General features: G+C 58.8%; 52 protein-coding genes and 1 CRISPR repeat array (1 of these 53 running past the window's edge). Of the genes, 23 read left to right on the top strand and 29 right to left on the bottom strand.

From position 1 onward, the window contains the following. The 12 genes from der to PHF15_RS11390 form a co-directional block, all read right to left on the bottom strand. Window positions 1-1,196 carry the 5' portion of a ribosome biogenesis GTPase Der gene (gene der / locus PHF15_RS11445; RefSeq protein ID WP_300121259.1) on the bottom strand. The gene continues 142 nt to the left of window position 1, outside the view, so the window shows 1,196 of its 1,338 coding nt (coding positions 1-1,196); the start codon lies at window positions 1,194-1,196; its stop codon lies beyond the left edge, outside the window. A 27-nt stretch (window positions 1,197-1,223) separates the two neighbouring features. After that, window positions 1,224-2,360 (bottom strand): outer membrane protein assembly factor BamB, encoded by a 1,137-nt coding sequence (bamB, locus tag PHF15_RS11440; protein WP_300121257.1) that lies wholly within the window; start codon window positions 2,358-2,360, stop codon window positions 1,224-1,226. 6 nt (window positions 2,361-2,366) lie between these two features. After that, window positions 2,367-3,044 carry a tetratricopeptide repeat protein gene (locus tag PHF15_RS11435; RefSeq protein ID WP_300121255.1) on the bottom strand — a complete coding sequence of 226 codons (678 nt, stop codon included), beginning with the start codon at window positions 3,042-3,044 and terminating at the stop codon, window positions 2,367-2,369. A gap of 12 nt (window positions 3,045-3,056) precedes the next feature. Next, on the bottom strand, window positions 3,057-4,343 hold the full coding sequence (gene hisS / locus PHF15_RS11430; RefSeq protein WP_300121323.1) for a histidine--tRNA ligase: 1,287 nt from the start codon (window positions 4,341-4,343) through the stop codon (window positions 3,057-3,059). 35 nt (window positions 4,344-4,378) lie between these two features. Next, window positions 4,379-5,650: a flavodoxin-dependent (E)-4-hydroxy-3-methylbut-2-enyl-diphosphate synthase gene (gene ispG, locus PHF15_RS11425; RefSeq protein ID WP_300121253.1), complete on the bottom strand. Its 1,272-nt coding sequence runs from the start codon at window positions 5,648-5,650 to the stop codon at window positions 4,379-4,381. After that, window positions 5,650-6,522, bottom strand: coding sequence for a RodZ domain-containing protein (locus PHF15_RS11420; RefSeq protein WP_300121252.1), 873 nt, complete (start codon window positions 6,520-6,522; stop codon window positions 5,650-5,652). The genes ispG and PHF15_RS11420 overlap by 1 nt, the downstream gene beginning before the upstream one ends. Further along, the gene (gene pilW, locus PHF15_RS11415) at window positions 6,515-7,342 is read right to left on the bottom strand and encodes a type IV pilus biogenesis/stability protein PilW (RefSeq protein WP_300121251.1); all 828 of its coding nucleotides are present in this window, start codon (window positions 7,340-7,342) and stop codon (window positions 6,515-6,517) included. Before pilW ends, PHF15_RS11420 begins: the two co-directional genes overlap by 8 nt. Beyond that, entirely contained in the window at window positions 7,339-8,487 is a 1,149-nt protein-coding gene (rlmN, locus tag PHF15_RS11410; RefSeq protein ID WP_300121250.1) for a 23S rRNA (adenine(2503)-C(2))-methyltransferase RlmN, read from the bottom strand. The genes pilW and rlmN overlap by 4 nt, the downstream gene beginning before the upstream one ends. An 8-nt stretch (window positions 8,488-8,495) precedes the next feature. Further along, complete coding sequence (gene ndk / locus PHF15_RS11405; protein ID WP_300121249.1) at window positions 8,496-8,921, bottom strand: nucleoside-diphosphate kinase; 426 nt, start codon at window positions 8,919-8,921, stop codon at window positions 8,496-8,498. 101 nt (window positions 8,922-9,022) lie between these two features. Then, window positions 9,023-10,180, bottom strand: coding sequence for a pseudouridine synthase (locus PHF15_RS11400; protein ID WP_300121248.1), 1,158 nt, complete (start codon window positions 10,178-10,180; stop codon window positions 9,023-9,025). Then, complete coding sequence (gene scpB, locus PHF15_RS11395) at window positions 10,177-10,812, bottom strand: SMC-Scp complex subunit ScpB (protein WP_300121247.1); 636 nt, start codon at window positions 10,810-10,812, stop codon at window positions 10,177-10,179. The genes PHF15_RS11400 and scpB overlap by 4 nt, the downstream gene beginning before the upstream one ends. 115 nt (window positions 10,813-10,927) lie before the next feature. Then, window positions 10,928-11,866 (bottom strand): RluA family pseudouridine synthase, encoded by a 939-nt coding sequence (locus PHF15_RS11390; protein ID WP_300121321.1) that lies wholly within the window; start codon window positions 11,864-11,866, stop codon window positions 10,928-10,930. 92 nt (window positions 11,867-11,958) lie between these two features. On the opposite strand from PHF15_RS11390, the gene PHF15_RS11385 reads away from it, so the two are divergent. Together PHF15_RS11385 and PHF15_RS11380 are read left to right on the top strand one after the other, a co-directional pair. Then, entirely contained in the window at window positions 11,959-12,765 is an 807-nt protein-coding gene (locus PHF15_RS11385) for an outer membrane protein assembly factor BamD (protein ID WP_300121246.1), read from the top strand. A gap of 4 nt (window positions 12,766-12,769) precedes the next feature. Beyond that, a complete protein-coding gene (locus PHF15_RS11380) occupies window positions 12,770-13,534 on the top strand; it encodes a protein phosphatase 2C domain-containing protein (RefSeq protein ID WP_300121245.1) in 765 nt (254 codons plus the stop codon). Between the two features lie 18 nt (window positions 13,535-13,552). Here the strand turns inward: PHF15_RS11380 and zapE are convergent, their stop codons facing one another. The 6 genes from zapE to PHF15_RS11350 form a co-directional block, all read right to left on the bottom strand. After that, window positions 13,553-14,650 carry a cell division protein ZapE gene (gene zapE, locus PHF15_RS11375; RefSeq protein WP_300121244.1) on the bottom strand — a complete coding sequence of 366 codons (1,098 nt, stop codon included), beginning with the start codon at window positions 14,648-14,650 and terminating at the stop codon, window positions 13,553-13,555. Window positions 14,651-14,727: 77 nt separating this feature from the next. Beyond that, entirely contained in the window at window positions 14,728-16,155 is a 1,428-nt protein-coding gene (gene lpdA / locus PHF15_RS11370) for a dihydrolipoyl dehydrogenase (protein ID WP_300121243.1), read from the bottom strand. A 78-nt stretch (window positions 16,156-16,233) separates the two neighbouring features. Further along, window positions 16,234-17,490 carry a 2-oxoglutarate dehydrogenase complex dihydrolipoyllysine-residue succinyltransferase gene (gene odhB / locus PHF15_RS11365; RefSeq protein ID WP_300121242.1) on the bottom strand — a complete coding sequence of 419 codons (1,257 nt, stop codon included), beginning with the start codon at window positions 17,488-17,490 and terminating at the stop codon, window positions 16,234-16,236. 81 nt (window positions 17,491-17,571) lie between these two features. Next, window positions 17,572-20,442, bottom strand: a complete 2,871-nt coding sequence (locus tag PHF15_RS11360; RefSeq protein WP_300121241.1) for a 2-oxoglutarate dehydrogenase E1 component — start codon at window positions 20,440-20,442, stop codon at window positions 17,572-17,574. 184 nt (window positions 20,443-20,626) lie between these two features. Beyond that, window positions 20,627-22,558, bottom strand: coding sequence for a propionate--CoA ligase (locus PHF15_RS11355; protein WP_300121240.1), 1,932 nt, complete (start codon window positions 22,556-22,558; stop codon window positions 20,627-20,629). 113 nt (window positions 22,559-22,671) lie between these two features. Beyond that, window positions 22,672-23,940: a TIGR03862 family flavoprotein gene (locus PHF15_RS11350; RefSeq protein ID WP_300121239.1), complete on the bottom strand. Its 1,269-nt coding sequence runs from the start codon at window positions 23,938-23,940 to the stop codon at window positions 22,672-22,674. A 101-nt stretch (window positions 23,941-24,041) separates the two neighbouring features. On the opposite strand from PHF15_RS11350, the gene trxA reads away from it, so the two are divergent. The 3 genes from trxA (at window position 24,042) to PHF15_RS11335 (ending at window position 26,225) form a co-directional block, all read left to right on the top strand. Continuing rightward, a complete protein-coding gene (trxA, locus tag PHF15_RS11345) occupies window positions 24,042-24,374 on the top strand; it encodes a thioredoxin TrxA (protein WP_300121238.1) in 333 nt (110 codons plus the stop codon). A gap of 209 nt (window positions 24,375-24,583) precedes the next feature. Continuing rightward, a complete protein-coding gene (gene rho, locus PHF15_RS11340) occupies window positions 24,584-25,846 on the top strand; it encodes a transcription termination factor Rho (protein ID WP_300121237.1) in 1,263 nt (420 codons plus the stop codon). 121 nt (window positions 25,847-25,967) lie between these two features. Further along, entirely contained in the window at window positions 25,968-26,225 is a 258-nt protein-coding gene (locus PHF15_RS11335; protein WP_300121236.1) for a type B 50S ribosomal protein L31, read from the top strand. Window positions 26,226-27,930: 1,705 nt separating this feature from the next. On the opposite strand, the gene phoR is transcribed toward PHF15_RS11335, so the two are convergent. The 7 genes from phoR to PHF15_RS11295 form a co-directional block, all read right to left on the bottom strand. Next, window positions 27,931-29,355 (bottom strand): phosphate regulon sensor histidine kinase PhoR, encoded by a 1,425-nt coding sequence (phoR, locus tag PHF15_RS11325; RefSeq protein WP_300121235.1) that lies wholly within the window; start codon window positions 29,353-29,355, stop codon window positions 27,931-27,933. A 13-nt stretch (window positions 29,356-29,368) separates the two neighbouring features. After that, window positions 29,369-30,076 (bottom strand): phosphate regulon transcriptional regulator PhoB, encoded by a 708-nt coding sequence (gene phoB, locus PHF15_RS11320; RefSeq protein WP_300121234.1) that lies wholly within the window; start codon window positions 30,074-30,076, stop codon window positions 29,369-29,371. Further along, window positions 30,073-30,774 (bottom strand): phosphate signaling complex protein PhoU, encoded by a 702-nt coding sequence (phoU, locus tag PHF15_RS11315; protein ID WP_300121232.1) that lies wholly within the window; start codon window positions 30,772-30,774, stop codon window positions 30,073-30,075. Before phoU ends, phoB begins: the two co-directional genes overlap by 4 nt. A gap of 17 nt (window positions 30,775-30,791) precedes the next feature. Beyond that, on the bottom strand, window positions 30,792-31,586 hold the full coding sequence (gene pstB / locus PHF15_RS11310) for a phosphate ABC transporter ATP-binding protein PstB (protein ID WP_300121231.1): 795 nt from the start codon (window positions 31,584-31,586) through the stop codon (window positions 30,792-30,794). Window positions 31,587-31,609: 23 nt separating this feature from the next. Continuing rightward, on the bottom strand, window positions 31,610-32,539 hold the full coding sequence (gene pstA, locus PHF15_RS11305) for a phosphate ABC transporter permease PstA (RefSeq protein ID WP_300121230.1): 930 nt from the start codon (window positions 32,537-32,539) through the stop codon (window positions 31,610-31,612). Continuing rightward, window positions 32,539-33,471, bottom strand: coding sequence for a phosphate ABC transporter permease subunit PstC (pstC, locus tag PHF15_RS11300; protein ID WP_300121228.1), 933 nt, complete (start codon window positions 33,469-33,471; stop codon window positions 32,539-32,541). The genes pstA and pstC overlap by 1 nt, the downstream gene beginning before the upstream one ends. A gap of 131 nt (window positions 33,472-33,602) precedes the next feature. Continuing rightward, window positions 33,603-34,604, bottom strand: coding sequence for a PstS family phosphate ABC transporter substrate-binding protein (locus tag PHF15_RS11295; RefSeq protein ID WP_300121226.1), 1,002 nt, complete (start codon window positions 34,602-34,604; stop codon window positions 33,603-33,605). Between the two features lie 215 nt (window positions 34,605-34,819). Here PHF15_RS11295 and PHF15_RS11290 point away from each other — a divergent pair, with 215 nt between their 5' ends. Continuing rightward, the gene (locus PHF15_RS11290) at window positions 34,820-35,104 is read left to right on the top strand and encodes a hypothetical protein (RefSeq protein ID WP_300121225.1); all 285 of its coding nucleotides are present in this window, start codon (window positions 34,820-34,822) and stop codon (window positions 35,102-35,104) included. 51 nt (window positions 35,105-35,155) lie between these two features. After that, complete coding sequence (gene ppk2, locus PHF15_RS11285) at window positions 35,156-36,073, top strand: polyphosphate kinase 2 (protein ID WP_300121223.1); 918 nt, start codon at window positions 35,156-35,158, stop codon at window positions 36,071-36,073. Here the strand turns inward: ppk2 and PHF15_RS11280 are convergent. Further along, window positions 36,067-36,267, bottom strand: a complete 201-nt coding sequence (locus tag PHF15_RS11280) for a hypothetical protein (RefSeq protein ID WP_300121221.1) — start codon at window positions 36,265-36,267, stop codon at window positions 36,067-36,069. The two genes, ppk2 and PHF15_RS11280, sit on opposite strands and share 7 nt — an antisense overlap. Between PHF15_RS11280 and PHF15_RS11275 the strand changes: the two genes are divergently transcribed. Continuing rightward, window positions 36,254-36,562: a hypothetical protein gene (locus tag PHF15_RS11275; protein ID WP_300121219.1), complete on the top strand. Its 309-nt coding sequence runs from the start codon at window positions 36,254-36,256 to the stop codon at window positions 36,560-36,562. The genes PHF15_RS11280 and PHF15_RS11275 overlap by 14 nt on opposite strands. A 9-nt stretch (window positions 36,563-36,571) precedes the next feature. On the opposite strand, the gene PHF15_RS11270 is transcribed toward PHF15_RS11275, so the two are convergent. The 3 genes from PHF15_RS11270 to PHF15_RS11260 form a co-directional block, all read right to left on the bottom strand. Next, window positions 36,572-37,195 carry a phosphoribosyltransferase family protein gene (locus tag PHF15_RS11270; RefSeq protein WP_300121217.1) on the bottom strand — a complete coding sequence of 208 codons (624 nt, stop codon included), beginning with the start codon at window positions 37,193-37,195 and terminating at the stop codon, window positions 36,572-36,574. A gap of 20 nt (window positions 37,196-37,215) precedes the next feature. After that, entirely contained in the window at window positions 37,216-37,620 is a 405-nt protein-coding gene (locus PHF15_RS11265; protein WP_300121215.1) for a c-type cytochrome, read from the bottom strand. A gap of 296 nt (window positions 37,621-37,916) precedes the next feature. Then, on the bottom strand, window positions 37,917-39,878 hold the full coding sequence (locus PHF15_RS11260) for an alkaline phosphatase PhoX (protein WP_300121214.1): 1,962 nt from the start codon (window positions 39,876-39,878) through the stop codon (window positions 37,917-37,919). Window positions 39,879-40,079: 201 nt separating this feature from the next. Between PHF15_RS11260 and PHF15_RS11255 the strand changes: the two genes are divergently transcribed. The 15 genes from PHF15_RS11255 to cas2 (PHF15_RS11185) all read left to right on the top strand — a co-directional run bounded on the left by PHF15_RS11255 (window position 40,080) and on the right by cas2 (PHF15_RS11185) (window position 53,781). Beyond that, the gene (locus tag PHF15_RS11255) at window positions 40,080-41,030 is read left to right on the top strand and encodes an alpha/beta hydrolase (protein ID WP_300121213.1); all 951 of its coding nucleotides are present in this window, start codon (window positions 40,080-40,082) and stop codon (window positions 41,028-41,030) included. After that, window positions 41,027-42,343 (top strand): MFS transporter, encoded by a 1,317-nt coding sequence (locus PHF15_RS11250; RefSeq protein ID WP_300121212.1) that lies wholly within the window; start codon window positions 41,027-41,029, stop codon window positions 42,341-42,343. The genes PHF15_RS11255 and PHF15_RS11250 overlap by 4 nt, the downstream gene beginning before the upstream one ends. A gap of 74 nt (window positions 42,344-42,417) precedes the next feature. Continuing rightward, window positions 42,418-42,879 carry a phosphohistidine phosphatase SixA gene (gene sixA / locus PHF15_RS11245; protein WP_300121211.1) on the top strand — a complete coding sequence of 154 codons (462 nt, stop codon included), beginning with the start codon at window positions 42,418-42,420 and terminating at the stop codon, window positions 42,877-42,879. A gap of 165 nt (window positions 42,880-43,044) precedes the next feature. Further along, window positions 43,045-43,170: a hypothetical protein gene (locus PHF15_RS11240; protein WP_300121210.1), complete on the top strand. Its 126-nt coding sequence runs from the start codon at window positions 43,045-43,047 to the stop codon at window positions 43,168-43,170. A 110-nt stretch (window positions 43,171-43,280) separates the two neighbouring features. Beyond that, the gene (gene cmr1 / locus PHF15_RS11235; protein WP_300121209.1) at window positions 43,281-44,411 is read left to right on the top strand and encodes a type III-B CRISPR module RAMP protein Cmr1; all 1,131 of its coding nucleotides are present in this window, start codon (window positions 43,281-43,283) and stop codon (window positions 44,409-44,411) included. 7 nt (window positions 44,412-44,418) lie between these two features. Further along, window positions 44,419-46,473: a type III-B CRISPR-associated protein Cas10/Cmr2 gene (gene cas10 / locus PHF15_RS11230; RefSeq protein ID WP_300121207.1), complete on the top strand. Its 2,055-nt coding sequence runs from the start codon at window positions 44,419-44,421 to the stop codon at window positions 46,471-46,473. Further along, complete coding sequence (locus PHF15_RS11225; protein ID WP_300121205.1) at window positions 46,470-47,555, top strand: type III-B CRISPR module-associated Cmr3 family protein; 1,086 nt, start codon at window positions 46,470-46,472, stop codon at window positions 47,553-47,555. The genes cas10 and PHF15_RS11225 overlap by 4 nt, the downstream gene beginning before the upstream one ends. 53 nt (window positions 47,556-47,608) lie before the next feature. Next, window positions 47,609-48,436, top strand: a complete 828-nt coding sequence (gene cmr4, locus PHF15_RS11220; protein ID WP_300121203.1) for a type III-B CRISPR module RAMP protein Cmr4 — start codon at window positions 47,609-47,611, stop codon at window positions 48,434-48,436. Further along, window positions 48,437-48,862, top strand: a complete 426-nt coding sequence (gene cmr5 / locus PHF15_RS11215; RefSeq protein ID WP_300121201.1) for a type III-B CRISPR module-associated protein Cmr5 — start codon at window positions 48,437-48,439, stop codon at window positions 48,860-48,862. Continuing rightward, window positions 48,859-49,944 carry a type III-B CRISPR module RAMP protein Cmr6 gene (gene cmr6, locus PHF15_RS11210; protein WP_300121199.1) on the top strand — a complete coding sequence of 362 codons (1,086 nt, stop codon included), beginning with the start codon at window positions 48,859-48,861 and terminating at the stop codon, window positions 49,942-49,944. Before cmr5 ends, cmr6 begins: the two co-directional genes overlap by 4 nt. 5 nt (window positions 49,945-49,949) lie before the next feature. Next, the gene (locus PHF15_RS11205) at window positions 49,950-50,813 is read left to right on the top strand and encodes a hypothetical protein (protein ID WP_300121197.1); all 864 of its coding nucleotides are present in this window, start codon (window positions 49,950-49,952) and stop codon (window positions 50,811-50,813) included. A gap of 6 nt (window positions 50,814-50,819) precedes the next feature. Further along, entirely contained in the window at window positions 50,820-51,314 is a 495-nt protein-coding gene (locus PHF15_RS11200; RefSeq protein WP_300121195.1) for a DUF1874 domain-containing protein, read from the top strand. A 62-nt stretch (window positions 51,315-51,376) separates the two neighbouring features. Continuing rightward, window positions 51,377-53,128, top strand: a complete 1,752-nt coding sequence (gene cas1 / locus PHF15_RS11195) for a CRISPR-associated endonuclease Cas1 (RefSeq protein ID WP_300121319.1) — start codon at window positions 51,377-51,379, stop codon at window positions 53,126-53,128. A 26-nt stretch (window positions 53,129-53,154) separates the two neighbouring features. Next, entirely contained in the window at window positions 53,155-53,487 is a 333-nt protein-coding gene (cas2, locus tag PHF15_RS11190; RefSeq protein WP_300121193.1) for a CRISPR-associated endonuclease Cas2, read from the top strand. A 9-nt stretch (window positions 53,488-53,496) separates the two neighbouring features. Next, complete coding sequence (cas2, locus tag PHF15_RS11185; protein WP_300121191.1) at window positions 53,497-53,781, top strand: CRISPR-associated endonuclease Cas2; 285 nt, start codon at window positions 53,497-53,499, stop codon at window positions 53,779-53,781. Between the two features lie 168 nt (window positions 53,782-53,949). Further along, a CRISPR array of direct repeats spans window positions 53,950-57,503; the repeat unit is 36 nt; unit sequence GATCAAACTGATTGGGGCTCACGCCCTGTTTGAAAC. Window positions 57,504-57,671 lie beyond the last annotated feature (168 nt).

The following is a 57,671-nucleotide window of genomic DNA, read 5'->3' as shown; positions in this document are numbered from 1 at the left end:
TGGATGATGATGACCGGCGGATTCATACCGCCCTGGTGGGCATAACGCAATTTGGGCCGGAACATGCCGGCACGTTTGGGACTCTGGAATTGCACCGCTTCAAGCAACAGCCGCGTCAGCACCGGCGTTGACATTTTGCAATTGGCCGCCTTGTAAGCCTGCGCAATGGAAATCCACAATGGCCCAAGTCCCTGACGTTTTTGCGCCGAGATGAAGTGCAGATTGGCAAACTTCAGGAAAGGCAGGCGGGTCTCGATGGAGCGCTTGACCAATTCGCGCTGGTACTCGTCCACCGCGTCCCATTTGTTGACGGCCAGCACCACGGCGCGACCATTTTCCAGAATGTAACCGGCAATGTGGGCGTCCTGATCGGTGACGCCCTGCGTGGCATCGATCAGCAACAATACGACATGGGCGGACTCGATGGCTTGCAGGGTCTTGACCACCGAAAACTTTTCGATGGCCTCGAACACCTTGCCGCGGCGGCGCAAACCCGCCGTGTCGATCAGTTCGAACTTTTGCCCATTGCGCTCGAACGGCACCGAAATTGCATCGCGCGTGGTGCCGGGCAAGTCAAATGCCACCAGGCGTTCTTCGCCCAGCCAGACATTGATAAGGGTGGATTTGCCGACATTCGGCCGACCGGCGACCGCCAGTTTGATGACGCCGGGTTGTTCTGCTTCTTCAGCCTCTTCTTCACCGGGCTGTATCGTTTGCAGGGCCAACTCGACCAGGGTATGGACGCCCTGGTTATGGGCGGCCGATACCGCATGCACTTCACCCAGCCCCAGTTCATAGAACTCGACCAGTTGGCTGCCTGCGAGCAGCCCTTCGGCCTTGTTGGCGACCAGCAAACAGGGTTTGCCCAGACGCCGCAGGTAGTTGGCAATGTCATGGTCCTGGGCCGAAACACCAGCACGGGCATCGACCAGAAAAATCACCACATCGGCCTCGGCCACGGCTTGGCGCGTTTGTTTGGCCATTTCCTTGTAAATGCCGGCGCTGGCATCGGGCTCGAAACCGCCGGTGTCAATCACGATGTAATCGTGTTTACCCTGTTTGCCATTTCCGTAGTGACGATCGCGCGTCAAACCCGCAAAATCTGCCACGATGGCATCGCGCGATCTGGTCAGACGGTTGAACAACGTCGATTTGCCGACGTTGGGTCGCCCGACCAATGCCAATACAGGTTTCATGCCGTGATATCCGTGAAAGCGTGCGTGTTATTCAGGCTGGAAACCGTAAACACCGCCATTTCGCGTCACCACGACCAGCGTGCCAGCGGCCGCCACCGGTGCGACGGTAATGGCTGATCCATCGGTTGACAGGCGGGTCAGGGGGGTGCCATCAGCGCGCGACACAAAGTGCACCAGTCCCGTGGCATCGCCCACCACTACCGAGCGCCCCAAAACCAGCGGGGTACTCAGGGTACGGTAACGCAGCCGCTCCGAGGTCCAGACCGGTTCGCCGTCGGTGCGGCGCCAGGCGAGCAAGGTACCATCACCCTCGACGCCGTACACATGCACATCGTCACCCTGCAAGCCCACAGTGCCAACCGCCGGGCGCTTCCAGATGACCGAACCGCGCAGCGCATCGACACAACCCACGGCGCTCTGGAAGGCGCGCGCACAAACCTCGTTGCCCTGACGGCTGACACCGCCCACCAGGTCCACCAGGCGTTCAATGTCATTGGTGCCCCGTGGCGAGGCCAGTGCCGCATCCCACACCACGTTGCCGTTAAGGGGGTTCATGTCGACCAGATGACCCGCCAGTCCGGCCACCAAGGTATTGCCCATTGGCATCAGGATGCCCGCCTGGCGCAACACCAGCGCTTCGCCGGGGCGCTGCTGTTGCCACAGCTTGCGCCCGGTTCTGGCGTCGAAGGCTGCCACACCGCGATCGGCCCCGAGCACAAAGACGCGCTCGCCGGCCACCAGCGGGGCGGTGAAGACCTGAGCAGGCAAACGCGCGCGCCAAAGCACCTGGCCGGCCTCCAGCACCACCAGTTCATTGTTGCGCGTGACCACGGCGGCAAAGCGGCCGTCGCTGCCCACACCGGCGGAGATCGTCGCGCCTACCTCGACGCGCCACAGCTGCGCACCGGTGCGCGCGTCGAGTGATTGCACCACACCGTCTGCTCCAGCGAGCATCACCGTGGAGCCATTCACCTTGACCTGCAAGGGAAAATCGACCGGTGCAACTTTGCTGGTCCAGACCGTGCGCACGCCAAGCAGCGACGGGTTTACGCCCAATTCTGCCGGTTTGATTTGCTCCGGCCCACTGGCGCATGCCGACAACGCTGCGACCAACACCGGCATCAAGAGGCGACACAACGACAGGGCTGAAAAAAGATGTGCCATGATGAATTACTTTCCGGCCGCAGAGGCCACTTTGGCTTGAGGCCCGACATCGACGCCCAACGCATTGAGTTTGACCTCGACCAGACGCCGGTATTCGGCGCGCGAATCAAAGAGGCGGTAAGCCTTGTCGTATTCGACAACCGCCTTGGCCTTGTCACCCTGCAAGACGAAGACATCCCCTTTCCGATCGGCCACCAGCGCTTCGAAGCTGGCCGGATAAGCGTTGTTCAACAGGCTCAAGGCTTCGTCAAATTTCTTGGATTCCATGGCAATGGCAGCCAAGCGCAAGCGCGCCAACGCCTGATAGCCGGGGTCGGCAGATTTCTCTGCCACCCAGACAAGCGCCGACTTGGCGGCATCGGTCTTGTCCAGATTGATGTACTGCCTGGCCACCAGCAGGCCAGCTTGCTGCGCATAGGCGGTGGAAGAAAATTTGTCCTTCATGTCGCTGAAAACACGGTCCATGCGTGCTGCGTCAGCCGCCTGCACGGCACGATCCATTTCATCGAACAATGCGGCCGCCTGCTGGGCCTGGCTGCGCTGCCAATAATGGTAAAAATTCCAGCTGGCAAAGGCGCCCAAAACGACAATGAGCGCCCAAGTGATGGCGTTGCCATACTGCTTCCAGAAATGCTTGATCTGGTCAAGTTGTTCTTGTTCTTCAAGGTCTAATTGGTTGGCCATGGGGGGTTCCGGTTAAGCGGCTGATTGTAGGGTGGCGGCCCAGTCGGCCACATCGGCCAGCGAATGCACTTGCTGGCTGGCGTCGGCGTCGCGCAGGGGTTTGACCGTGACTTGGTGGGCCAGGATTTCATCGGGGCCGAAAATCAGCGCAAAACGTGCACCACTGGCATCGGCGCGCTTGAATTGGCTCTTCATGCTGCTCATGGCAGCGCCGGCGCCGGCATGCATCTGCACACTGATGCCTGCCGCGCGCAATGCCTGCAGGGTTGACAAAACCAGAGGCAGGGCCGAGGCATCAGTCACCACGGCGTAGGCATCCAGCGTTGGGCTCAGATCGGGCAGGCCCGCGCCCCTGGCCAGGGCCAACACACGGTCAACGCCCAGTGCCCAACCTACGGCGGGCGCCGGTTTGCCGCCCAACTGCTCGAACAGATAGTCGTAACGGCCACCTGCACACACCGTGCCCTGCGCACCCAGACGGTCGGTGACGAACTCGAACACCGTCAGGTTGTAATAGTCCATGCCGCGCACCAGCCGCGGGTTGACGCGGTAGGCGACACCATTGGCCTCAAGAATATCGGTCAGGGCCTTGAAATGCGCCAGCGACTCAGCACCCAAAAAGTCGAGCAGCTTGGGCGCGGCTTCCACCAGAGCCTGCATATGCGGGTTTTTGCTATCGAGGATACGCAACGGATTGCTGTAAAGACGACGTTTGGCGTCTTCATCGAGTTGTTCGGCGTGGTGTTCAAAGTGGGCAATGAGCGCCCTGCGGTGCTCCAGCCGTTCCTGTGCCTGGCCCAGGCTGTTGAGTTCCAGACGCACATCGGTGAGGCCGATTTCCTGCCACAGGGCCTGCGCCATCAGAATCAGCTCGGCATCGACCTCGGGCCCGGCAAAGCCCAGCGCCTCGGCGCCGATCTGGTCAAACTGGCGGTAGCGGCCTTTTTGCGGTCGTTCATGGCGAAACATCGGCCCCATGTAATACAGGCGCTTGCCGCCTTCGTACAGCAGGTTGTGTTCCAGCGCGGCGCGCACCACGCCGGCGGTGGCCTCGGGGCGCAGCGTCAGCGGGTCGCCATTGAGGCGGTCCTCGAAACAGTACATTTCCTTTTCGACAATGTCGGTCACTTCACCCAGCCCGCGGATGAACAAAGGGGTGCGTTCGACGATGGGTGTTCGGATGTTGCGGTAGGCGTAACGCGCCATCAGGGCGCGCACCTTGGCTTCGAGCCACTCGACGGCGGCCGAATCGGGCGGCAACACGTCGTTCATGCCCTTTACGGCAGTGAGTTTTTCTATCTTGGATTGAGTGGGTTCAGTCATGACACGTCAAATCAGAGGGATGCTGTAGCTTGCGTGCCAAAGCGTTTCTTTACATAGTCTTCCACAATCACCTGGAACTCTTGCGCTATTCGCTCACCGCGCAGGGTCAGGCGTTTTTCACCGTCGATGAAAACCGGGGCGGCGGGCGCCTCACCGGTGCCGGGCAGGCTGATGCCGATGTCGGCCTGCTTGCTTTCGCCGGGGCCGTTGACGATGCAGCCCATCACCGCCACTTTCATTTTTTCAACGCCCGGGTACTGGCTGCGCCAGACCGGCATCTGGGCGCGCAGGAAGGTTTCAATCTGATGGGTGAGCTCCTGGAAGGTGGTGCTGGTGGTACGACCACAGCCCGGGCAGGCAGTCACGCTGGGTACAAAGGAGCGCAGTTCCAGCGCTTGAAGAATCTCGGAAGCAATCACCACTTCCTGGGTGCGCGACTCGCCAGGTTGCGGCGTCAGGGAAACACGGATCGTGTCGCCAATGCCCTCCTGCAACAGGATCGACAGGGCCGCGGCCGACGCCACCGCCCCCTTGGTACCCATGCCGGCTTCGGTCAGGCCCAGGTGCAATGCGTAATTGCTGCGCCGGGCCATTTCTCGATAGACCGAAATCAGATCCTGCACGCCGCTGACCTTGCACGACAGGATGATCTGGTTCGGGTCCAAGCCCAAATTCACCGCCTGCTGCGCCGAGTCCAGCGCCGAGGTGATCAGGGCTTCGTACATCACCGGCTTGGCGCCCCAGGGCGGGTTACGGCGGTTGTTCTGGTCCATCAGGTCGGCCAGCAACTCCTGGTCCAGACTGCCCCAGTTGACGCCGATGCGCACCGCCTTGTTCCAGCGTATCGCCGCTTCGATCATGACGCCGAACTGGCGGTTGTGCTTGTCGCCCTTGCCCACGTTGCCGGGGTTGATGCGGTACTTTGACAGGGCCTGCGCGCACTCGGGGAAATCGGTCAGCAACCGATGGCCGTTGTAATGAAAGTCGCCAATCAGCGGCACGTCGATGCCCATGCGGTCGAGTTGTTCGCGAATGAGTGCCACTGCCTGCGCGGCCTCGGGCGTGTTGACCGTCAGGCGCACCAGTTCCGAGCCGGCCAGCGCCAGTTCCTTGACCTGAATCGCGGTGCCGATCACGTCGGCGGTGTCGGTATTGGTCATGGACTGCACCCGCACCGGCGCATCGCCGCCCACCGTCACGGTGCGCTGGCCCCAGACAATCCGGGCTTGGCGTGAGCGACGCGACGCCGCACTGGACATGGGAATGGGCAGGCTGCTTTGCATTACTCCACCTCGAATCTGGCGACGTTGTCCCTGGTCTTGGCAGTCACATCCAGACGCTGACCGCGCACGCTCACCTCTACCTCGTCGGCCCGTCCCAACACCACCGACAAGGGCAGGGCACCGGCAAGTCGAATCTGCTCACCGGGCGCCAGGGTTTTACGCAGTAGCAGCAGGCCTTTGGCGTCGGTAACCTCGACCCAGGAGCTGCCGCGCGATTGCAGCGTCAGGGTTTCAGCACCCGCAGCCGGGGTATCCGCAGCGCTTGGAACTGTCTCTTGTCCCGTCGAGGCCAGGTTTTGGGAAACCGCCGAAAGCCTCGCCTTCACGACAGCGCTTGCTGTCGGTTCATGCATGACCGACGTCGTCACCTGGCTGGTCTGGAATTCAGGGTTGGCCACGTCCTTGGAGACAACATCAAATCTCTGGAGATCGGGCCAAAAGAGAATCGCAACGATCCCTAGCACCAGCAGCCCCGCGCCGAGAACCAGCGGGCTCGTGAGTCTGCTTTTGAGTTGCTGCCCCAAGGCAAACTGATCTGTTTTGAATGGGGTGTTCAGGTTCGCTGCACTCGTCTTGACGCCGGGCTTTTCGGACTGCGGCAAGGCTGCCAGCACGGCTGCCGGATCGATCTTGAGCGCCCGACAGACACTGGCAGCCAGGGCACGTGTGAAGACCATGTCCAATAGTTCGTCAAGGCGATCGGCCTCCAGGGCTTCAAGCTTGCGCACGGGCACTTTCAGCATGACCGCCAAGGCACCGATGTGCAGGCCCTGCGCCTCGCGCGCAGCTTTCAACAAAGCACCGGCTGAAGCGCCGCCGAACACCGGTTCGACCGCAGGCTGCGGTTGACCAATCTGGAAAGACTCACTCATCAAATGCACCACGGCGGTATGCGGCCGCCTCCTTGGACTGCGGAAAGCGCTTCTCCAACTGGTTGGCCAGTTGCAGCAGCGCGACCTGGTCAACTATCCGATTTTCTACCTTGATGCCGAGCCAAAGCGACTCGGCGTTGGCCCATTCGCTGTTATTGAGGCGGCGGATATAAAACTGGGCTCTGGCAAACTCGCCATTCTGGAACAGCAGTTTGGCCAGGTTGTATCCGGTGACGGGATTGGACGCATCGAACTCAAACGATTTGAGCAGGCTTTGCTCGGCTTCACGCCGTTGCCCCGCCCTAATCTGGCAGAGCCCCTGGGCCATGTAGGTTTTGGAGCGTTCGCCATAGGCCGGGTCTGCCAAGGCCCTGGAAAAATCAGCCAAGGCCTCCGGATAGCGCGCCTGCTGGCACCGCAACCACCCCAGATTGTGCAAAATATTAGCGTCGCCGGAACGTATCGAGAGCGCTTTCATAAAGCTGTCCTGCGCCAGAGGAAATTCATTGAGACGCATGTAAATCAACCCGCGCAAGTTGTAGGCATCTGCAAAATTGGGATCGGCGGCCAGCGCCAGTTTGACTTCGTCGAGCGCAATGGCAGTTTTGCCTTGCTCGAGGTAGCCCATCGCCAGTTCCACCCGGATGCGCGCCCTTTTCCGGTCGCTGGATTCGTCTGAATCCGTCACAAGATCTTTGCGACTGGAAGCGCCCGAGTCAGAAATACTGGCGCAGCCCGTCAACATGGCGCCACCCATAAGGGCCATGAACAGACATGGCAACCAGCAGCAGCGCTGAAAGACAATCATCATCCGGTTCATGCTGATACTCCTGTGACCGTTTTGGTCAAATCTTGCAGGGAATGAGGCCGCAAAGTTCTGTTGCGTTCCATCCGGAGCATCACCCGGGTGCGGTCCTTGACATCGCCGGCCAGCTGACCGCAGGCCGCATCAATGTCATCACCGCGAGTTTTGCGAATCGTGGTGGTGATGCCCGCATCATTGAGGATGCTGGCAAAGGCCTGCACACGCTCGGGTTTGGAGCGCAGCAAGCCTGAGGCCGGAAAGGGATTAAACGGGATCAAGTTGAATTTGCACCAGGCCCCCGGATGGGCCTTGATCCGCTCAACCAATTGACGGGCGCAGGCGTCGGTGTCATTGACACCCTCGAGCATGCAGTATTCAAAGGTAATGAAATCGCGCGGCGCGAAAGCCAGATAGCGATGGCAAGCCGCAACCAGTTGCGCCAAGGGGTACTTCAGGTTCAGCGGCACCAAGGTGTCGCGCAGCGCATCATTGGGCGCGTGCAGGGACACTGCCAGCGCCACCGGGCAGTCTTGCGCCAAACGGTCGATCATGGGCACAATACCCGAGGTTGACACCGTCACCCGGCGCCTGGAGAGGCCATAGCCATGGTCATCAAGCATCACGCGCAAGGCAGGCACCAGTTCGCCGTAATTCTGCAACGGCTCGCCCATGCCCATCATCACCACATTGGAGATGACGCGCTCATCGCGCTGCAGGCGTTGACGCAAAAAATGCTCGGCAAACCAGAGCTGAGCCACAATTTCACCGGTGGTGAGGTTGCGGCTGAAGCCCTGGTGCCCGGTTGAGCAAAACCGGCAACCGACGGCGCATCCAGCCTGGGAAGAAATGCACAAGGTGCCACGATCTTCCTCGGGAATGAAAACCGTCTCAATGGCGTTGCCGCCACCCACGTCGAACAGCCATTTAATGGTGCCGTCCGATGAAATATGCTGCGAGACGGCCGCAAGCGGCTCAACTTTGGCGCAGGTCTTGAGCTTCTCCCGCAGGGATTTTGCCAAGTCGGTCATGTCGTCGAATTGACGCGCGCCCTTCTGGTGAATCCAGCGAAACAGTTGCACGGCGCGAAAGCGCTTTTCACCCAACCGCTCGCAAAAGACGGTCAGGCCTTCAAGATCGAGATCGAGCAGGTTAACCGTCATGTTGGATATCAGCGCGCGTAAATGTTCATACCGGGGAAGAAAAACGCCATTTCCACGGCAGCGGTTTCAGCCGCGTCGGAGCCATGCACCGCGTTGGCATCGATGCTGTCGGCAAAATCGGCACGAATGGTGCCTGGGTCAGCCTTTTTGGGATCGGTGGCGCCCATGAGTTCGCGGTTTTTCAGAACGGCGTTCTTGCCTTCGAGCACCTGGATCATGACCGGACCGGAAATCATAAAGTCCACCAGATCCTTGAAAAAGGGACGCGCCTTGTGCACGGCATAAAAAGCCTCGGCCTCGCGGCGCGACAGATGGGCCATTTTGGCGGCCACGATTTTCAGCCCCGCAGCCTCGAATCGCGCGTAAATCTGGCCGATCACGTTTTTGGCGACGGCATCGGGTTTGATGATGGAAAGGGTACGTTCAATGGTCATGATTTTTCCTTATAAATGTGGATTTTGACGCGTTTGTCAAAACCTTGGATGTTAACCTGATCTGCTTGGCATTGCCCCGCCGACGAGGCCAAGCCCCCAGTTCAACGGCTTCTGCCGATGCGTCTGGCGCCGGACGATCCAGAACCCGCGCCACGCTTGCTGCCCTGCTCCTGTCGTTGCCGGTTGTAACTGTCGGCGCCGATATAGCCGAAATTGGTTTTTAGCGGATCCGGCTGGGACTTTGCCGCCGCATTGGCATTGTTGGCGGGCTTGTTGTTGCGCCCACCCTGGTTGCGCCCCGCCGGGCGAGGACCGCGCAAAGGCAAACGTGGTGGCTGTGCAAGGGTCGCACCTTCGTCGGGCGAAGGCGCCCCGGCATCTGCGCTGGCGGTCGCGGCAGAATTCCTGGCTTTTTGCGTCAGTGCGTTGATGTCGGCCGCGTCGAGTTCCATCCAGGCACCGCGCTTGAGGCCGCGCGGCAACACCATGGCGCCGTAGCGGATCCGGATCAAACGGCTCACAGCATGGCCAACGGCTTCAAACATGCGCCGCACTTCCCGGTTGCGGCCCTCGGAAATGGTGACCCGGTACCAACAGTTGGCGCCCTCGCCGCCACCGGGTTCGATGGAGCCGAAACTAGCCAGGCCATCATCAAGCTTGACGCCTTCGAGCAAGCGCTGTTTTTCTTCCGGACTCAAGGCACCCAGCACCCGCACCGCGTACTCTCGCTCCAGGCCAAAGCGCGGATGCATCAGGTTGTTGGCCAATTCACCGGAACTGGTGAACAGCAGCAGGCCCTCGGTGTTCAGATCCAGCCGACCCACGGCCTGCCACTTGCCTTGGAACAGCTTGGGCAACTTGCGAAAAACGGTGGGACGGTTTTGCGGATCGTCGTTGGACACCACCTCACCAGCAGGCTTGTGATAGGCAATGACCCGGGCTGGCGGCGGCTCGATCCTGAAGCGGATCGGTTTGCCGTTGACTTTGACGTGGTCACCGAACTGAACGCGCTGCCCGATATGCGCAGGCTCGTTGTTGACGGTGATGCGCCCCTCCATGATCAATTGCTCCATCTCCAGTCGCGACCCCATGCCGGCCTGCGCCAATACCTTATGCAGTTTGGGCGACTCTGGCTGCGGCGTCAGCACCCTCTTGAGCGGGGCTGTGACCTGCGTGTCTTCTGCATCAAACTGACCCGAGACAACGTCTTCGAACCGGATTGCAAGGGACTCCTGGCGACCGGTTTGTTCATGTTTCATGTTGATTCCTTTGATTCCACGTTCGTCACCGCTACTTCGACCTCAACAGAAACCGCAGTTTCAGACCAGTTCAACTCAGGGTTCGAAGCCAGTGCCAGGTCTAGGCCATCCATGGCGGAAACCGAGTCGCACAGCAAAGGCAGTTGGTCCAGCGAAGCCAGTCCCAAATCGTCCAGAAATTGCCGTGTGGTGGCCAACAGCGCTGGCCGCCCGACCGTATCTCGATGCCCGATCGTCTCGATCCAGCCCCGGTCTTCGAGTTGCTTGATCGTCAGCGAATTTACGGTAACGCCGCGAATGTCCTCGATATCACCCCTGGTGACAGGCTGACGGTAGGCAATGATGGCCAGGGTCTCCAGCGTGGCACGTGCGTAGCGCGGCGGCTTCTCCGGATACAGGCGATCCAGGTAAGGCCGCATTTCTGCACAACTCTGGAAGCGCCAGCCGCTCGCCAGCTGCACCAATTCCACCCCCCGCTGCAACCAGTCCTGCTGCAGTGCGTTCAACAAAAGACGGATGTCGGCCGCGCTCTGCTGTTGCCCGAAAAGCAACAGTATGTCATGCATCGACATCGGCTGTTGGGCGCACATCAACGCCGCTTCAAGAATGCACTTGGCATCCAAAGTTTTCATGGTGTCGCGATAGTGAAAAGGGATGCCGATACAGACATCAAAACAAAGAATGGAAGGGGCGTGGCAAACCAAACAAGTGTTCGGCGACGCATCAGTTGCTCAGTGGAACAACAAATTAAAGTATCTCTCGATTGTACTTGAGCCCCAAAGGGTTGAGCGCCTGTGAAAAATCATCGGGCAGAACGGCAGAAAAGTCCATCGCTAGCCCGGTGACCGGGTGCACGAAAGCAAGCCGATAGGCGTGCAACGCCTGCCTTTGAATGCCAAGCGCCATCGATCCGCCATAAAGCGCATCGCCAGCCAGCGGGTGCGCCAGTTTGGCCATGTGGACCCTGATCTGGTGGGTTCTGCCGGTGTGCAGGGTGCATTGCACCAGACAGGCGCGGTCTGCATTGGCGAGCAGGTCAAAGTCGGTCCTGGCTGCTTTTCCCGGATGCAGTGACAGATCGACAGCGGCCATGCGCAGCCGATTGACCGGATCGCGGCCAATGGCCACATCGACCACGCACCGGAGGGCACCCGACCAGTGCCCCTGCCCAATCGCCAGGTACTGGCGTTTTACCTCACGCGCGGCAATGGCGCGCACCAGCGCATCCATCACGCTACGGGTGCGCGCCACCACCATCAGGCCGCTGGTGTCCTTGTCAAGGCGATGGACGATGCCGGCACGCGGCAAATCGAAAGCTTTGGCGTCATAAGCGAGAAGCCCGTTCATCAAGGTGCCCGCCCAGTTGCCGGGGGCGGGATGGACCACCAGACCGGCGGGCTTGTTGATGACCAGCAAATGCGCATCGACATAGACCACGTCGAGCGCCATGGCTTCGGCCTTGAACGCCTGGCTTTGCGGCGTTGGCCTCAGCTCGATCAACCCCGTATCTGCGGCCCGGACCCTATGGGAGGCCTTGACCAGCACCCGACCGTTGAGCCAGACGCGACCCAAATCGATCAATTGCTGCAAATAACTGCGGGAAAATTCCGGCACCATATCAACCAACGCCCGGTCCAATCGCATACCATGGTGGGCAGCATTAAAAACAAGCGGGCGTTGCTCCATTTCCGGCTCGACCTGTACGCTCCCTTCCAGCTCGTCCAGGGTGAGGGTGCCCGATATAATCAACTCTGTTTTTTTCAAGAAAGTCTTTCGCTATGTCTCATGCCAAATTATCTGCCGTTTGTGTCCGGATGTTGGCTGGCAGCTTTGTCTTGCTGAGCGCTTGCTCCACCACCACGACCGACCCAACGGCCGAGTGGAGCCCCAACAAAATATACGCCGAGGCCAAGGACGAAATGAGCAGTGGCGCTTATGACAAGGCCATCCCGCTGCTGGAAAAGCTCGAAGGACGCGCAGCCGGAACGCCTCTGGCACAACAAGCGCAACTCGACAAGGCCTATGCCCACTACAAAGCCGGTGAGCCTGTGCTGGCGATCGCAACACTCGACCGCTTCATCAAATTGCATCCTTCGAGCCCGGCCCTCGACTACGCCCTGTACCTCAAGGGCATCGTCAATTTCAACGACGATCTCGGACTTTTTTCAGGCTTGACCCGCCAGGATCTGGCAGAACGCGATCAAAAAGCCGCCAAGGATTCCTTCGAATCGTTCAAGGAACTGACCAGCCGCTTCCCCGACTCGCGCTACGCCGCAGAGGCCAGCCAGCGCATGAATTACATCGTGAACTCGCTGGCGCAATCCGAGGTGTATGTGGCACGCTACTACTATCAGCGTGGCGCTTATCTGGCGGCGATCAATCGGGCCCAGACCGCCATTGTTGACTACCAGGGCGTTCCTGCTCTGGAAGAAGCCCTATTCATCATGGTCAAGTCTTACGACGCCTTGGGCATGACCGCCTTGCGCGATGACACGCAACGCGTGCTGGAAAAGAATTACCCGCAGACCCCCTATCTGGTGCAGGGCCTCAAGTCGAAGAACGACCCCTGGTGGAAGATATGGTAGCTGCATGACCCCTCCCGCTTATCGACTCACCGCCTCGACCGGCATCCACAAAGGCGATCGAGACTACCAGCAGGATCAGGTGGTCTTGCTCAGCCACCCCAGAATCAAAGGCTGTTTGCTGGCGGTTTTGGCTGATGGCATGGGTGGACGCAGTGGCGGACGCAAGGCGTCAGACCAGGTCATGCTGACGGCGCGTCAACTCTTTGAGCGCTATGACCCGGCCACAGATGCCCCGCAAGCCATCCTGAAACAATTGCTCAACGAAGCCCATACGGTGATCAAGCTGATCGCCATTTCGGCTGAAGAGGAGCCCCACAGCACCATCGCCGCCTTTTTGTTGAACCCTGGGGGGGACTGCCATTGGATTCATGCCGGCGATTCCCGCATCTACTATTTCCAGGGCAACAAGTTAATCAAGCGCACGCTCGATCACTCCTACGTTCAAATGCTGGTGGATTACGGTGAAATCACAGAAGAACAGGCCAAAAGCCATCCCAAATCAAATATTTTGATGGGCTGTCTGGGTACCGCCAGTGACCTGACCATGACACTTCATGACATTCCCCAGATGTCTGCAGGCGATACCTTGATGGCATGCAGCGACGGTGTCTGGCACTATTTCACCGATGAAGAACTGGGCAATGTGGTGGCCGCGCTGGCTCCCCGTGAAGCCACGGAATTCCTGATTGAAAAGGCCAGGGTCCGGGCGCACGGCAGTGGCGACAACCTGTCGCTGGTGATCGTCAAATTTGAACCCGCGAGGGCTTGAGCCGAGTCACTACGGCTTTCACGTCAAACAGGTATCCACATCACGGCGACTCAAGGCCAGAAACTCTGCCGACTGCATCTCCTGAAGTCGTGACACGGTACGGGCGAACTCGTTGCTCATCTGCCCCTCGGTATAGAGCTCCGCCGCAGGGACATCCGCCGACATGATCAGCTTGACGCGACGGTCGTACAACACATCGATGAGCCAGGTAAAACGGCGGGCTTCAGAAGACATCCGTGGCGGCATCTGCGGCACTTCGCTGAGAAACACGGTATGGAACTGGCTGGCTATTTCAAGGTAATCGTTTTGCGAGCGCGGACCGCCGCATAGAGTTCTGAAGTCAAACCACACCACACCGCCTGCCTTGCGTCGCGCATGGATTTTGCGGGCTTCGATCTGCAACACCGGGTCTTCGTCCTGGGATTCGGCCAGGCGCTCGAAAGCATTCAGCATTTTTTCTTCTGCTGCATCCCCCAGAGGCGTGTGGTACAGCTCAAGCTGCGCCATGGTCTGCCCACGGTAATCGGTCCCGTTATCGACATTGATCACGTTCAAACGCGCCTTGAGCAGGGCAATGGCCGGCAAAATGCGGTCGCGGTGCAGTCCGTTGGGATACAAATCATCCGGCTTGAAGTTGGAAGTGGTGACAAAGCCCACGCCCTGCTCGAACAGCGCTGTCAGCAAGCGGTGCAGAATCATGGCGTCGGTGACATCAGACACATGAAACTCATCAAAGCAGATCAGGCGGAATTTTTCAGCCATGCGCCTGGCCAGCAAGTCGAGCGGATTCACCGTGCCCTGCATGGCCGCCAGCTCGCGGTGAACCTCGCGCATGAATTCGTGAAAATGCAGACGCGTCTTGCGCTTGAGCGGGACAGCACTGTAAAAACAGTCCATCAAAAAACTCTTGCCCCGGCCCACGCCGCCGTACATGTAAACGCCGCGCGGAATGGGCGGGCGATTGATCAACTTCTTGAACGCATTGGAGCGCTGTTCACGGTATTTGCCCCATTCACGCGCACAGGTTTCAAGCATTTGCAAGGCGCGCAACTGCGCCGGGTCGGCGCTGTAGCCGCGCGCCAGCAACTCGGCCTGGTAGATTTTTTTGACTGTCAAAGCACTGTCGATGGCTAAATTGGGGGAAATCCGATGCCTCTTTGCGAAAAATAGGTCGTCAGCTTATTTCTCAGCCATCAGAAGTTCAGCGTGCGTTTCTCAACCGCCAGCGCCGCTTCCCTGGTCGACTCGCTCAGGGACGGGTGCGCATGGCAGACGCGTGCAATGTCCTCGCTGCTGGCTCGGAACTCCATAGCCAGCACACACTCGGCGATCAGCTCACTGGCCATGGGGCCAACGATATGCACGCCCAGAATCTCGTCCGTGGTCGCATCGGCCAGCATCTTGACCATGCCGGTGGTGTCACCCAGGGCACGCGCGCGGCCGTTGGCCAGGAACGGGAAAGTGCCCGCCTTGTAAGCCACGCCATCGGCCTTGAGCTGCTGCTCGGTGCGGCCGACCCAGGCGATCTCGGGGCTGGTGTAAATCACCCAGGGGACGGTGTTGAAATTGACATGGCCATGCTGCCCGGCAATACGCTCAGCCACCGCCACACCCTCTTCCTCGGCCTTGTGCGCCAGCATCGGGCCGCGCACCACGTCACCCACCGCCCAGACGCCGGGCAGATTGGTCTTGCAGTCCGCGTCGACCATGATCGCGCCGCGCTCGTCGAGCTTCAGGCCCACCGCTTCGGCACTCAGGCCCGTTGTGTTGGGCACGCGGCCGATCGACACGATCAGTTTGTCGACGTCGAGGTTCTGGGCTTCGCCCTTGGCGTTGGTCCAGGCCACACTCACGCCTTTTTTGCCGACCTTGATATCACCCACCTTGACACCAAGTTCGATCTTGAGACCCTGCTTGACGAAGGCTTTGTGCGCCTCCTTGGCAATCTGCTGGTCAACGGCACCCAAGAAGTCTGGCAGACCTTCCAGAATGGTGACCTCGGAACCCAGACGACGCCAGACCGAGCCCATCTCCAGGCCGATCACGCCGGAGCCAATCAGGCCCAGTTTCTTGGGCACGTCGGTCAGCGCCAGCGCGCCGACATTGGACAGCACCATGGACTCGTCAAATGCCGCTCCGGGCAGCTCACGGGCATTGGAACCGGTCGCCACAACGACCTGCTGACCGACCAGGGTTTCCTCGGCGGCACCAGCCACCTTGATCTCATAGCCACCCTCTACCGCCTTGACGAACGAGGCACGCCCGTGGAAAAAGTTGACCTTGTTCTTTTTGAACAAGTACAGGATGCCATCGTTGTTCTGCTTGACCACGGCGTCCTTGCGCGCCACCATTTTGGCGGCATCCATGCTCAAGCCCTTGACCGTGATGCCATGGTCGGCAAAGTGGTAGCTGGCCTGCTCGAAATGCTCGCTGGACTGCAGCAGCGCCTTGCTCGGAATGCAGCCCACATTGGTGCAGGTGCCACCAGGCGCCGGGCCGCCCTTGGCGTTTTTCCACTCGTCCACACAGGCCACGTTTTTGCCCAGCTGTGCGGCGCGAATGGCGGCTATATAGCCCCCGGGACCGCCACCGATCACGATCACATCAAATTGCTTGCTCATTTATTCACTTTCTAGTCAGTTGAGGACAGAGCTTGCACGCTTCGCGTAATGCGGTCTGTCCCGCAAAGTTTCAGGTTGTCAAATATCAAACAGCAGACGCGCCGGGTCTTCCAGTGCCTCTTTCATGGCCACCAGGCCCAGCACAGCTTCGCGGCCGTCGATGATGCGATGGTCGTAGCTCATGGCAAAGTAATTCATCGGGCGCACCACCACCTGGCCGTTTTCCACCATGGCGCGGTCTTTGGTGGCATGAATGCCCAAAATGGCGCTTTGCGGTGGGTTGATGATGGGTGTGGACATCATCGAGCCAAAAGTGCCGCCATTGCTAACCGAGAACGTGCCACCGGTCATTTCTTCCATGCCCAGCTTGCCGTCACGCGCCTTGTTGCCAAATTCGGCAATTTTTTTCTCGATATCGGCAAAGCTCATCTGGTCGGCATTGCGCAAAATCGGCACCACCAAACCACGCGGCGAGCCCACGGCAATGCCGATGTCGAAGTAGCCGTGATAGACAATGTCGTTGCCATCGACCGAAGCGTTAAGCACCGGGAATTTTTTCAGCGCATGCACAGCCGCCTTGACAAAGAAGCTCATAAAGCCAAGCTTGACGCCATGCTCCTTCTCGAAGCGCTCCTGCATACGCTTGCGCATGTCCATCACCGGCGCCATGTTGATCTCGTTGAACGTGGTCAATATGGCGTTGGTGGATTGCGATTGCAGCAAGCGCTCGGCAACGCGGGCGCGCAGGCGGCTCATCGGCACGCGCTGTTCCGGGCGACCCGCCAATTGATCCGCCAGGCTGCTGGCAGGTGCCGGCACTTGGGTCAACAACGGGGCTGCGGCCCTGACGTGCACGGTCGGCGCAGTTGCCACTTTTGGCGCGGCCACCGCAGCCAGCACATCTCCCTTGGTGACCCGGCCGTCCTTGCCCGTGCCTGCCACCGAGCCGGCTGCCAGCTTGTTGTCCGCCATCAACTTGGCAGCTGCGGGCATCGCCACGCCAGCCAAGGAAGCGTTGGCCGTGGCCGCAGCGAGAGGGACCACAGCCGCAGCCGCAGCCATCGCCGCCACCACCGGCGCAACGCCGGCAACGGCTTCGGTGTCGATGCGGGCAATGAGCTGCTCGGCAGCGACGGTGCTGCCATCGGGTTCGATGATTTCGACGATGACGCCGGCTGACGGCGCGGGCACTTCCAGCACCACCTTGTCGGTTTCCACATCGATCAGGATTTCATCCACGGCGACGGCGTCGCCCACTTTTTTCTTCCACTGCAACAAGGTGGCTTCGGCCACGGATTCGGAAAGTTGCGGAACTTTGACTTCTACGATTGCCATAACGGTTCTTTCAAAAATGATCTTGAGTGTCTTGACAGCGGGTCTGCGCCCGCTGCAAACGGCATGAAGGGGGTGACTGCCCTACTTGGTGAGGACGAACCCCTTGAGCTTGCCAAAGGCGCCTTCAACCAGCGCTTTCTGCTGCTCCTGGTGCAGGTGCGAATAGCCGACAGCGGGTGATGCCGATGCGGCCCGGCCGGAATAGCCCAGCTTTTGCCCCTCAAGCATGTTCTCGTGGATGTAGTGCTGCACAAAAAACCAGGCGCCCTGGTTTTGTGGCTCATCCTGCGTCCACACCACATCGGTTGCATTGGGGTATTTTTTGAGTTCGGTGGCAAAGGCCTTGTGCGGAAACGGGTACAGCTGTTCCAGGCGGATGATGGCCACATCGTCGGAACCCTTTTCTTCACGCTTCTTGACGAGGTCGTAATAGACCTTGCCGGAACAGACGACCAGGCGCTTGACCTTGTCACCCTTGAGCGCCTTTTGCTCCGGGATGATGGTCTGGAAGCTGCCTTTGGTGAATTCAGCCAGCGGAGAGGCTGCATCCTTGTGGCGCAAGAGCGACTTGGGCGTGAAGATCACCAGCGGTTTGCGCAGGTTGCGCACCATCTGGCGGCGCAGCACGTGGAATATCTGACTGGCGGTGGTGGGTTGCACCAATTGCATGTTGGTGTCGGCCGCGAGCTGCATGAAGCGCTCGATCCGGGCTGAAGAGTGTTCCGGGCCCTGGCCTTCATAGCCATGGGGCAACATCATGGTCAGGCCATTGACACGGCCCCACTTGACTTCACCAGAGGCGATGAACTGATCGATCACCACCTGGGCACCGTTGGCAAAATCGCCAAACTGCGCTTCCCAGATCACCAGCGTGTTGGGGTCGTTCGACGCGTAGCCGTACTCGAAGCCCAGCACGGCTTCCTCCGACAGGATGGAATCAATGACAACGAAAGGGGCCTGGTTTTCAGCCACGTTTTGCAGCGCGACATAGGTGCCCACGTCCCATTTTTCTCGGCTCTGGTCATGGATAACCGCGTGGCGGTGGGTAAAGGTGCCGCGGCCACAGTCTTCGCCTGACAAGCGCACCGGGTACCCACTGGCCACCAGCGACGCCAAGGCCATGTGTTCCCCCATGCCCCAATCCACGGGAATGTCGCCGCGTCCCATGGCAGCGCGGTCGTCATAGACTTTTTTCACCAGCGGGTGCGGTGTCACGCTGGCCGGAATGGTGGTAATTTTTTCGGCCAGGCGTTTCCACTCCGACATCGGGATGGCGGTGTCGCCGGCATCGGTCCATTTCTTGCCCAGGAACGGCGTCCAGTCAACGGCGTACTTGCTCTTGAAATTGGTCAGCACCGGGTCCACCGTGTGCTTGCCCGCATCCATGGCAGCGCGGAAGGCCTTGACCATATCGTCGCCAAGAGTGGCGCCCAGACCCTGCGCCGCCAGTTTGTCAGCGTAAAGCTTGCGAGTGCCGGGGTGGACCGCGATCTTCTTGTACATCAGCGGCTGCGTCAGCGCCGGCGTGTCCTGCTCGTTGTGGCCAAGCTTGCGGAAACAGATGATGTCGAGCACCACGTCCTTGCGGAATTCCATGCGGAAGTCAAGCACCCACTGCATAGCCAGCACCACGGCTTCTGGGTCATCGCCGTTGACGTGAATCACTGGCGCTTCCACGCCCTTAACGATGTCGGTGCAGTACAGCGTGGAGCGCATGTCGCGCGGATCGGAAGTGGTGAAACCAATCTGGTTGTTGATGATGAGGTGGACTGTGCCCGCAGTGCTGTAGCCACGCGTTTGCGCCAGCGCCAAGGTTTCCTGATTCACGCCCTGGCCAGCAAAAGCGGCATCGCCATGCACCAGCACCGGCAGCACCTGGCGGCCGGTCGGGTCGGCGCGGCGGTCCATGCGGGCGCGCACCGAACCTTCCACCACCGGGTTGACAATTTCCAGGTGTGACGGGTTGAACGCCAGGCTCAGGTGCACCGGGCCGCCCGGGCTGGTCACGTCCGAGCTGAATCCCTGGTGATACTTGACGTCACCCGCGGGCAGTTCCTCGGGCGCGGAATGGTCGAACTCGGCAAACAAATCGGCGGGCATTTTGCCCAGGGTGTTGACCAGCACGTTGAGACGGCCGCGGTGGGCCATGCCGATCACGATTTCCTGCACGCCTTTGGTGCCGGCTTGCTGGATCAGTTCGTCCATCGCGGCGATGAAACTCTCGCCGCCTTCCAGAGAAAAACGCTTCTGGCCCACGTATTTGGTGTGCAGGAAGCGCTCCAGTCCTTCGGCGGCGGTCAGACGGTCGAGAATGTGTTTTTTCTGCTCTTCATTGAAATTGGGCTTGCTGCGCACACTTTCCAGTTTTTCCTGCCACCAGCGCTTTTGCGTCTGGTCAGTCAAATACATATATTCGGCACCGATGGAGCCGCAATAGGTTTCGCGCAGCGCGTTGAGCAACTCGCGCAGGGCCATGACTTCTTTGCCGAAGAAGGTGTTGCTGGTGTTGTACACGGTCTCAAGGTCGGCATCTGAAAAACCGTAGAACGAAGGCTCAAGCTCGGGAATGGGGTGGCGCTCGGTGCGCTTGAGCGGATCCAGGTCGGCCCAGTTAGAACCGACGTTGCGGTACGCAGCAATCAGTTGTTGAACGAAAACGCGTTTGCGGCCCAGATCGGAGTCGGCGCCAGCGGCCACCACCACTTTGGTACCGCCCTGTTTGGCGCGCTCGGCAAAAGCATTGATGACGGGTTGGTGGGGAACGTCCCTGGCATTGGAACCATCGACGGCGGGCACGTGCTGCAGGGCATCGAAATACTCGCGCCAGGAATCAGGCACGCTGCCGGGGTTGTCGAGGTAGTTTTCGTACATCTCTTCGACGTACGGTGCGTTGCCACCAAAAAGGTAGGTGTTCGCCTGATAGGCTTGGTAAACCGTGTTGGTCTCACTCATGTTTCGCTGACTTTCATTTCCCTTGGGGAAACTTTGGCTGGTTAAAGCTGATGGTTAAATTAACCTCCCGCGTCACGGCTTGACCGTTTGGCGGATGCGACAGTGGCGTTGGAAGGGCCTGATGCAAAGAGGGATTGTGCCACCGAAAAGCGGCACAATCCTTACAGGCAGCTATTGACCCTGATCAGGAATTGATCAAGTCCTTGATTTGCTGCAGGGCAGCCGGGTCGTCCATGGTGGTCAGATCGCCGGGGTCACGGCCTTCGCACACTGCCGTGATGGCACGGCGCAGGCACTTGCCGCTGCGAGTCTTGGGCAGCACAGTGACAAAGCGCACGCGGGCAGGTCGCGCCACCGCGCCCAGGTCTTTGTCCACGATTTTCATGATTTCGCCCTCCATCTTGAGCGCGCTGGCCTCATCGGCAATCAGGCTGGCGTCCTTGACCACCGCGAATGCCATGGCGACCTGCCCCTTGAGCTGATCGGCCACCCCTACCACCGCGACTTCGGCCACGTTCGGATGCGCCGAGATGCTTTCTTCAATTTCGCGGGTACCCAGGCGGTGACCCGCCACATTGATCACGTCATCGGTGCGCCCCAGGATGAAGTAGTAGCCATCTTCATCGCGGATGCCCCAGTCAAAGGTGCTGTAAATCATGCGCCCGGGAATGGTTGTCCAGTAGGTGCTGACAAAGCGCGCATCATCGCCCCACACCGTTTGCAGGCAGCCGGGCGGCAGTGGGCCCTCAATGGCGACCACGCCCTTCTGGTTGGCGCCCTTGAGCTCTTCACCGGTCGTTTCATCGAGCAACTTGACGTTGTAGCCATACACCGCCTTGCCCGGCGAGCCGAACTTGGTGGGCGCATCGTCCACCCCCTTGCAAATGCTCAGGATCGGCCAGCCCGTTTCGGTTTGCCAGTAATTGTCGACAATCGGCCGGCCCAGGCCTTCGCTGATCCACTGGGCGGTGGGTTGATCGAGCGGCTCGCCCGCCAGGAACAACGCTTTGAGCGTTGACAGGTCATATTTCTTGAGCAGCGCCGGATCCTGCTTTTTCAGCACGCGAATCGCGGTGGGCGCGCTGAACATCACCGTGACTTTGTATTTTTCAATCAGGCTCCACCAGATGCCGCCATCAGGACGCGTCGGCAGACCCTCATACATGATCGTCGCCATGCCGGCAATCAGCGGCCCGTAAATGATGTAGCTGTGGCCCACCACCCAACCGATGTCACTGGTCGAGAAATAGGTTTCACCCGCATTGCCGCAGTAAATGTGTTTCATGCTGGCGGCCAGCGCCACGGCATAACCCCCGGTGTCGCGCTGCACGCCCTTGGGCTTGCCAGTGGTACCGCTGGTGTACAGCGTGTAGCTGGGGTGGGTGGCATCGACCCACTCGCATTCCACCACGGTGTTCATGTGTTTTTCACGCAGGTCGGCCCACAGCTTGTCGCGCCCCGCGACCAATTCCATCGGCACCAGGCCGCGATCGACCAACAACACCGCCTCCGGCTTGTAGCTCGACAGGTTGAGGGCCTCATCGAGGAGCGGTTTGTAAGCCACCGCCTTACCGCCGCGCGAACCCGCATCGGCACTGATAATGACCTTGGGCGCCGCGTCCTCAATGCGTGTCGCCAAAGAGCCGGAAGCAAAACCGCCAAACACCACCGAGTGAATGGCGCCAATGCGCGCGCAGGCCAGCATGGCAAACGCCGCCTGGGCGATCATGGGCATGTAGATCAAAACCCGGTCACCCTTGGCCACGCCCATATCCTTGAGGATAGCGGCCATACGCTGCACTTCAGCGTGCAGTTCCCGGAACGAATACACCTTTTCCTGATTGGTTTCGGTCGAGACAAAAATCAGCGCTGCCTGGTCGGCACGATCTTTCAGATGCCGGTCCACAGCGTTGTGGCACAGATTGGTCACGCCGCCCGCAAACCAATTGGCAAACGGCGGGTTGCTGTAATCACAAATCTGGCTGGGCTGAACTTTCCACTCCACCAAGCGGGCTTGTTCACCCCAGAAAGCGTCGCGGTCCGTGATCGAACGGTGGTGAAACTCGGCGTAATTTGTCATGGGCTGTCTCCGGTGGTTATGTAAAACTGAATTCATAATTATGGACGTTGAGCTTGCATGACCCTGACTGCCGTTCAAGCCGGTCCATAGCAAGCACAGGCGCATCAGGAACCCGGAAGGACTACTCATTCCCGACAAACCGGGAAAGTTTATTTTTCTTCGAGAAATGCCAAAACCCCCCGTCCCGCGCAATAACCGCTTGCCAGACAGGCAGTCAACAAATAGCCGCCCGTGGGCGCTTCCCAGTCGAGCATTTCACCGGCGCAAAAAATACCCGGCAAAGTCGCCAACATCAGCTGCTCCGTCATGGCCTCGAACTGCACGCCACCGGCACTGCTAATAGCTTCGTCGATCGGGCGCACCGCCGCCAAGGTGATCGGCAAAGCCTTGATCGCCTTGGCCAATTGAAGCGGGTCGGTCATTTGTTCTTTGCTCAACAATTCATGCAGGATGGCCGCCTTGATTCCCTCGATATGCAGGCGGCTCTTGAGGTGGCTCGACAGCGAGCGCGAGCCACGCGGGTGTTGCACCTCGGCCAGCACCCGCTCCATTGGCAAGCCAGGAAGCAAATCCAGTTGGAATGTGGCCGTGCCATGCACCAGGATGTCATCGCGCAGCCAGCTTGATGCGGCATAGATCAGACTGCCTTCGACCCCGGAGGCCGTGGCCACAAACTCTCCCCTGCGGGCAAACTTGTGACCTTGGCTATTGGTGTATTCAATCGCCACCGACTTGAACGGTTGGCCCGCGAAGCGGCTGGCAAAGTGCGTGCTCCAGCCGTTTTGCACATCAAAGCCACAGTTGGCGGGCAGCAGCGGCGCCATGTCCACCCCCTTGGCCTGCAACCACGGCACCCAGGCGCCGTTGGAACCCAGACGCGCCCAACTGGCGCCGCCGAGTGCCAGCACCACAGCGTCGGCCTGCACCTGCAGCGGGCCATATGGCGTTTCGAAGTCAAGCCAGCTGTTGCCAGCCTGCGCGCCAGCATCCGTGGCCTGGGGCACGGGCTGGTGCCACCCGATCCAGCGGTGGCGCATCAAAAATTCCACCGACGGACCAACTTTGGGGTGGCGCAGCCGCGTCAGCCAGGCCCGCAACAGCGGCGCAGCTTTCATGTCGGCAGGGAAAACACGTCCCGAACTGCCCACAAAAGTGTCGATGCCCAGCGAGGCCGCCCAGTCACGCACGCTGGTTGAATCAAATGATTTGAACAGCGCCTCAATTTGCGGCCGTCGCTTTCCATAGCGCGAGGCAAACAGGTCGGCAGGTTCGGCATGCGTCAAATTCAACCCGCCTTTACCAGCCAGCAAAAACTTGCGTCCAATACTGGGCATGGCATCAAGCAGCTGCACAGCAACGCCTGCGCCGGACAAAACCTCAGCCGCCATCAAACCTGCCGGACCAGCGCCGACAACCATTACTTTCTTCATCTTGCTACCTGAATTTTGCATGCACTCATTTGGTTTCTGTCACAATTTCCCCACTGTATTCTTTTAAAACCTTTTTTTAGGAAAAAACCATGGCCAGTGAACTGATCAAACATGTGTCCGATGCATCGTTCGAAGGCGATGTGCTCAAAGCCGATGTTCCCGTGCTGGTGGATTACTGGGCCGAATGGTGCGGTCCGTGCAAAATGATTGCACCGATCCTGGACGAAGTATCGACGGCCTACGAAGGCAAATTGCAGATCGCCAAGATGAATGTCGATGAGAACCGCGACATACCGGCCAAATTCGGCATTCGCGGAATTCCCACCTTGATGATCTTCAAAGGCGGCCAGTTGGCAGCCACCAAAGTGGGCGCCATGAGCAAAGCCCAGCTCACCGCTTTCATCGATCAGCAATTGGCCTGAGCCGATTTCTTGCAGGTGCCGCGCATCTGCTCTGGGACCGGCCATCCGCGCCGGGACTTTTTCCTGTCATAATTCTCAGCATTCGCTCTCCCTCACCAAGGGTCAGCTTGAACCACAGGCGCAAAGCCGATGCGACTTGAATCCTCACAAGTCCTTAGCGCCAAACCATTTCCCTCCCGGCAGATTCCAATCACCCACTGAGCTAATTCATGCATTTAAACGAACTCAAGGCACTGCACGTGTCAGAAGTCCTCAAACAAGCCGAAGATCTTGAGATCGAAAACACGGGCCGCATGCGCAAGCAGGAGCTGATGTTTGCCATCATCAAGAAGCGCGCGCGGGCCGGTGAGCAGATTTTTGCCGATGGCGTGCTGGAAATATTGCCTGACGGTTTTGGCTTTTTGCGCAGCCCCGACACCAGCTACACCGCCAGCACAGACGACATCTACATCAGCCCGAGCCAAGTGCGACGCTTCAACCTGCACACCGGCGACATGATCGAGGGCGAAGTGCGCACACCCAAGGACGGCGAGCGCTACTTTGCCTTGAACAAGCTGGAAAAAGTCAACGGTGGCGGCCCCGAAGACAACAAACACAAGGTGATGTTCGAGAATCTGACACCGCTGTTTCCCAATGTGCAGATGCGCCTGGAGCGCGACATCAAGGGCGAAGAAAACATCACCGGGCGCATCATCGACATCATTGCCCCCATCGGCAAAGGTCAGCGTGCCCTGTTGGTGGCACCACCCAAGAGCGGCAAAACGGTGATGATGCAGCACATTGCGCACGCCATTGCTGCCAATTACCCCGACATTTACATGATGGTGCTGTTGGTCGATGAGCGCCCGGAAGAAGTGACCGAGATGCAGCGCACCGTCAAGGGCGAGGTAATTGCCTCGACCTTTGACGAACCCGCCGCGCGCCACGTGCACGTCGCCGAAATGGTGATCGAGCGGGCCAAACGCCTGGTCGAACTGAAAAAAGACGTGGTGATTCTGCTCGACTCCATCACCCGCCTGGCGCGCGCCTACAACAACGTCGTGCCCTCCAGCGGCAAGGTGCTCACCGGTGGCGTGGACTCCAACGCGCTGCAGCGCCCGAAACGCTTTTTGGGTGCCGCGCGCAATGTGGAAGAAGGCGGGTCACTTACCATCATCGCCACAGCCCTGGTTGACACCGGCAGCCGCATGGACGAGGTGATCTTTGAAGAATTCAAAGGCACCGGCAACAGCGAAATTCATCTGGACCGGCGCTTGTACGAAAAGCGCGTGTTCCCGTCGATCCAGCTCAACCGCAGCGGCACCCGCCGCGAAGAGCTCTTGTTGGCGCCCGACATTCTGCAAAAAACGCGCATCCTGCGCCAGTTTTTGTACAACATGGACGAGATCGAGTCGATGGAAATGGTGCTCAAGCAAATGCGAGCCACCAAGAACAACAGCGAGTTCTTCGACATGATGCGTCGCGGCGGTTAATCAATGCAGGCCCTTCGGCTGCTCTATAATCACTGGTTTTTAGCGAAAAGTACGAGCGGCTTTGAATTGCGCAATGGGTTGCGCAAGGGCTGACGCGGCTAACGCATCTGATGGAGAACACATGAAAGAAGGCATTCACCCCAATTACCGCGACGTTTGTTTCCTGGACTCGTCCAATGGTTTCAAATTCGTGACGCGCTCCTGCGCCAACGCCAAAGAAATGATCAAAATGGAAGATGGCCGCGAACTTCCGCTCTTCAAGCTTGACACCTCCAGCGAATCACACCCCTTCTACACCGGCACACAAAAATCGGTGGACAACATGGGTGGCCGCGTGGAACGCTTCCGCAACCGCTTCGGCAAAACCGCGGCCAAGTAAGCCGCAAAAAAGCGCTTTGCCAAAGGCAGCCGGGTCACGCCGCGCTGCCTTTTTCTTTGCACTGATCAAAGCTCTCTTTAACCAGCGCTCGCCGTGAATCAGCCCACCCCCGCCATCGTTGCTCAAGCTGCTGTCAAGCGCTTGCCGCGCCCGGCGCTGCTGCTGTTTTGCATAGCTTACATATTGCCCGGTTTTCTGGGGCGTGTTCCCTGGAAGTACAACGACATCACCACCTTCGGCTACATGGCGGAGCTGGCCCGTGGTGCCTCTGACTGGTGGCAGCCAACTCTGGGTGGCTTGAGTCCTGACGTGGATGCCTTGCTGCCCTACTGGCTGGGTGCCTGGACCTTGCAACTGGCTCCCCGCTGGCTGCCCCCTGATCTGGTCGCGCGTTTCCCTTTCATGCTATTGCTGGCGCTGGCGCTGATGGCCACTTGGTACGGCACCTACTACCTGGCGCGCAATCCGAAGGCACAGCCGGTGGCCTTTGCCTTTGGCGGCGAAGCCCACCCGACGGACTACGCACGCGCCATCGCCGATGGCGCTTTGCTGGCCTTCATTGCCTGCCTGGGGCTGGCACAACTGGCCCATGAAACAACCCCCGCGCTGACACAGTTGTGCTTCACGTCCCTGCTGTTTTACGCCACGGCTGCCCTGCCCTACCGCCCGTGGGCATCCGGAGTCAGCGCCGGTGTGGCGCTGTTGGGGCTCATGCTGTCGGGCGCACCTTCCATGGCTCTGGCTTTGGGGCTGGGCAGCGCCAGCCTTTATCTGCTGGCACCACCGACCGACACCACCAATGCGGCGCAAATGAAATTTGGGGCAACGGGGCTGGTTGCGTTGGCCATCGCGTCTGCCGTGGTGGCCACCATTTTGAATTTATGGCGCTGGCGGATTGAATTACCCCGAGCCAACCTCGCCGAATGGCAAAGCCTGGGGCAACTTTTTTTGTGGTTTACCTGGCCTGCCTGGCCGTTGGCCATCCTGACGCTTTGGCGCTGGCGCCGCCAGCTTGTGAGCGCGCGCTTCACCGGGTTGCACCTCTGGTTGCCGATCTGGTTTGTCGCCGTGGCCAGTGTGGCGACCTTGACCACCAGCGCAGCCGATCGCTCGCTGCTTCTGGCCTTGCCGGCCTTGGCCGCGTTGGCAGCCTTTGCCTTGCCCACGCTGAGTCGCAGCGTGGGAGCGCTGATCGACTGGTTTACCCTGGTCTTTTTCACTGGATGCGCGCTCGTGATCTGGGTGGTCTGGATTTCCATGCAGACCGGCATGCCGGCACAACCAGCCGCCAACGTGGCGCGGCTGGCGCCCGGCTTTGTCCACCACTTTTCATGGACGCCGTTTGTCATCGCTGTCTGCGCCACACTGGTCTGGGTCTGGCTGGTCAAATGGCGGGTCGGCAGGCACCGGAAGGCAATCTGGAAAAGCGTGGTGCTGCCTGCAGGAGGGGTAGCCCTGAACTGGCTGCTGCTGATGACCCTGTGTTTGCCTTTGCTTGACTTTGCCAGAAGCTACGCACCGATGGTCAAACTGGTCATCGCTGTGGTACCGCAGTCACCCGGCTGCGTGGCCACGCTGGGCTTGAGCCGAAGCCAGATCGCGGCGTTTCAATTCCATGGCGCGCTTGAGCTGCAAACGCTCGATGCCACAAGCCCGTGTCAATGGTTGATCGCAGACATTGGCGCGGCCAGCAGGCGCGCGGACATCACCCCGGGTTCGAGTTGGCAATTGCGGCGCTCGCTGGGACATCCTGCAGAACGGAAAGACTCCCTGCAACTGTATCAGCGTCAGCCAGAGCAGCGGTCGGCACCACCCTCGAGCCCGGAAAAATCAGACTAAATACAGAGCCTTTGCCAACTGTGCTCTCGATTGACAGGATGGCCCCATGGCGCTGCGCCACATGCTTGACGATGGCCAGGCCCAGGCCAGTGCCACCAGTTTCGCGTGAACGGCTTCGATCCACGCGGTAAAAGCGCTCGGTCAGGCGACCCAGGTGCTCGGCGGCAATGCCAGGCCCGGTATCGGCCACCGAAAAGACCAGGCAGCCATCCGTGCGCTGGCGAACGCTCACGCTGATGCGCCCATCCGACGGCGTATATCGCACCGCGTTGCTGATCAGGTTGCCCAAGGCACTGAGCAGCTCGCTGGGAGCGCCTGCCAAATAGCCGTCAAATGCGCACTCGAATGCAAACTGGTGATCCGTGTCCCCGGCTGCCCCCATGACATGCGACAACGCCAGAGCATCATTCTTGAGCTGGCGCATCATTGCCGGCACTGCCACGCGCGTCTCCAGACCTGGCGGCACACTGCCTTCCAGCTTGGAGAGTGTCAACAAATCGCTCACCAGGGTCTGCATCCGGTCGGCCTGCTGCGCCATCAGGGCGAGGTATTGCTGGCGCTCAGATTCGTCGAGGTTGAGGGTCTGCAAGGTCTCCACAAAACCCGCCAGCACCGTCAGGGGCGTGCGAATTTCGTGCGACACATTGGCCACAAAATCGCGCCGCATGGCCTCGGCCTGATCAAGCGCCGTAATGTCGCGCGACAAAAGCAATTTGCGCCCGTCACCATACCGATGAAGCTGCACCGACAGCGTGACCGGATGCGAAGGCGTGCTGTCGCGACCCGGCATGGTCAGGCTGGTCTCAAAATTGCGCGCCGCCAGATAGCTGACAAAACCCGGATCGCGCACCAGATTGCCAATGGTCTGCATCAGGTCGCGCTGGGGATCAAGGCCAAAATGCGCAGCCGCAGTCTGGTTACACCACTCGATGCGCGCCTCGCCATCGAGCAACATGACGCCGTTGGGCGAGGCCTGCAAGGCAGACAGGAAATCCTGCAGACGCGCCTGACTTTCTTTGGTCTGGCGCTCCCGCTCACGCAGCATGCGCCGGACGCGGTCGGTGAATTCGCCCCAAACGCCAGATTTTGGGCCGCCATCAGCCATGCGGTCCCGGCGCAGCCAAACCAGAAACTGGCTGGCACGGGCGCTGTCCAGCACTATCCAGATGGCGGCCGCAAGCACCAGACCAATCGGGACCGCATCGTATTCAGGCCAATATTCATCAAGCCAAAACCCCAGCAAAGCCCCTGCCGCCAAACATCCCGAAAAGAAAATGACGCGGCCCAGCATGCGTGCGCCCGGTTCAGGCCGGTTTTGCCAGCACCGTTTGCGCAGTCAGGCGATAGCCGGCGCCACGCACGGTTTCCACCAACTGGCCGGCCTCGCCCAGCGCCTCGCGCAGGCGCTTGACGTGCACATCGACCGTCCGCTCCTCAATGAACACGTGGTCGCCCCAGACCTTGTCGAGCAACTGGGAACGGCTGTGAACGCGTTCGGCGTGGCTCATCAGGTAATGCAACAGCTTGAACTCGGTGGGACCCAGCTTCAGCAACTGCCCCTGGTAGGTGACGCGGTAAGTGGCTGCATCAAGACTCAGTTCGCCAAGCGTCACCACACCAGCGTCACGCTCGGGCGCGCGTCGGCGCAGCACGGCACGCATGCGCGCCAGCAGTTCCTTGGTAGAGAACGGTTTGGCAATGTAGTCGTCGGCACCAGCATCGAGCCCCGCCACCCGGTCCACCTCGTCGCCGCGCGCAGTCAGCATGATGATGGGGATGGCTTTGGTGCGGGGGTGCGCGCGCCAGCGCCTGGCCAATGCCAGCCCACTTTCGCCGGGCAACATCCAGTCGAGCAAGATCACATCAGGCAGCGTGTTATCCAACTCCGCTTGCGCCGAGGTGCTGTCCATGGCCCAGATCGGCCGAAACCCGTTGTGGCGCAGATTGACCGAAATCAGCTCGGCGATGGCAGGCTCATCTTCAACGATCAGCACACCGGGCAAACGTCTCATTTCACCACCGACTCAATTTCCGCCATGGGTGCATGGCGAATATCGGTTCCTTTGACAATATAGATGATCAGTTCGGCAATATTTTTGGCGTGATCGCCAATGCGCTCAATCGCCTTGGCCAAAAAAAGCAGGTCCAGGCTGGGCGAAATCATGCGCGGATCTTCCATCATGTAAGTGATGAGCTTGCGCACAAAACCGTCGAACTCCTTGTCGATCAGGTCGTCTTCTTTAAGAATGGCCAGTGCGGCCGTGGTGTCGAGCCGGGCAAAGGCATCCAGCGCCTTGCGCAATAAGCCTGAGGCCAAGTCGGCGGCCACGCGCAACTCCAGCGACGGCAGCGAGCGCGGTGCGCCGCTCTGGATGATGGAGCGCACCATGCGGGCAATTTTTGCGGCTTCATCGCCCACCCGCTCCAGGTTGGCAGTCGCCTTGGAGATGGCAATCAGCAGGCGCAAATCGCGCGCTGTGGGCTGACGCCTGGCAATGATACTGGAGAGTTCACGGTCGATATCGACCTCCATGGCATTGACCCGGGTCTCGGTCTCAGTGACCTGGTCGGCCACCTCGACGCTGAACTGCGACAAGGCATAAATGGCCTGGCGAATCTGCGATTCGACCAAGCCACCCAGTTCCATGACACGGGTGGAGACGGCGCCGAGTTCACTGTCGAATTGGCTTGATAAATGTTTTTCACTCATGGCAATATCCTTGTTGCTTAACCAAAACGGCCGGTAATATAGTCTTCGGTTTCCTGACGCTTGGGCTTCATGAAAATGTCAGTGGTTTGACCATATTCGACCATCTCGCCCAGGTACATATAAGCCACAAAATCGGACACACGCGCTGCCTGCTGCATGTTGTGGGTGACGATCAGGATCGTCACCTTGCTTTTGATCTCACTGATGAGTTCTTCAATGCTACCGGTTGCAATCGGGTCCAGCGCTGAAGTGGGCTCGTCAAACAGGATGATTTCAGGGTCGGTGGCCAGCGACCGGGCAATGCAAAGGCGCTGTTGCTGCCCGCCCGACAGGTTGGTTGCCGGTTCGGCAATGCGGTCCTTCACCTCGTTCCAGATGGCAGCAGCCTTGAGCGCTGCCTCCACCTTGTCTTCGATGTAGGTTTCTGATTTTTCACCGCGCACCCGCAAGCCGTAAGCCACATTTTCGAAAATGGATTTGGGAAAAGGATTGGGTTTCTGGAACACCATGGAAATGCGCATGCGCACCTCGATCGGGTCCACCGAAGCATCCAGAATATCGACATCATCCGGGTGCAGTTCGATTTTGCCGTCATAGCGGTGCCCCGGATAGAGATCGTGCATGCGGTTGAAGCAGCGCAGGTAAGTGGACTTGCCGCAACCGCTGGGACCGATCAGGGCAGTGACACGGTTCTCGTAAACCGGCATCGAAACACCTTTGAGGGCTTTGAAATCGCTGTAATAAAAATCAAGATCTTTCGATTCGGCTTTCAAAACTGGCGGACTGTCCGGAAGCGTGATGGTAGAAGACATAGCTAAGTTTCTCTTTAAAGGTTTTACCACTTGATGTTCTTGCGCAGGCGGTATCGCAGCCAGATGGCCAGCGCGTTCATGCCAAGCGTCAGCACCACCAGCACCAGGCTGGCAGCGGCCGCATTGGCATGAAACGCCGGGTCGGGCCGTGAGGTCCAGTTGAAAATCTGGATCGGCATGACGGTGAACGGCGAAAACAGCCAGTCGAACATGCCCGCCGCCGGTTCGCCAGTAAACGGCACGGGTGGCAAAAAGGCGATAAACGTCAAGGCCCCAATGGTGATGATGGGCGCCGTCTCGCCGATGGCGCGCGACAAGCCGATGATCACACCTGTCAGGATACCCGGCATGCTGTAGGGCACCAGGTGGTCGCTGACCACCTGCCATTTGGTGGCGCCGCAGGCATAAGCTCCCTCGCGCACTACCTGCGGGATGGAGCGCAAGGCCTCACGGGTGGTGACAATCACAATCGGCAAAATCAGCAGTGCCAGCGTCAAGCCGGCAGACAAAATGCTTTGCCCGAAGCCGAAGGTATAGACAAACAGCCCCAGCGCCAGCAAACCGTAAACAATCGACGGCACACCGGCAAGGTTGCTGATGTTGATTTCGATGACATCGGTAAACCAATTCTTGCGGGCGTATTCTTCCAGGTAGATGGCGCTGGCAATGCCCACCGGAATGGCAAACAAGGCGGTGACAAGCATGACAAAAAACGAACCGACCCACGCCGACAAAATGCCAGCCTGTCCCGCCCGTCGCGACGGAAAGTTGGTAAAGAACTCGGCCGTGATGCGCGGTGCGCCATCCATCACCATCTGGCCAAACAAAGCCAGCAGGGTAAAGATGGCAATCGCGATAGCCAGAATCCCTACTGCGGCAAAAATCAGGTCCCAGCGCTTATGTAGTTTGATGATCGCCCTGAGTTCTTCGGAGCGCGACATTTGCGTAGCCATCAATAAGCCTCCCGGAATTTACGGCGCATCCAGTGCCCCAACAGATTGAACGAAAGCGTGATCAGCAAAAGCGTCAGGCCAGCGGCAAAAATGGTCTGGTAGCCGATGCTGCCATGCGGCAAGTCACCCAAAGCCACCTGCACAATGAAAGAAGTCACGGTGGCAGCCGGCTCCAGCGGGTTAAGCGACAAATTGGGTTGCATACCCGCAGCCACCGCCAGAATCATTGTCTCGCCCACGGCGCGAGAGATGCCCAGGATGTAAGCTGACGCAATGCCTGAAATCGACGCCGGCACAACTACACGCATTGCGGTCTGGAATCTGGTGGCACCCATGGCGTAAGAACCTTCGCGCAGACTCATGGGCACGGCACGCATGGCATCTTCGGACAGGGACGACACATACGGAATGATCATGATGCCCATCACAATACCTGCCGACAACACGTTGAACGTGGGCAGATCAGGGTAAATTGTTTGAATCAGCGGCGTCACAAACAGCAGGGCAAAAAAGCCATAAATGATGGTAGGCACGCCGGACAGCAATTCCAACACGGGTTTTAGCACTTCGCGAATGCGGTGCTCGGCAAATTCGGACAAATAAATGGCAATGATGGTGCCCAGGGGAATGGCAATGAGCAGCGCCACCAAAGAACTCGACAGGGTACCTGCCAATAACACGGCAATGCCAAAATGGGCGTCGTCAAACAACGGTGTCCACTGAGAATCGGTTAAGAAATCCCACAACGGAACATGGGTAAAAAAGACCACCGATTCGCTGATCAGCACATACATGATGCCCAGCGTGGTGAAAACCGACACGCTGGCTGCAAACAGCAAAATCAACTCGATCACACGGTCTTTTCTTTTTCGGGCTGTCTTGATTCGAGCCAGTTCAGCCAGTCGCGCGGCACCAGTCAATCGGTTTTCCATGGCAAAGGGTTCTGAAGTCGTTGAAGCAGCCATTGTAGGTTTGGACTCATCAGGTTAGTGTCAAAAATAAGCGGCTCGTGAGGTCTGTCAGACCTACGAACCGCTCCCGTCAAAACCGTTGAAAGTTTTGCTTAATTTTTGGCTTCGCGCTTGACCAGTTCTTCGATGCTGACGCCAATTTCATTCTTGCCGCCAAATACAGTGCCCTTCTTACCGTCTGCGATGTGCTTCAGGTTGGACTTGTAAACCGCTGCAGGGAGCGCCACATATTTGACTTCGTTAGCCATCTTGCCGCCATGTTCCATGTAGAAATCGATGAATTTTTTGACTTCAGGCTTGGCAAGCGACTTGGCCTTGACGTAAATGAAAATCGGACGCGACAGGGGTTGGTAAGAACCATTTTCCACCGCAGCGGCGCTCGGTGCCACAGCCGGCTTGCCAGGAGCAGCAATGATCGGCAAGGCCTTCAACTTGGCGGTGTTTTCAGCATAGTAGGCATAGCCAAAATAGCCCATGGCGTTCACGTCTCCTGCCACACCTTGCACCAGCACGTTGTCGTCCTCAGACGCCGTGAAGTCGCCGCGGCTGGATTTGGCCTTGCCAACAATGGCTTCGGTGAAATACTCAAAGGTGCCGGAATCAGAGCCAGCACCAAACAGCTTCATGGGTTGGTCTGGCCAGGCCGGGTTGACCTGATTCCAACGCAGAACTTTGCCTTGAGATGCGGGCTCCCAGACGGCTTTGAGTTCAGCCACCGTGGCTTCCTTGAGCCAGGTGTTCTTGGGGTTGATCACGACGGTCAGGGCATCAAATGCGACCGGCAATTCAAAGTACTCGATACCAGCCGCCTTGCAAATTTCCATTTCCTTCAGCGTGATCGGGCGAGACGCGTCAGCCACGTCAATTTCGTCACGGCAAAACTTCTTGAAACCACCGCCGGTGCCGGACACACCGACCGTAACTTTGTAGCCCTTGTTGGCTTTCTGGAAATCTTCTGCAACTCCTTCGGTGATCGGGAACACCGTGCTGGAGCCGTCCACCTTAACCACCTGCGCTGTGGCAGCCAGAGGAATAGCACTCAGGAATCCGAGCGCGGAGGTAGCCAAAATTGATTTGATGAGACTATTTTTCATGAGGAATCCTTTCGTTGAATCGATCAGTTGTTGAACCATATCCGGTTCGACGAGGTGTAATTTACGACACCTATATGTCAGAACTGTGACAATCCAGACCTTATTTGAAAGGCTTGGCAACAAGTCCCCATTCATGCCAGTGTCACTGAAGTGTCATCAAAATTACGGCAACTATCAGCTATCCTAGGTCAAACACGAAATGAATGGAAAAACACATGCTTGCCATCAAAAAAGCCCGCAAACTGATTGAGGCCAACCCGGGCGATCCCGCCGCGCAAATCATTGCCGCACTGGTGCTCGCGCTCGAGAGCGAGTCCAGCATTTCCGTGGCAGGGCTTTACGCGCTCGACGACAAGCGTTTCGAGTTGGCCTTGGAAATCCTGAACGAGTGGCGGCTCGATCGGCATTACGCCAGCAAACTGCGCCTGCTCGATTCCAGCACAATGGTGCAGGCCTTGGGCAAAATTCCGCAGGATTCGCCTGTGCAAGATTCAAGATAGACAAGCAAAACTGTGTCGAGCAATTACAAAAAACCATCCCGGGAGCTGGACTTGGATTTCAATGAGAAAAAACTCATTCAACGCATCCGCCGCGATCTGGCCGACAGCAATGACGAAGAATTCGAACTGGAGCTAGAAGACCACAATCTCGATGCCGCCGCCGGGCGTGCAGTGGACATTGAGTCCGAGGAGTACAGAAACAGCAGAAAACTGTACTTCCGCGAACTGTTCCGGCTCCAGGCCGAATTGGTCAAGTTGCAGGACTGGGTCGTCAAGACCGGCCAAAAAATTGTGATCCTGTTCGAGGGGCGTGATGCCGCTGGCAAGGGCGGCACCATCAAGCGCATCACGCAGCGTCTGAATCCGCGGGTTTGCCGTGTCGCGGCTTTGCCGGCTCCGAACGCCCGCGAGCAAACCCAGTGGTACTTTCAGCGCTATGTGGCGCACCTGCCCGGCGCCGGTGAAATGGTCTTGTTCGACCGCAGTTGGTACAACCGGGCGGGAGTGGAGCGGGTCATGGGATTTTGCTCGGACGAGCAATACGAAGAATTTTTTCGTTCTGTGCCCGAGTTCGAAAAAATGCTGCTGCGCTCCGGCATCAAACTGGTCAAGTACTGGTTTTCAATTTCTGATGAAGAACAGCAAATCAGGTTTTTGGGGCGAATTCATGACCCCCTCAAGCAATGGAAACTCAGCCCGATGGACATGGAATCGCGCCGCCGCTGGGAGGAATACACCAAGGCCAAGGAAGTCATGTTCGAGCGCACCCACACCCCGGAATCGCCCTGGTGGGTGGTGCAGGCCGACGACAAGAAAAAAGCCCGGCTCAATTGCATCCACCATTTGTTGAGCCAGTTCGACTACCACGAAGTTGTACATCCGCCGATCATGCTGCCACCGCGCGAACGCAATGACGACTATGTGCGCCTGCCCGTTCCGAATGAAATCCTGGTGCCTGAAATTTATTGATTGTTTGAATCGAGGAACATGAGCATGTCAACCACCCAGCCGAATGATTCTGTCGCGCATCCTGACACAAGCATGGCCACGAAACCCACAGCAAGCCTTGCAGCCGCCAACAAGGCCACGTCCGGCGCTGCCAAGGCCCCGGTCAAACGAGTTTCTGCAAACAGCAGGAAACCGATGCCAATGCCTGTGGTCAAGTCGACCGTCAAGGCTGTCAAAACAACCTTGGCGCCGGCAGACAAACCAGCTTCCAGCAAGCTGCTCAAACCCAAAAAAATCAAATTGGTGCGCGACAGCTTTACCATTCCCAAGCTGGAATACCTGATGCTCGACGCCCTGAAGCTGCGCGCTGGCGCGCTGGGGAAATCCGTCAAGAAAAATGAGCTGGTCCGCGTCGGCATCAAGGCGCTGGTGACCATGCCGGACAGCCAGTTTTTGGCCGCCGTCACGGCGCTTGCGCCCATCAAGACCGGCCATACGTCTAAAGACTGACAGCGGCATTCAGGCTTGCCGCAAGATATTGATCACTTCATCATCGTCCACCTGCGGAAAGTCGCGGTAGAACTGGCCCACGGCCTGAAAAAAGTCGGGCGCCTCAAGGCACACCACTTCATCAGCCAGATCAACCACTTTGACCAGCGTATCGGGCGGCGCAACAGGCACGGCACAAATCAATTTGGCGGGTTTCATGGTGCGCAGACCATGAAGCGCCGAGATCATGGTGGCGCCAGTGGCCAGCCCGTCGTCGATCACGATCACGATGCGGCCAGCCGGGCTGATAGGTGGCCTGATCGGCGTGTACTGGGCGCGGCGCTGGCGAATGGTCGCCATCTGGTCACGCTTCTCTGCCTCGATGTAGTCGGCGCTGCCGCCATAGGCCCTGGCGTCATCGGCCAGATAAGTCCAGCCGCTCTCATCGACCGAGCCAATGGCCAACTCTGGCTGCTGCGGCGCGCGCAACTTGCGCACCAGCACCACATCGAGTTCACCAGCGAGCTGGTCGGCAATGATTTTGGCCATCGGCACACCGCCGCGCGGAATGGCCAGGATCAGCGGATGCTTGCCCCGGTAGGCCTTGAGCTGGTCGGCCAGGCGATGGGCCGCTTCATCGCGATCTTGAAACATGGCGAGAGCGCAAAACCACGCTATTTCACCTGGATGCGCGCCAGGTAGTCGAGCAGTGAGCCAATGCGGTTGCGCGCATGCAGGTCAGCGGGCTGGGTGTCCTCGGCGCGGTAAATGTAGCCCCACACCGGCATCTCACGCGCGCCATGCGCCCCGATCGCAGCCGAAGACCTGCCGTCGATCACCTCCCATGCGTATTGGACCGGGAACACACCCCCATGACGTTTGGCCAGGGTGGTCAGGTCCGAAGGCGTTTTGGTCAAGAACGACCTCACCGCACCGTCGCCTTTGGCGCTGACGCCATGGCAACTGGCGCAACTGGCAGCGTACTCGTTTTTTCCGAAATCAAAATTCGTCTGCGCAAAACTTGCACTGCTCACGGCGATGAGCCAAACTGCCGACAAAAACACGGATGACTGCTTCATGATTTACCTCCATTGGTCAGTTGAAATCCATCAATGCGAGGATGCAGTTTCCCTGTCTGGATAAATCAGCACTTGATAATTCGCAAGATGATGGCAACCTTCGATTCAGCGCCGCCACACCAAAGTACAGGATGCCCTGCCGTTCGAAGCCACCAACCTGCTCATCCGGCCGACAGTTCCCTATTGATGCGGCCCGCTGATGTTTTAAGTTCCGTTCGGGCTGAGCCTGTCGAAGCCCTTCGACAAGCTCAGGGCAAACGGTTCACACTGAATCGGGCCGAATCATTAGATGCAGCTTAAAGCGCTGGCAAACCGCTGATGTAACCGATCGCCGCGCTCTTCTTGTTATTCCATTTGGCATTGATCAGCGGGTCAACTTCAGCTTGAATGACCGAGTGAATCGAGCCCCAATCGCCCGGGTGCTGAAAGTTGCCCAGAATGTAGGCAAAGCCGTTCAGGTTGTCCACCGCTTCCAGGCCGGTCGCTTCACCGCCTGCGGGCACCGACAGGATGCGCGACAGCTTTTTGGTGTCCACGTTGTAGGCCCAGACAAAGTTGTTGACGTGCTGGCCAGAGTCTTCGCCAATGAACAGCGTGCGCATTTTTTCCGAAAACTTGAGGTTGTCCGCATTGGCGATTTTGTCCACGTTGCCAGTGTTGCCGAAGGCATCAGCAGCCTGATCTTGCCCGACCAAGGCCGGGATGGCGGCCATCATGGAAGGCACCCAGTCGCTGCCAATGGTGGCACCATTGCTGTCCTTTTGCGCCGTGGACAGCTTCAGCTCGTAGGTAGCGCCAGCGCTGATTTTCCCGACCTGAATGTCGCCTGCGGTGTCGCTCATGCTCTTTTCGATGCGGGACATGGCCACGTAGGCCAGCTTGTCCTTGCGGTTCAGCGCCACACCTTCCATCTTGCTGAACTCCAGCGTGGCTCCCAGAAATGCGGCGTAGCGATGGGTTTCCAGGAAAGCAGCAGCAACTTCCTTGCCTGCGGCAAACTTGACCCATTCGGTCGTGCCGTTGAAGGCAATTTTTGTGAAGCTGGCATCCGCCGGGTCGGTGGTGACCACGGTCACGATGTCGCTGGCCGTCAAGCTGTCGGCCAGGCCTTTCACTTCGGCGCTGCTGGCATGACCCATCTTGAGCCAGCCCAGCGTGGCGGCGCCACCGGCTGTGGCTGCGGTTTGCGTCCACTTGGCCACATACAGGGTGCCGGCGCTCAGGTCTTTCTCTTTGTCGGCAATGAACATGAACAAACCGGTGTTGGCGCCATCGTCGCCCATCAGCACGGTCTTGTTGTCGGGGCACACTTCAACCAGTTCGCGGGCCACACGGCCCAGGCAGTAATGCTTGACGATGGTCGCGCTGCCGTCGGGCTTGACAGTCACTTCCGGCACATGCGCGTAATGGTAAGGGTTGGCCTTGGTCGCGTCGCCGAACAGGTTCTGGCTGAAGGCCTGAAACATGGTGTTGCCGGCAATATTGACGGCATCGGGTTCGTATTCTTCGCTGGACAAAAAGGTGTTCCAGGGCGACAGGCTGGAGGCGCAGGTAATCCAGAGTCCATCAACCGGTTTGGTGTCCACGGTGAAGTGCTTGACCGCCTTGAGGGCACCGCTGGTCTTGTCCTGGTCCAGCGTGGTCACGGAAATTTGCGATGGCAGTTTCCCGTACATATCGGCACCGGCGTTGTCGCTGCTTTTGTACTCGTACTGCGTCACCAGGAACAGGGTATTGCCAGTGACACCCGGCACGGTCGGGTTGGCCAGGGCGATCAGCTCATTACCGTCCGGGCAGTCGGAATAAAACGGTTCAGGCGTTGCGCCCGAGTGGTCGATGATCGGGTTGCCATCGATGTCGTAGTAGGCACCGGCAATCACACTGGCGCTGCCGTTCTTGAGGGTGTCACCGGTCTTGAAAATGGTGTTGTAGGCGAGTGCCTGGGTTTTGCTGGTGGCATCGGAGTAGCCCAGCTTGACGCTGGCGCTGGTGTAAATGTCGGCGCGCAGGGCTGCAGTGGTCGGGGCCGCCATGCCCAGGAACTCAACCGAAGTCAGCGTGGCGGGGCTGACGACAGCTTCGTCGTCGCTACCACCACAGGCGCTCAGGCCAAAGGTGGTCAGGCCCATGGCCGCGAAGCCGCCCAGCGCGCCCTTGAGCACGTGGCGGCGCGGCAGGCAGGCCTGGCTTGCGGCAGTGCCGAGCACAGACAAGGCGTTTTCAGAATTCAGGGAAATGGCGGAATTGGGTCGGGTCATGAAAAAGCTCCGTTACGTTGAAGAGAACTTGAATCTAGTGTGCGGGTGTGACAAGCCCGTGACCAAAAAAAGAAGATTTGGTGAAACCTCACCGCGCGTCTTGTCCACTCAGTAAAGCATCGCCCTAGCCCGTCATGTCCCTGCTCCGCTTGGGCAGCCCCTTGTTAACATGCCCGTCTTGGCATTTTTACTGGGACACCTATGCAACAGACAAGCTGGACGCCCGATGTGCTGCCTGGCTTTGAGCAAACCAAGCTGACCGGCCGCGCGGCTTTTGATGGCCCCGCGGATGCCGTGCTGGTGCGCCGGCGCTGCAATTGCAAAAGTGCAAGAGCCGTTCTGTATGTGCACGGCTTTGTGGATTACTTTTTCCAGACCCATCTGGCGGACTTCTACAACCAGGCTGGGCTGCATTTTTATGCGATTGATCTGCGCCGCCACGGCCGGGCCATGCGCGCACGGCAGTTGCCCAACTTCACCCGCAGCATCGACGACTACCTGGAGGATGTCGATGCGGCCATTCATGTCCTCAAAACCAGCGAAGCCGTTGACTGGCTGCTGCTCAACGGCCATTCCACCGGGGGACTGGTGACCGCCCTTTACGCGCACCGTGGCGCGCAGCGCGCAGCGGTGAATGCGCTGTTCCTGAACAGCCCGTTTCTCGACATGAATCTGCCGCCCTGGCAGGAACGCTTTCTGGAGCCAGTGCTGGCGGCCCTGGGAGCGTGGTGGCCGACCCTGGTCATCCCGGTGACAACCACGGTTTACGGCAAGAGCCTGCACGCCGATCATCATGGCGAATGGCGCTACGACACGCTGTGGAAACCCATTGCTGGTTTCCCCGTTTACGCCGGCTGGTTTCGCGCCATTCACCGCGCCCATGCAGAGGTCGCCCGCGGGCTGTCGATCCATTGCCCGGTGCTGGTGATGCACGCCCGGCGCAGCAGCTGGCTCAAAGAGTGGACGCCTAACGCCATGAGCACCGACGTGGTACTGGATGTGGCCGATATGCAGCGCCTGGCGCCCGGGCTGGGACGTCAGGTCAAGCGGGTCGCGATTGAGGACGGCATGCACGACCTGGTGCTGTCGCAAGCGGCGGTCAGAGCCAAGGTGTTTGCCGAATTGAAGGCCTGGCTGGTGGCGATTTCATGACTCTTTTTTCGCAGGCCGCGCTGCAACCCGGCGTGCGCAAGCGTGAAGTCTTTGGCTGGGCCATGTACGACTTCGCCAATTCGGGCTACACCACGGTGGTCATCACAGCCGTCTTTGCCGCCTATTTTGTCGGTGGTGTGGCGCAGGGCGCGCCCTGGGCCACATTGGCCTGGACCGCAGCACTGAGCTTGTCCAACGCCGTCGTCATGCTCACCATGCCAAGCCTGGGTGCCTATGCCGACCTGCGCGCGGCCAAGAAACGCCTGCTGACCCTGTTCACGGCGGGCTGTGTGCTGGCCACGGCGGCGCTGGCGCTGGTCGGCCCCGGCAGCGTGGCGCTGGCCGTCGTCTTGATCGTGGTGTCCAACACTTTTTACGCCTGGGGTGAATCGATGACGGCGGCGTTTCTGCCCGAACTGGCGCGCGCGGAATCGCTGGGCAAGGTCAGCGGCTGGGGCTGGAGCTTTGGCTACTTCGGCGGCATGCTGGCGCTCGGCCTGTGCCTGGCTTATGTGATGTGGGCGCAAGGCCAGGGCCAAAGCGCGTCGCAGTTTGTGCCGGTCACGATGCTGATCACGGCAGCGCTGTACGGCTCGGCCGCGCTGGTCACCTTTGCCCTGCTCAAGGAGCGGGCGCAGCCCAACCCGGCAGCGCTGGGGCAAGGCGGCTTCAAGGCCGCCATGCAGCAGTTGCACCGCACCTTTCAACAGGCAAGGCAGTTCAAGGACTTCATGTGGCTGCTGGCCTGCGCGGTGTGTTACCAGGCCGGCGTGGCAGTGGCCATTGCGCTGGCGGCCATCTATGCCGAGCAAGTGATCGGCTTCAAGCAGCAAGAAACCATGGTGCTGATCTTTGTGCTGAACATTGCCGCAGCAGCCGGCGCTTTTGCCTGGGGCTACCTGCAAGACCGCATCGGTCACAAGATTGCGCTGGCCATCACCCTGCTGGGCTGGATTGCCACCTGCGTCATCGCCGCGCTGGCTGGCAGCAAGGGCGACTTCTGGTACGCCGCGGTGATTGCCGGCCTGTGCATGGGCAGCAGCCAGTCGGCCGGGCGCGCCATGGCCGGCCTGTTTGCGCCGCAGCGCCAGGTGGCCGAGTTTTATGGCCTGTGGACCTTTGCCATCCGCCTCGCCAGCATCGTCGGCCCCTTGAGCTACGGTCTCATCACCTGGGCCACCGGTGGCGACCAGCGCACCGCCATCCTGAGCACCTCGGTGCTGTTTGTGCTCGGCCTGTTGCTGCTGGTGCCGGTGAACCTGCAGCGCGGACGCGCGGCAGCGCTGCACGCCGACCAGCGAGCCAGCACCTAACCCATGCCAACGCGGCTCACCACGCCACCCGGCCCTGTCTTGTCACTGTCATATTTCATGACTATATTGGCATCATGGACCTGATTTTGTGGCGCCACGCCGAGGCGCAGGAATGGACGCAAGGCTGTGACGACATGGCCCGGCGCCTGACCGCGCGCGGCGAAAAGCAGGCCGCGCGCATGGCAGGCTGGCTCGACCGACAATTGCCCGACAACACCCGTATTTTTGTCAGCCCGGCGCGCCGCACCGAGCAGACCGTCAGCGCCTTGGGCCGAAAGTTCAAAATCAAAGAAGAACTCGGCCCTGAAGGCACGGTGGCCCAATTGCTGGAATTGGTGCAGTGGCCGGATGCCAGGGGCTGTGTGCTGGTCGTCGGCCACCAACCCACCCTGGGGCAAACCATTGCCCAATTGATCGGACTCAATGACACCGAATGCCCGGTCAAAAAAGGGGCCGTCTGGTGGCTGCGAAGCCGACAGCGTGATGACCTGCTGCAAACCCTGATCGTCTCGGTGCAATCACCCGAATTGCTGTAATCGAAAACCACATGAACATACTGAAAAGTTTCTTTATTCATGCTGGATCGGTTTCCCTTGCGCGAAGGCAGCACGGCGGCAGCCGCACTCGCCATTTACTTGTGAACCGCACAGCTCGCCGTGTCCTTCGGCTTTAACTATTGCTAGCTTTCCGAGCACCACAATATGACCAGTATTGCCAGTGCTGCCGAAGCCGTGTTGGTGGCACACTTTACCGCAGACATGCAACGCATTCATGTCGGCTCGGGTGGCATCATGCTGCCCAACCGTGCGCCACTGGCGACCTATTGAAAAATGCCGTGGATACGCAGGTATAGAATAATTATCTGGTCAAGCTGATCGTTGCAAGTCCGGTCAAGCAAACTGCACTGGTTGTAGCAACTTGCCGAAGGACATACTGAATGCACCACCGCATCACTGCCAAGTTTTCTTTGAACACGCCCTTATTTTCGTCGGGAGCGGACGAAACAAAACCTGAGTTGCGGGTGAGTGAAATCAAGGCGGCGCTTCGGTTTTGGTGGCGGGCGATGAATTACCAGCTGGTTGACGCCGCGTCGGGAAACTGCCAGACACTGGCCGCGCGCGAGAGCGAATTGTTCGGTAGCACAAAAGGCCAGAGTCCATTCCTGTTGCGGGTGGTTGCAAACCATGTCGATGCTCTTCAACTCAAATCCGCCACCGAGCTGGTTGCGAACGGCAACACACGGTACCTGGGCTATGGGCTGACTGAAACGGGTGCAAACAGGTTTGGCAAAGCCGCTGACTCTGGCCCAACATTCACCATTGAACTCACTCTCAAGCCAGCCGCATGTGCCAGTCAGCAGGAATACGTCAATGTACTGAAGCTATTTGGCATGTTTGGTGGACTTGGCTACCGCAGTCGTCGCGGTTTTGGCAGCGTCACGCTGCAAATGCTTCGAATTGACGACAGAGATCAGGCCTTGCCAACAGCATCCGCTGATTATGAAGCGGTGTTCGCAAGTGTCTTGCGAGATATCCCGACAGCCGCCGCCACTGTAGCCGCGCCTGTGTATTCGGCGTTTGTCCGGGATAGACGGTTTTGTCGCGTGGTGCTCGTCAACAAGCCACCACAGCAGTTTCAGACAGGCATAGGCGCCCTGAACGCGATCGCAAAAGCGTTCAAGTCCCTGCTTACCGAGATACCGGCTGCAGGCGGTTCTCGCCTGCAGAATAGAGTTGCCTTGTCGTCACCCGACGACGTTAGCTGGGCCTACCTTGGCTTGCCTCGTGGTTACGGAAAGGGCTCGCTTGACCACAAACCCAAGGCGCTGTCGGACAGAACGGATTTGAAGGAGCTAGATCGGCGTGCCAGTCCCTTGCTGTTGCACGTCTATCGTGACAATGCCAGCGGGACGTATGGCGTTGTTGCCATCCTATTCAAGTCAGATTTCTTGCCATACGGTTATGGCGTTGCGGCCAGTTTAGGCACGGCCAAGTCGCTTCCGACACCCCCTGCCAATGGCTATGCATGGATCGATACATGGCTTGACACCATTGGCACGGACATCTAGGTAAACCATGACGCACATCCTCCACTTCACCATCTCCCCGGTCCAAACCTTCATCGGGCAGTCGCGGCGCACGCGTGACCTGTGGTCATCCTCCTTTCTACTGTCCTGGCTTTCGGGCGTGGCCATGGCCCAGGTCCATAAGAGCGGCGGGCGCATCCTGTTTCCGTCGGTGCTTGACGGTGACGCCATCACCGACGATCTGCTGCGCGCCATACTGGGCAACGCCGACAAGGCGCCCTTCATCGGCACGCTGCCCAACCGGTTCAAAGCAGAAGTTGCAGCGGACTTCGATCCGAGTAAATGTTCGGATGCGGTGCATACGAAGTGGGGCGAGTTGGCAACCCTGGTGCGCCAGCGGTTTCTTCCACTTACGGCCCTCAAAGACAAGAATCTGATCTTCGTGCCAAGCAAGAAGCAGAAGAATCCCAACGCGCAAAACAAGACCTTGACTGAAAGCCTATGGGACCAGCAGGTCGCCAACTTCTGGGATGTTCAATGGGTCAAGGGTGTAGCGCCTGCGGATGGCGGTGATGCACGTTGGCTGGATCGGCGCAAAAACTGGCGCCAGCATATCCAGCCCGACCAGCAGGAGCCGGGCGATGCCTGCAGCCTCATGCCCGGCTCTGTGGAGTTGTCGGGCCACATTCGCAGCCGTAGCCAAGAGTTGCGCAAGAAGCAAGACGATTTCTGGGCGGCGGTCCGCGACCACGTGCCCGGCGTTCACCATGGTCAAGGGCCACGCAACCCCGGACCGGGCCGTCTGAATTTGCGCGACGACGAACGGCTCTGCGCCGTCGCCTTTGTCAAGCGGCTCTGGCCCAAGCTCCACCCGGATGACATCAAGGAGGTGTTGGGCTGGGTGCCAGACCGCATTACCCAGAGCGCGGGCAACTGGCCCTCCACGGCCTACATGGCAGCACTGCCGTGGATCAAGAAGGTTTACGCAGAGGCGGACCCAGCGCGCCGCGCCCGCTGCGATGCGTATGTGGATGCGCTCAACGCCGCCCGCGTCCACCCGAGCGCAGCCAAGACACAGGAAGGTCTGTTCAGCGAAACGCTCAATCAGATCGAAGGCATTGAGGCACGCCCGTATTTTTGTACCCTGGATGGGCAGCTGTTTTATGAGGACGGTTTACAGGCTGCGGCCAAGGAAGGGCTGCTTGCGCCCAATAGTGTGCTGCCGCTGCAGAAGCAACTGGCGAAGATCGATCCCGACGGCAAGCCCTCGCCGTTCTATGCCGTGCTGCGCATGGACGGCGACAATGTCGGCAAGCTTATTGGCCGCGAGGCGGGTGCCGTTTCCCGTGCCTTGAGCGACTTTGCTGGCAAGGTGCAGCGCATCGTCGATACGGAGCACCACGGCGCCGCGCTCTATGCCGGTGGTGACGACGTGCTGGCCTTGCTGCCACTAGACGATGCCATTGGCTGCGCGCAGGCGCTGCGGCACGCCTACCAGGAGGCGATGCACAGGCAGCAATTGGACGGGACCATCAGCGCGGGCATTGTCTTCGCGCACTATCACTTGCCTTTGTCGTTCGTCATGGCCGAATCGAGCCGTTTGCTGGACGACATCGCCAAGACCGAGAACGGGCGCAACAGTGTGGCCGTGACGGTCCATAAACCCGGCGGGCAGCACTTGCAGTGGGTTGCGTGCTGGGACGCTGCGGTGGATCAGCTCGCGCCCCTGGCCACTGTGCTGGACTTGGCGGGAAAGTTCCGCACCGGGCAAGACGCCGCGAAGCGCGATGTCCCCTTGTCCAGCGGCTTCCTTTACCGCATACGCGAGCGATGGGGCGACCTGGCACCCAGAGACCTGCAAGGGCAGCGCGAGTTGGGCATTCCGCAACAGGAGGTGGAACAGCTCTGGGCCGCCGACCTGTTATCCAATCGCGACCTTGGAGAAGTCAACGACGACTCGCGGGCGACGGCGCTGGCTCTGGCCAGCCAACTGTTCGCCATCAGCCGCGACAACCGAGCCACCACCCCCGCACCGCCGACGCTCCTGGCGGAAGACGGTGGATTGCTGGTGCGCTTTCTTGCCACCAAGGGAGTACAGCGATGACACAGTGGCTAAGACTTACCGCACTTGACACCCTGTTCTTCAGGGGGCCTGAGCGCTTCGACGCCGAGGCGGGCGGCGGTGCCTACCTGAGCAGCGTGTTCCCGCCACATCCCGGCACCGTGTTCGCGGCGCTCAACAGCGCATTGCTCAATGGTGCCGGATTGGCCCACGACCCGGCCTTCGATCATGAAGACGGCCTGCGCGCCCGTCCAGGGCACCACATCAGCCGCGGGCCGTGGCTGGGCAACCACGACCACGATCTTCTTTTGCCCGCGCCGTTGGCGTTGCTGGGCGACGCCAATGGCGCGGTCCATTTGTTGCGCCCGAGTCGGGAGAAATTCCAGACCGATCTCGGCGAAAGCGTGCATCTGCCTGAGGCACCCGAGGCAGCTGATGGCGTCAAAGCCCTCGAAGACACATGGCTGACGGTGAGTGCCTATCAAAGTTGGCTCGACGGCCAGGCACCCGCGCGTGCGGGCCATGTGGCCACCAAGACCTTGTGGTCCACGGAACGCCATACGGGCCTGGAGCGAGACCTTGTGAATCGCGCCGCCATCGAAGGGCGGCTCTATAGCGCGGCGCACATACGGCTGGGCCCCCATACTGATTTGCTTGTCAATCTGCCTAAGACGCCCGCTGCAAAGCCGTGGGGGGCTGCGCCCCATCTGCCCTTGGGCGGTGAAGGCCGCGCCGTCTGGGTAGAGCGAATGTCGGCACCCGTTGCACTGCCGAAGCCCGCGCAGCTTGCCCCCGATGCTGACGGCAAGCTGCGCTACACGCTCAGCCTCATCACCGCCGGCCTGGGCGCCGCTTGGGGCACGGGCCCAGGCAAATCGGTGCAAGAGGGCGTTCCAGGGCGCATCGTGTGCTGCGCCCTGGGACGGCCGCTGCGCATTGGCGGCTTCGACACGCAAATGAGGATGCCCGAACGCGTGCGCAGCGCCCGAGCGGCCGGCAGCGTCTGGTGGCTGGAAGCCGACGCAGCCGACCAGGCCGCCGTCATGAATCTTCACAACAGCTGCATAGGCGCTGCCAGTGGGCAGGGTTACGGCCACGTGATGGTCGGTGCCTGGGCGCTGTAAGGCAAACCCGATTCAACGATTCCAAAGGACGAACTGATATGACTGCTCCCATCTTGCTGGGCTTGATTGCCGAGACACCCATTCACTACGGCGCGGAAACCGGCGGCGGCGCCATTGACCTGCCCGTGGCGCGCGAGGCCGCCACACACTACCCGGTTATTGCCGGCTCGGCGTTCAAGGGGGCACTCAAGGACTGGTTTGGCGAGGGCTCCGTTTACACCGGTAGTGAGGCGAACGCCGGGCAACTCATCTTTTCTGACATACGTCTGCTGCTGCTGCCAGTGCGCAGTCTGGCTGGCAGTTACGCCTGGGTCACCTGTCCGCTTCTGCTGGAGCGATTGCAGCGCGATGCGCAACGGGCAGGGAAGCCGGCGGCTGCAGCATTCACGATCCCCGCTGTAGCGAGCGGGCAATATCACAGTGCCAACCCGGAATCGCCGCCTCAGCTTCAGCTTGAAGAGCGGCAATTTGACAAGGCAGCCCCAGCGAACCCGCAGCAGCTCACTGGGCTCGTCGCGGCCCTGCAGTCCCTTATTGCGCACCCCAACGCCAAAGCACGCATCCCTATGCAGCTGGTGGTCTTGAGTGATGCCGACTTCGCCTGGTTCGCCGAATTCGCCTTGCCAGTGAATGCGCACAACGTTCTCGACGAAAACAAGACTTCAACCAACCTATGGTACGAAGAAACCCTGGCGCCTGACACCGTGATGTACGGGCTGATACTTCCGCGCCCGACTTTGAAACCGGAAGATCAACGTGAAGCGATGAAGGCCGCACGCAAGGAGTTGACAGGCCGGCCACACCTCCAAATTGGCGCCGGCGAAACCACCGGGCTGGGTTGGTTTTCTCACAACTGCACCGCGCAGCAACAGGGGGCGTAAATGGCCACAGAACTACTAGCCCAGCAACGCGCCAGAGATGCGCTTGAACAGATCGCAAACATTGTCAATGCCCCCGGCGCTCCCGCGAGTTACGGCAACTATCTGGCATACGTCAAAGCCCTGCCCGCCAACATCCGCAGCCTGGGGCTCGGCCAATCGCTGGCCTTTGCGCTGGCAAAAGCAGAGGGGGACTTGGACAAGCCCTACGGCCTTCTCTATTCTCACGTCACGGGGTGGCTCTGCAAGCGCCTTATTTTCGGATCCGATGCCACGCCAGAGAACTTCATGGTCAAACTGACCGCTGGCAACCAGGACAAATACCTGCGCGCCCAAATAGAAGCCATGGCCTACCTGGAGTGGTTGAAGAAATTTGCCGTTGCCAAACTCAAAAAGCCCGAAGGAAACGCGGCTGGGGCCGACGAATGAAGCGCCCTGTTTACGACGCACTTGCGGCGTTGACCGAACGCCGCGGTCACGCTGGACTGTGGTACGAAAAGTATTGCAACCAATGGGTTGGCGACGAGCCACTCAAATGGAGTCTCGCCGCAAAGAAGATACCTGGCGCACCGGCTCAAGACAAGGAAGGTCCAAAACTCAAATGGATCAAGACAGTTATCGGCACCGACTATGCCAAGCAAGCGCCACTGCCACTCCTGGCAGAACATCTGTCACGTCAATGGGCGCTTTGTGCCAGCCGCAATGGCCTGTCACTTTACTTTGAAACCACCAGCCGTTTGGTCGTGGGCATGGGCCAAGACCACCCGGTTGAAAACGGGTTCCTGTGGCACCCCACGCTGGGCCTGCCCTACATCCCCGGTAGCAGCATCAAGGGCATGCTCAATGCGTGGCTGCGTGACTGGGTGGGCGATGAAACATTTCGCTGTTGGTTTGAAAAACTGCACGTCGGCACAAGTTCCAAAGGTGTCGGCGAGCTAATTTTCTTTGACGCATTGCCCGTCGAAGTGCCCAGACTGGAGGCCGATGTCATCACCCCGCACTACGGTCCTTACTACCGCGATCCCGGACACATTCCACCTGCCGATTGGCACAGCCCGACGCCGACGCCATTCTTGACCGTGGCCGAAAAGACGAGGTTCATGTTTTCAATTGCGCGGCGCGACGGCAAAGCTCTGAACACGGGTGATCCGGAAGCGGAGGCGACAAGAGGCGCAATGCGCAATGCGCTGGAGACTATCGGGATTGGCGCCAAGACTGCGGTTGGCTACGGACGGCTTAAGTTCAATGCCATTTTGAAGGCGCCACCGACATCGCCCGATCTGGTCGCGATGGCAGATCCGTTGAGGGATTTCAAAGCGACATGCAAGAGCTTTGGCTCTATCGGCCGAAATAAGGGTAGTCAAAACACCTTGGTGAAGGCCCTAGAGGCACTGCAGGCCCCACCGAGCACTCTGTACCCAGCGGCATTGGATTACCTGCGCAATAGCCTTGGCACAACCAAAGGTGACTGCGGACCTGGTCTCAAGGCCCACCTCTTTCCAGGACAGTAGCAACCATGTCGCCATCAACTTCGCGCGCCCTGCGCACACTGCCACCGGCAATTTTGTTTGTTCTGCTCGGCACCTGGACTGCAGACGCCATTAAAGGAGTGCCCCCGTTCTTCGACTGGTTCAGCGCGACGCCAGCGCCACTTGCAATGAAGGCACTCATTGCAGTCGCGTTGTTCATTTCTATGTGCGCTGCCGCGTTCTGGCTCTACACCACCCGATCAGCCTGGGGTGAACCGCCGAGGGTTCTCAAACAAACGACAGGTGGCGTTCCACGCAAGGTGCTGGTTGTCACGCTTTCAACGCCGCCTGAGCAGGTCAAAGGATTCGATTTGGGAGGCGGAAAATCCATCGTGCTGTATGAAAACGCGGCCGACAACCTCATGCCCATTCCCACGCCTGCCGCAGCAAAGGCCGACATGAAGCGTCACAACTGGCAGCAAGCGCTACGGGCAGTCGATCACCATGCAAAAGATCTGGAGTTGCTGATCATGGTGCCGTCAAGCGGGGCCGGAGGTTCGGCGCAAAAGACGAAGCAATTCATTCAATGGATGGAACACTATCAAAACAGTACCGACTGGGCCCGACCCGCTGGGACCAAACCGTTCCTTATTCGGGAGGTTGAAGCGGTCGATTTCGAAGATTTCAAGGGGCTGCAACACGCCTACACGCAAGCCATCGAGTTGGCCAAGGCTGAACATTACGTGGAGTCTGATGTCGTGATCGACGTAACCGGCGGGCAAAAAACCACCAGCATCGCTGGCGCCATGGTCACGCTGACTTCGGATGCTGATTTTCAATACATCCAGACTGTTCCACCCTATGGGCTCATTACCTATTCGCTTGTGAACGAAAGCCATAGCGTTGGGTAGAAGCAAATGCTCTACCTCCTCAACGCCCCTATCCTCACCGCCTACGGCCGGTGGGACTTCACCGGGCCACTTACCGACGCGCAGGCGCGCGAACGTTTGGCCCCGGGGTTTGAAAGCGCCATTGGTCACCCGGCCGCCGCGCAGTTGCTGGAACACCGCTTGCAAATGCCGGTGCCTGTCGCGCGGCGCAGCGTGATGTTGCAGCCGGGCGATGCCGCTCTGGTGCTGCGTTTTCTGCAACGCCTGCCGGAAGGGCGGGTCTTGAGTCTTGACGAGATGAGCGCACTGCCCATAGAACTCGGCTGGCTGCAGCGCCTGAGCTGCTCGGCACTACAGCGGCGCCCGCGCGGGAAACCCTTATGCCAGCCTCGCTCCTGCGCCGCGTCCTCTCCACCAGCAACCTGCTGCAGGCATGGCAAAAGAACCTGGCCAACGACGGTGCACCCGGCATTGATGGCGTCAGTCTGCAAGACTTCGCGCTCAGTGCGCCGACCCGGCTGAAGGCGCTACAAAAAGAAGTGCTGCGCGGCGACTACCAGCCGCAGCCCGTCAAGCGCGCCTGGATGCCACGCGAAGGTAAAACGCCGCGCGCTCTGGCCATACCCACGGTAAAAGACCGCGTGCTGCAAACTGCTGTGGCGCTGGTTCTCAGCCCCATTTTTGAGCTGGAATTTGAGTCGGTCAGCTACGCCTACCGACCCCAGCGCAGCGTGCAAAAAGCAGTGGCGCGCATCGCCGAACTGCGCGATGCCGGTTTTCGCTGGGTGGTGGATGCCGACATCAGTGCTTACTTCGACACCATCGACCACCAGCGCTTGCGGCAACTGGTGGCGCGCCATGTGCCCGACATCCGTTTGCAGACCCTGATCGGCCAATGGCTGAACGCGCCGATTGACGAAGGTGGCCTTCGCACGGTGCCCACCCAGGGCATCGCGCAAGGCTCGCCGCTGTCGCCACTGCTGGCCAACCTGTACCTTGATGAGTTGGACGAAGCGATTCTGGGGCAAAACCTGCATCTGGTGCGCTACGCCGACGACTTCATCATTTTGTGTCGGGAAAAGGCGCGGGCCGAAGATGCCCTGGAACTCACCGGCACCGTACTGCAAGACCTCAAGCTCGGGCTCAACAGCGACAAAACCCGCATTGCCCATTTCAGCCACGGCTTCCGGTTTCTTGGCAAGCAGTTTTTCAACAACGACATCACGGACGCACACGCCCTACCTCAGACGACGCCGCAGCCGCCGCTCCTTCAAGAATCCGAGCCACAACTATCCACCAGCAACGAGCCCGATGCGAGCGCCGCGGCGCCCGAACCACCTGCCTACAGCTTTCGCACCCTGTACCTGCTCCAGCAAGGCTGCCAGTTGCGCAAGGACGGCGAGCAACTGTGCGTCACCAAAGACGGCGCCACCCTGAGCCAGATTCCGGCCCACCTGCTGGACCTCGTGCTGATCTATGGACACAACCAGATCACCACGCCCGCATTGCAGTTTTGCTTCGAGCACGCCATCCCCGTGGCTTACCTGACCGCGCAAGGGCGCTTTTGCGGAGTGGCCGATGCGATGGACCTGCGCGCCGTTGAACTGCAAATGCTCCAGGTGCAACGCCACGCCGACGTCGCGTGGCGCCTGGAAACTGCACGCGCCATCGTGCGCGGCAAGCTTGAAAACAGCCGCCTGGCGCTGCAACGTGGTAGCCGCCATCGGCAAGCCGACACCCATGGCAGCGAATTCATGCTGCGCGACCTGGCATCCCACACCAAAGGCGCTGACACCCCGGAAACCCTCAACGGCATTGAAGGTGCCGGGGCTAGGGAATACTTTGGGGCGTGGGCCCAATTGCTGCCCGAGGGTTGGTGCTTTGAAGGCCGCAACCGGCAACCGCCGCTGGACCCCGTCAACGCCTTGCTCTCTTATGGCTACACCCTGCTGCACTGGAACGTGTATGCCCTGTTGCGCGCGCGCGGGCTCAACCCACATTGGGGTGCCTACCATGCCTTGCGCCCCGGCCACGCGGCGCTGGCGTCTGACTTGATGGAAGAGTTTCGCCCCCTGCTGGTGGACCGGTTGGTGCTCAAGCTCATCCACGCCGGAACAGTGCAACCGGGACAATTTACCGTTAGCAAAGCAGGCTGCGAAATCCAGCTTGATGCCAGGCGCTCGCTGATTGAAGCTTTTGAGGCGCAACTCGCCAGCCCCATTCAGCACCCCGATGGTGGACTCATTGACTGGCGGCGCGTCATTGATGGCCAGGTATTGTTGTGGACGCGCGCCTTGCGCGGCCAGGCGGCTTACTGCCGCTTCGAGGTCCGGTAACCACAACTGCGCAAACGCCCTGAGATATGCCGCAACGCTGGATCATCGCTTACGACGTGGCCGACCCCAAGCGCCTGCGCCGGGTTGCCAAGCATCTTGAGGGCGTAGGCACCAGACTTCAAAACAGTGTGTTTGAGTGTGGCCCGCAGGCCTGGCAAGACGACAAACTGTGCGAGGCACTGAGCGGGCACACCGAACCTGAGCACGATGCGCTAAGCTACTATCCACAATGCACAGCCTGCCGGGAAAAAAGTACATGGCAAGGTAAGGGTGACATACCGGGGGAGGCGCCCTCCACGCCCGCAGCACAGCGCGCGCGATCCCTGCGTCTGAGCCCACCAGCCTACTGGTTGGTGTAAATTGCTGGCATGTCTTGTTACCGATACCTTGTGATCTACGACATTGCTCACCCGGGTCGTCTGCAACGCGTCGCACGGGTGTTGGAGGGGTTTGGTCAGCGCATGCAAAAGAGCGTGTTTGAATGCGAGCTTGACGCAGCAGAACTGGAAGAACTTCAAGCCAGGGTTCTGCGGTGCATACGTACCGATGAAGACGCCGTGCAGTACCTGCGGCTTTGCGCGCGTGACAGCCAGCAAATACGACACGATGGCCCGGTGCGCCCTTTTGCCAGCCGCCACTACTACCTGATATGAAAAACTGCCCTCAACAAGGGGCTGCGAACCAGTGAACTTGCGCAGAGCATTGTTTTCATTGAAAAATGTGGCAAACTTAGTGCTGGAATTGCAGATCTTCCAGCTATTTTCCGCACGCGCCGAAAACCGCCCTGCAATCCACGATCTGCCGCCCTTCGCGGGGGAGCTGATCAAACTGATTGGGGCTCACGCCCTGTTTGAAACAGTTACCCTTGGTATCTTTCCAATGAGTGCCATGAGGATCAAACTGATTGGGGCTCACGCCCTGTTTGAAACGTATCTGATCCATAGCTCATATCAATTCTCCTTTGTGATCAAACTGATTGGGGCTCACGCCCTGTTTGAAACAAAACCGGCGCGTCATTGCCGCACACATCCATCATGGCGATCAAACTGATTGGGGCTCACGCCCTGTTTGAAACGAAGCAGTGTCGGTGGGTATCGCTTCGGATCCCGATCGATCAAACTGATTGGGGCTCACGCCCTGTTTGAAACCAATCGTGTAAAACGGGCGTTCGCCAATGAGTTTTTGATCAAACTGATTGGGGCTCACGCCCTGTTTGAAACATACCTTCAACGTCATTGGATGTGATCTTGAGTTTGATCAAACTGATTGGGGCTCACGCCCTGTTTGAAACCGGAGAAGCTCGTGTTCTGGATCATGTGCATAAAGAAGATCAAACTGATTGGGGCTCACGCCCTGTTTGAAACCACATCGCAAGCTGGAGAAATCGCTCGAAATCATCCATGAGATCAAACTGATTGGGGCTCACGCCCTGTTTGAAACTGGTCATGGCGTGTTCCTTGGTGGAAAAGTATTTCTGATCAAACTGATTGGGGCTCACGCCCTGTTTGAAACTTTTTGGTCGTTCAAGCAGAAGCCCAACAGTTGGGCGATCAAACTGATTGGGGCTCACGCCCTGTTTGAAACAAAGCATTGACGTAAGCCTGGATGCTTTTCCTGCGATCAAACTGATTGGGGCTCACGCCCTGTTTGAAACCGATAGCTGGCGTGTTGAGGGTCATCGATCGTTTGAGATCAAACTGATTGGGGCTCACGCCCTGTTTGAAACCTGGGTGCCAGGAGAAAGAGTGAAGACTTCTCCTTTGATCAAACTGATTGGGGCTCACGCCCTGTTTGAAACACAGTATCCGTTCGCGCAGTACAACCACATCGCTGGATCAAACTGATTGGGGCTCACGCCCTGTTTGAAACCCCAACCTGCCGCAAATTAGGCAGCACAGGCGGCTTGAGATCAAACTGATTGGGGCTCACGCCCTGTTTGAAACCATTGCTTGCAAGTCTCCAGCCCCGCGCCTGAATCCAGCGATCAAACTGATTGGGGCTCACGCCCTGTTTGAAACGCCATGATGTCTCCAAAAAAGAAAGGGCGACCGAAGATCAAACTGATTGGGGCTCACGCCCTGTTTGAAACAAATCTGCCAAAGCAGAAAACTGTGCTTTTCGGGATCAAACTGATTGGGGCTCACGCCCTGTTTGAAACAAAAGGCTGGTACAACTGCCGGAAAAGCAGTTGTGGGATCAAACTGATTGGGGCTCACGCCCTGTTTGAAACGCAATCGCCGGGGGGGTGATCGGGCGCCATGGCTCAGATCAAACTGATTGGGGCTCACGCCCTGTTTGAAACTATATTTCACAAGCATCTCAAGCACTTTAATTCCGTGATCAAACTGATTGGGGCTCACGCCCTGTTTGAAACCAAAGAGCCTGGTGTGGTAGCCGATGTTTTTAGCGAAGATCAAACTGATTGGGGCTCACGCCCTGTTTGAAACAGAGTTATACGTGAGGACCCAGTCCTTCACGCCCTTTGATCAAACTGATTGGGGCTCACGCCCTGTTTGAAACCTCTCAAAAAACGCCAGCGCCGTGGCCAACGGGAGATCAAACTGATTGGGGCTCACGCCCTGTTTGAAACACACTGCTGGCCTTGATAATGCTTTTGAGCGCAGAGGATCAAACTGATTGGGGCTCACGCCCTGTTTGAAACAAAATAAACCGCTTGATCCAGTCGCAATAGGTTTTTTGATCAAACTGATTGGGGCTCACGCCCTGTTTGAAACCTGATACGGTGAGCACGGGTACAGCGGCGGCATCGATCAAACTGATTGGGGCTCACGCCCTGTTTGAAACTTGACAGACTTGTTGAAACTCGGTGGTCGTCTGCTGATCAAACTGATTGGGGCTCACGCCCTGTTTGAAACCTCAATGTATGCAGGATTGATATTGTCGAGAGAGTGCGTTGATCAAACTGATTGGGGCTCACGCCCTGTTTGAAACTCTCTTTTTCGAAGCGTTTCTTCATTGGCTTTTCCTGATCAAACTGATTGGGGCTCACGCCCTGTTTGAAACCAAGGAGCTTCGCCACGAATTCAGGAATGTTGATGAGGATCAAACTGATTGGGGCTCACGCCCTGTTTGAAACGCACAAAGCCGCTTTCGATTGACCCGAGGGGATGAGGATCAAACTGATTGGGGCTCACGCCCTGTTTGAAACGCCTACAGCGAGGTTGATGTTTTTGATCTGCTGCGATCAAACTGATTGGGGCTCACGCCCTGTTTGAAACTTGATGGCTTCGGTGTCCTCACCCACGATGCGAGATCAAACTGATTGGGGCTCACGCCCTGTTTGAAACCGCGTGTCCACGATGTCGCGGTACAGGCCGTTGACCACGATCAAACTGATTGGGGCTCACGCCCTGTTTGAAACCCAAAAGGTGACACTGATATAGAACCAGTTAGCAGATCAAACTGATTGGGGCTCACGCCCTGTTTGAAACACAGGCTCCTGCCCCTTGATGCTGGCAAGCTCTGCGATCAAACTGATTGGGGCTCACGCCCTATTTGAAACTCGGCTGACAGCCGTAGATCAAGGACCATAGCCGAGATCAAACTGATTGGGGCTCACGCCCTGTTTGAAACATCAGTTCCTTTGCCACGTTCGCGTACGTGGTTTTGATCAAACTGATTGGGGCTCACGCCCTGTTTGAAACACAAACACCCACTGCCGGCTCACCTGCAAGAAAAAGATCAAACTGATTGGGGCTCACGCCCTGTTTGAAACATCAGGATGATGGCAGAAGTGAATCCACCAATCAAGCGATCAAACTGATTGGGGCTCACGCCCTGTTTGAAACGTTGTGCCGCTGCGTTGACGGGATCGGCCATTTGAGATCAAACTGATTGGGGCTCACGCCCTGTTTGAAACGAGCGTTGTCTATTGCTACCTTCTGCCGACTCGATCAAACTGATTGGGGCTCACGCCCTGTTTGAAACTTCAGCTTTGCTAAATCCCAATCGTGTGTACTTAGATCAAACTGATTGGGGCTCACGCCCTGTTTGAAACCGTTAAGAAAGCGTTTGCAAAATCTGCCACAGCAGAAGATCAAACTGATTGGGGCTCACGCCCTGTTTGAAACCCAGGTGACCTTGGGATCATCGAGCTTGAGGCTCTGATCAAACTGATTGGGGCTCACGCCCTGTTTGAAACCCGGTAACGCCCATGAATCCCCATCCGGAACCACGATCAAACTGATTGGGGCTCACGCCCTGTTTGAAACCCCATACCCAAGGGTCACCCCCACCAGCGTTCTTTCGATCAAACTGATTGGGGCTCACGCCCTGTTTGAAACTCCAGTAATTCACGATCTGTTTTCATTTCAATCCTGATCAAACTGATTGGGGCTCACGCCCAGTTTGAAACATGTGACGGATTGAAGGGCGTAGCAGTTTTGGAGATCAAACGTAAGCGCCCAGCAAACCCATCTTGAATTGAGCGCTCAGATCTCGCAAGATCGTGTGCACGTAACCGATCGTGCACACCATGCTCAAAGAACCAGACCTTGCCAGATATTCGACCCGGCGCACCCAC

The organism is Rhodoferax sp., assembly GCF_028689295.1.
Lineage (GTDB): Bacteria > Pseudomonadota > Gammaproteobacteria > Burkholderiales > Burkholderiaceae_C > Rhodoferax.
Note: the sequence above shows the minus strand (reverse complement) of the source record. Positions and strands in the feature narration are given on the sequence as shown.

Bases quoted from the DNA above. Each gene is read 5' to 3' on its own strand.
- PHF15_RS11420 (WP_300121252.1), bottom strand. From the start codon at position 6,522: ATGAGTGAGTCTTTCCAGATTGGTCAACCGCAGCCTGCGGTCGAACCG.
- PHF15_RS11335 (WP_300121236.1), top strand. From the start codon at position 25,968: ATGAAAGAAGGCATTCACCCCAATTACCGCGACGTTTGTTTCCTGGAC.
- PHF15_RS11290 (WP_300121225.1), top strand. From the start codon at position 34,820: ATGCTTGCCATCAAAAAAGCCCGCAAACTGATTGAGGCCAACCCGGGC.
- sixA (WP_300121211.1), top strand. From the start codon at position 42,418: ATGGACCTGATTTTGTGGCGCCACGCCGAGGCGCAGGAATGGACGCAA.
- rlmN (WP_300121250.1), bottom strand. From the start codon at position 8,487: ATGACGGTTAACCTGCTCGATCTCGATCTTGAAGGCCTGACCGTCTTT.
- ndk (WP_300121249.1), bottom strand. From the start codon at position 8,921: ATGACCATTGAACGTACCCTTTCCATCATCAAACCCGATGCCGTCGCC.
- PHF15_RS11385 (WP_300121246.1), top strand. From the start codon at position 11,959: ATGTCTCATGCCAAATTATCTGCCGTTTGTGTCCGGATGTTGGCTGGC.
- cmr1 (WP_300121209.1), top strand. From the start codon at position 43,281: ATGCACCACCGCATCACTGCCAAGTTTTCTTTGAACACGCCCTTATTT.
- cas10 (WP_300121207.1), top strand. From the start codon at position 44,419: ATGACGCACATCCTCCACTTCACCATCTCCCCGGTCCAAACCTTCATC.
- PHF15_RS11255 (WP_300121213.1), top strand. From the start codon at position 40,080: ATGCAACAGACAAGCTGGACGCCCGATGTGCTGCCTGGCTTTGAGCAA.
- PHF15_RS11400 (WP_300121248.1), bottom strand. From the start codon at position 10,180: ATGAAACATGAACAAACCGGTCGCCAGGAGTCCCTTGCAATCCGGTTC.
- PHF15_RS11205 (WP_300121197.1), top strand. From the start codon at position 49,950: ATGTCGCCATCAACTTCGCGCGCCCTGCGCACACTGCCACCGGCAATT.
- bamB (WP_300121257.1), bottom strand. From the start codon at position 2,360: ATGGCACATCTTTTTTCAGCCCTGTCGTTGTGTCGCCTCTTGATGCCG.
- cas2 (WP_300121193.1), top strand. From the start codon at position 53,155: ATGCCGCAACGCTGGATCATCGCTTACGACGTGGCCGACCCCAAGCGC.
- PHF15_RS11270 (WP_300121217.1), bottom strand. From the start codon at position 37,195: ATGTTTCAAGATCGCGATGAAGCGGCCCATCGCCTGGCCGACCAGCTC.
- pstA (WP_300121230.1), bottom strand. From the start codon at position 32,539: ATGGCTACGCAAATGTCGCGCTCCGAAGAACTCAGGGCGATCATCAAA.
- PHF15_RS11390 (WP_300121321.1), bottom strand. From the start codon at position 11,866: ATGGAGCAACGCCCGCTTGTTTTTAATGCTGCCCACCATGGTATGCGA.
- trxA (WP_300121238.1), top strand. From the start codon at position 24,042: ATGGCCAGTGAACTGATCAAACATGTGTCCGATGCATCGTTCGAAGGC.
- rho (WP_300121237.1), top strand. From the start codon at position 24,584: ATGCATTTAAACGAACTCAAGGCACTGCACGTGTCAGAAGTCCTCAAA.
- PHF15_RS11380 (WP_300121245.1), top strand. From the start codon at position 12,770: ATGACCCCTCCCGCTTATCGACTCACCGCCTCGACCGGCATCCACAAA.
- phoR (WP_300121235.1), bottom strand. From the start codon at position 29,355: ATGCTGGGCCGCGTCATTTTCTTTTCGGGATGTTTGGCGGCAGGGGCT.
- PHF15_RS11260 (WP_300121214.1), bottom strand. From the start codon at position 39,878: ATGACCCGACCCAATTCCGCCATTTCCCTGAATTCTGAAAACGCCTTG.
- pstB (WP_300121231.1), bottom strand. From the start codon at position 31,586: ATGTCTTCTACCATCACGCTTCCGGACAGTCCGCCAGTTTTGAAAGCC.
- PHF15_RS11200 (WP_300121195.1), top strand. From the start codon at position 50,820: ATGCTCTACCTCCTCAACGCCCCTATCCTCACCGCCTACGGCCGGTGG.
- PHF15_RS11355 (WP_300121240.1), bottom strand. From the start codon at position 22,558: ATGAATTCAGTTTTACATAACCACCGGAGACAGCCCATGACAAATTAC.
- pstC (WP_300121228.1), bottom strand. From the start codon at position 33,471: ATGGAAAACCGATTGACTGGTGCCGCGCGACTGGCTGAACTGGCTCGA.
- odhB (WP_300121242.1), bottom strand. From the start codon at position 17,490: ATGGCAATCGTAGAAGTCAAAGTTCCGCAACTTTCCGAATCCGTGGCC.
- cas2 (WP_300121191.1), top strand. From the start codon at position 53,497: ATGTCTTGTTACCGATACCTTGTGATCTACGACATTGCTCACCCGGGT.
- phoB (WP_300121234.1), bottom strand. From the start codon at position 30,076: ATGAGACGTTTGCCCGGTGTGCTGATCGTTGAAGATGAGCCTGCCATC.
- ispG (WP_300121253.1), bottom strand. From the start codon at position 5,650: ATGCAAAGCAGCCTGCCCATTCCCATGTCCAGTGCGGCGTCGCGTCGC.
- cmr6 (WP_300121199.1), top strand. From the start codon at position 48,859: ATGAAGCGCCCTGTTTACGACGCACTTGCGGCGTTGACCGAACGCCGC.
- PHF15_RS11350 (WP_300121239.1), bottom strand. From the start codon at position 23,940: ATGGTTGTCGGCGCTGGTCCGGCAGGTTTGATGGCGGCTGAGGTTTTG.
- scpB (WP_300121247.1), bottom strand. From the start codon at position 10,812: ATGAAAACTTTGGATGCCAAGTGCATTCTTGAAGCGGCGTTGATGTGC.
- PHF15_RS11275 (WP_300121219.1), top strand. From the start codon at position 36,254: ATGCCTGTGGTCAAGTCGACCGTCAAGGCTGTCAAAACAACCTTGGCG.
- PHF15_RS11360 (WP_300121241.1), bottom strand. From the start codon at position 20,442: ATGAGTGAGACCAACACGGTTTACCAAGCCTATCAGGCGAACACCTAC.
- PHF15_RS11240 (WP_300121210.1), top strand. From the start codon at position 43,045: ATGACCAGTATTGCCAGTGCTGCCGAAGCCGTGTTGGTGGCACACTTT.
- cas1 (WP_300121319.1), top strand. From the start codon at position 51,377: ATGCCACGCGAAGGTAAAACGCCGCGCGCTCTGGCCATACCCACGGTA.
- PHF15_RS11435 (WP_300121255.1), bottom strand. From the start codon at position 3,044: ATGGCCAACCAATTAGACCTTGAAGAACAAGAACAACTTGACCAGATC.
- phoU (WP_300121232.1), bottom strand. From the start codon at position 30,774: ATGAGTGAAAAACATTTATCAAGCCAATTCGACAGTGAACTCGGCGCC.
- PHF15_RS11250 (WP_300121212.1), top strand. From the start codon at position 41,027: ATGACTCTTTTTTCGCAGGCCGCGCTGCAACCCGGCGTGCGCAAGCGT.
- PHF15_RS11265 (WP_300121215.1), bottom strand. From the start codon at position 37,620: ATGAAGCAGTCATCCGTGTTTTTGTCGGCAGTTTGGCTCATCGCCGTG.
- lpdA (WP_300121243.1), bottom strand. From the start codon at position 16,155: ATGAGCAAGCAATTTGATGTGATCGTGATCGGTGGCGGTCCCGGGGGC.
- PHF15_RS11295 (WP_300121226.1), bottom strand. From the start codon at position 34,604: ATGAAAAATAGTCTCATCAAATCAATTTTGGCTACCTCCGCGCTCGGA.
- pilW (WP_300121251.1), bottom strand. From the start codon at position 7,342: ATGAACCGGATGATGATTGTCTTTCAGCGCTGCTGCTGGTTGCCATGT.
- cmr5 (WP_300121201.1), top strand. From the start codon at position 48,437: ATGGCCACAGAACTACTAGCCCAGCAACGCGCCAGAGATGCGCTTGAA.
- PHF15_RS11225 (WP_300121205.1), top strand. From the start codon at position 46,470: ATGACACAGTGGCTAAGACTTACCGCACTTGACACCCTGTTCTTCAGG.